51 protein-coding genes (2 of these 51 only partly in view) are annotated in these 56657 nt (G+C 63.3%); 21 read left to right on the top strand and 30 right to left on the bottom strand.

Annotated elements, in window-relative coordinates:
- From ACIQUF_RS16845 to nirD, 3 genes are all read left to right on the top strand, one after another.
- Positions 1-1515, top strand: partial view of a molybdopterin-dependent oxidoreductase gene (locus tag ACIQUF_RS16845; protein ID WP_403133364.1) — the 3' portion only. Its footprint begins 2226 nt before the window's first position; the window shows 1515 of its 3741 coding nt (coding positions 2227-3741); its start codon lies off the left edge, out of view; it ends in the stop codon at positions 1513-1515.
- Between the two features lie 291 nt (positions 1516-1806).
- A complete protein-coding gene (gene nirB / locus ACIQUF_RS16840) occupies positions 1807-4359 on the top strand; it encodes a nitrite reductase large subunit NirB (RefSeq protein WP_403133362.1) in 2553 nt (850 codons plus the stop codon).
- Positions 4359-4721, top strand: a complete 363-nt coding sequence (nirD, locus tag ACIQUF_RS16835) for a nitrite reductase small subunit NirD (RefSeq protein WP_403133359.1) — start codon at positions 4359-4361, stop codon at positions 4719-4721. Before nirB ends, nirD begins: the two co-directional genes overlap by 1 nt.
- Positions 4722-4832: 111 nt before the next feature.
- On the opposite strand, the gene ACIQUF_RS16830 is transcribed toward nirD, so the two are convergent.
- From ACIQUF_RS16830 to ACIQUF_RS16805, 6 genes are all read right to left on the bottom strand, one after another.
- Complete coding sequence (locus ACIQUF_RS16830) at positions 4833-5663, bottom strand: DUF6708 domain-containing protein (protein ID WP_403133357.1); 831 nt, start codon at positions 5661-5663, stop codon at positions 4833-4835.
- Positions 5660-8857: a T6SS effector BTH_I2691 family protein gene (locus ACIQUF_RS16825; RefSeq protein WP_403133355.1), complete on the bottom strand. Its 3198-nt coding sequence runs from the start codon at positions 8855-8857 to the stop codon at positions 5660-5662. Before ACIQUF_RS16825 ends, ACIQUF_RS16830 begins: the two co-directional genes overlap by 4 nt.
- A gap of 390 nt (positions 8858-9247) precedes the next feature.
- Complete coding sequence (locus ACIQUF_RS16820) at positions 9248-10198, bottom strand: 2-hydroxyacid dehydrogenase (protein WP_403133352.1); 951 nt, start codon at positions 10196-10198, stop codon at positions 9248-9250.
- A gap of 24 nt (positions 10199-10222) precedes the next feature.
- Positions 10223-10981 (bottom strand): SDR family oxidoreductase, encoded by a 759-nt coding sequence (locus tag ACIQUF_RS16815; RefSeq protein ID WP_403133349.1) that lies wholly within the window; start codon positions 10979-10981, stop codon positions 10223-10225.
- Between the two features lie 17 nt (positions 10982-10998).
- Positions 10999-11709: a fumarylacetoacetate hydrolase family protein gene (locus tag ACIQUF_RS16810; RefSeq protein WP_403133346.1), complete on the bottom strand. Its 711-nt coding sequence runs from the start codon at positions 11707-11709 to the stop codon at positions 10999-11001.
- Positions 11710-11800: 91 nt separating this feature from the next.
- A complete protein-coding gene (locus tag ACIQUF_RS16805; RefSeq protein WP_403133344.1) occupies positions 11801-13141 on the bottom strand; it encodes an MFS transporter in 1341 nt (446 codons plus the stop codon).
- Positions 13142-13434: 293 nt separating this feature from the next.
- On the opposite strand from ACIQUF_RS16805, the gene ACIQUF_RS16800 reads away from it, so the two are divergent.
- The 6 genes from ACIQUF_RS16800 to ACIQUF_RS16775 all read left to right on the top strand — a co-directional run bounded on the left by ACIQUF_RS16800 (position 13435) and on the right by ACIQUF_RS16775 (position 17787).
- Positions 13435-14364: a helix-turn-helix transcriptional regulator gene (locus tag ACIQUF_RS16800; protein WP_403133342.1), complete on the top strand. Its 930-nt coding sequence runs from the start codon at positions 13435-13437 to the stop codon at positions 14362-14364.
- 10 nt (positions 14365-14374) lie between these two features.
- Positions 14375-15307 (top strand): pca operon transcription factor PcaQ, encoded by a 933-nt coding sequence (gene pcaQ / locus ACIQUF_RS16795; RefSeq protein WP_403133339.1) that lies wholly within the window; start codon positions 14375-14377, stop codon positions 15305-15307.
- A 225-nt stretch (positions 15308-15532) separates the two neighbouring features.
- Positions 15533-16285 (top strand): FKBP-type peptidyl-prolyl cis-trans isomerase, encoded by a 753-nt coding sequence (locus ACIQUF_RS16790; RefSeq protein WP_400802480.1) that lies wholly within the window; start codon positions 15533-15535, stop codon positions 16283-16285.
- Positions 16286-16542: 257 nt separating this feature from the next.
- Positions 16543-16983, top strand: coding sequence for a YkvA family protein (locus tag ACIQUF_RS16785; protein ID WP_403133336.1), 441 nt, complete (start codon positions 16543-16545; stop codon positions 16981-16983).
- 100 nt (positions 16984-17083) lie between these two features.
- Positions 17084-17422 (top strand): multiprotein-bridging factor 1 family protein, encoded by a 339-nt coding sequence (locus ACIQUF_RS16780; protein WP_403133333.1) that lies wholly within the window; start codon positions 17084-17086, stop codon positions 17420-17422.
- Entirely contained in the window at positions 17419-17787 is a 369-nt protein-coding gene (locus ACIQUF_RS16775) for a hypothetical protein (RefSeq protein ID WP_400802476.1), read from the top strand. Before ACIQUF_RS16780 ends, ACIQUF_RS16775 begins: the two co-directional genes overlap by 4 nt.
- Before the next feature lie 144 nt (positions 17788-17931).
- Here the strand turns inward: ACIQUF_RS16775 and ACIQUF_RS16770 are convergent, their stop codons facing one another.
- Positions 17932-20013: a carboxy terminal-processing peptidase gene (locus ACIQUF_RS16770; RefSeq protein ID WP_403133330.1), complete on the bottom strand. Its 2082-nt coding sequence runs from the start codon at positions 20011-20013 to the stop codon at positions 17932-17934.
- Between the two features lie 142 nt (positions 20014-20155).
- On the opposite strand from ACIQUF_RS16770, the gene ACIQUF_RS16765 reads away from it, so the two are divergent.
- Positions 20156-21118 (top strand): NAD(P)H-quinone oxidoreductase, encoded by a 963-nt coding sequence (locus ACIQUF_RS16765; RefSeq protein ID WP_403133328.1) that lies wholly within the window; start codon positions 20156-20158, stop codon positions 21116-21118.
- 64 nt (positions 21119-21182) lie between these two features.
- Here ACIQUF_RS16765 and ACIQUF_RS16760 read toward each other — a convergent pair whose 3' ends face one another.
- The 6 genes from ACIQUF_RS16760 to ACIQUF_RS16735 all read right to left on the bottom strand — a co-directional run bounded on the left by ACIQUF_RS16760 (position 21183) and on the right by ACIQUF_RS16735 (position 26455).
- Positions 21183-21836: an HAD family hydrolase gene (locus ACIQUF_RS16760; protein WP_403133324.1), complete on the bottom strand. Its 654-nt coding sequence runs from the start codon at positions 21834-21836 to the stop codon at positions 21183-21185.
- Positions 21837-21849: 13 nt separating this feature from the next.
- Positions 21850-22839, bottom strand: coding sequence for an ABC transporter ATP-binding protein (locus ACIQUF_RS16755; protein ID WP_403133322.1), 990 nt, complete (start codon positions 22837-22839; stop codon positions 21850-21852).
- A gap of 1 nt (position 22840) precedes the next feature.
- Positions 22841-23635 carry an ABC transporter permease gene (locus ACIQUF_RS16750; protein WP_403133319.1) on the bottom strand — a complete coding sequence of 265 codons (795 nt, stop codon included), beginning with the start codon at positions 23633-23635 and terminating at the stop codon, positions 22841-22843.
- Positions 23625-24458 carry an ABC transporter permease gene (locus ACIQUF_RS16745; RefSeq protein ID WP_403133317.1) on the bottom strand — a complete coding sequence of 278 codons (834 nt, stop codon included), beginning with the start codon at positions 24456-24458 and terminating at the stop codon, positions 23625-23627. The genes ACIQUF_RS16750 and ACIQUF_RS16745 overlap by 11 nt, the downstream gene beginning before the upstream one ends.
- A complete protein-coding gene (locus tag ACIQUF_RS16740) occupies positions 24455-25261 on the bottom strand; it encodes an alkaline phosphatase family protein (protein WP_403133316.1) in 807 nt (268 codons plus the stop codon). Before ACIQUF_RS16740 ends, ACIQUF_RS16745 begins: the two co-directional genes overlap by 4 nt.
- A gap of 129 nt (positions 25262-25390) precedes the next feature.
- The gene (locus ACIQUF_RS16735) at positions 25391-26455 is read right to left on the bottom strand and encodes an ABC transporter substrate-binding protein (RefSeq protein ID WP_403133314.1); all 1065 of its coding nucleotides are present in this window, start codon (positions 26453-26455) and stop codon (positions 25391-25393) included.
- A gap of 276 nt (positions 26456-26731) precedes the next feature.
- Between ACIQUF_RS16735 and ACIQUF_RS16730 the strand changes: the two genes are divergently transcribed.
- Positions 26732-27445, top strand: coding sequence for a UTRA domain-containing protein (locus ACIQUF_RS16730; RefSeq protein WP_403133312.1), 714 nt, complete (start codon positions 26732-26734; stop codon positions 27443-27445).
- Positions 27446-27448: 3 nt separating this feature from the next.
- On the opposite strand, the gene ACIQUF_RS16725 is transcribed toward ACIQUF_RS16730, so the two are convergent.
- The 7 genes from ACIQUF_RS16725 to minC form a co-directional block, all read right to left on the bottom strand.
- Positions 27449-29605 carry a mechanosensitive ion channel family protein gene (locus tag ACIQUF_RS16725; RefSeq protein WP_403133309.1) on the bottom strand — a complete coding sequence of 719 codons (2157 nt, stop codon included), beginning with the start codon at positions 29603-29605 and terminating at the stop codon, positions 27449-27451.
- A gap of 44 nt (positions 29606-29649) precedes the next feature.
- Complete coding sequence (locus ACIQUF_RS16720) at positions 29650-29817, bottom strand: hypothetical protein (RefSeq protein WP_011532728.1); 168 nt, start codon at positions 29815-29817, stop codon at positions 29650-29652.
- A gap of 180 nt (positions 29818-29997) precedes the next feature.
- Positions 29998-31287: a M18 family aminopeptidase gene (locus tag ACIQUF_RS16715; RefSeq protein ID WP_403133306.1), complete on the bottom strand. Its 1290-nt coding sequence runs from the start codon at positions 31285-31287 to the stop codon at positions 29998-30000.
- 151 nt (positions 31288-31438) lie between these two features.
- Positions 31439-32074: an RluA family pseudouridine synthase gene (locus ACIQUF_RS16710; protein WP_400802455.1), complete on the bottom strand. Its 636-nt coding sequence runs from the start codon at positions 32072-32074 to the stop codon at positions 31439-31441.
- Between the two features lie 81 nt (positions 32075-32155).
- Complete coding sequence (gene minE / locus ACIQUF_RS16705; protein WP_003252572.1) at positions 32156-32410, bottom strand: cell division topological specificity factor MinE; 255 nt, start codon at positions 32408-32410, stop codon at positions 32156-32158.
- Between the two features lie 3 nt (positions 32411-32413).
- Complete coding sequence (gene minD / locus ACIQUF_RS16700; RefSeq protein WP_403133303.1) at positions 32414-33226, bottom strand: septum site-determining protein MinD; 813 nt, start codon at positions 33224-33226, stop codon at positions 32414-32416.
- A 99-nt stretch (positions 33227-33325) separates the two neighbouring features.
- On the bottom strand, positions 33326-34087 hold the full coding sequence (gene minC / locus ACIQUF_RS16695; RefSeq protein WP_403133302.1) for a septum site-determining protein MinC: 762 nt from the start codon (positions 34085-34087) through the stop codon (positions 33326-33328).
- A gap of 111 nt (positions 34088-34198) precedes the next feature.
- Between minC and ACIQUF_RS16690 the strand changes: the two genes are divergently transcribed.
- The gene (locus tag ACIQUF_RS16690; RefSeq protein WP_403133300.1) at positions 34199-35134 is read left to right on the top strand and encodes a lipid A biosynthesis lauroyl acyltransferase; all 936 of its coding nucleotides are present in this window, start codon (positions 34199-34201) and stop codon (positions 35132-35134) included.
- 64 nt (positions 35135-35198) lie between these two features.
- Positions 35199-36341 (top strand): patatin-like phospholipase family protein, encoded by a 1143-nt coding sequence (locus tag ACIQUF_RS16685; protein WP_403133298.1) that lies wholly within the window; start codon positions 35199-35201, stop codon positions 36339-36341.
- A 7-nt stretch (positions 36342-36348) separates the two neighbouring features.
- On the opposite strand, the gene ACIQUF_RS16680 is transcribed toward ACIQUF_RS16685, so the two are convergent.
- Together ACIQUF_RS16680 and ACIQUF_RS16675 are read right to left on the bottom strand one after the other, a co-directional pair.
- Complete coding sequence (locus tag ACIQUF_RS16680; RefSeq protein WP_403133561.1) at positions 36349-37092, bottom strand: VacJ family lipoprotein; 744 nt, start codon at positions 37090-37092, stop codon at positions 36349-36351.
- A 76-nt stretch (positions 37093-37168) separates the two neighbouring features.
- Positions 37169-38467 (bottom strand): serine/threonine protein kinase, encoded by a 1299-nt coding sequence (locus ACIQUF_RS16675; RefSeq protein WP_403133296.1) that lies wholly within the window; start codon positions 38465-38467, stop codon positions 37169-37171.
- A gap of 195 nt (positions 38468-38662) precedes the next feature.
- Here ACIQUF_RS16675 and ACIQUF_RS16670 point away from each other — a divergent pair, with 195 nt between their 5' ends.
- Positions 38663-39037, top strand: a complete 375-nt coding sequence (locus ACIQUF_RS16670) for a hypothetical protein (RefSeq protein ID WP_403133293.1) — start codon at positions 38663-38665, stop codon at positions 39035-39037.
- 88 nt (positions 39038-39125) lie between these two features.
- Here the strand turns inward: ACIQUF_RS16670 and ACIQUF_RS16665 are convergent, their stop codons facing one another.
- The gene (locus ACIQUF_RS16665) at positions 39126-40691 is read right to left on the bottom strand and encodes a beta (1-6) glucans synthase (protein WP_403133291.1); all 1566 of its coding nucleotides are present in this window, start codon (positions 40689-40691) and stop codon (positions 39126-39128) included.
- 196 nt (positions 40692-40887) lie between these two features.
- Here ACIQUF_RS16665 and ACIQUF_RS16660 point away from each other — a divergent pair, with 196 nt between their 5' ends.
- The 3 genes from ACIQUF_RS16660 to ACIQUF_RS16650 all read left to right on the top strand — a co-directional run bounded on the left by ACIQUF_RS16660 (position 40888) and on the right by ACIQUF_RS16650 (position 43886).
- Positions 40888-41748 (top strand): glycine betaine ABC transporter substrate-binding protein, encoded by an 861-nt coding sequence (locus ACIQUF_RS16660; RefSeq protein WP_403133288.1) that lies wholly within the window; start codon positions 40888-40890, stop codon positions 41746-41748.
- Between the two features lie 165 nt (positions 41749-41913).
- Complete coding sequence (locus ACIQUF_RS16655; RefSeq protein ID WP_400802438.1) at positions 41914-42225, top strand: DUF485 domain-containing protein; 312 nt, start codon at positions 41914-41916, stop codon at positions 42223-42225.
- Positions 42222-43886, top strand: a complete 1665-nt coding sequence (locus ACIQUF_RS16650; protein WP_400802436.1) for a cation acetate symporter — start codon at positions 42222-42224, stop codon at positions 43884-43886. The genes ACIQUF_RS16655 and ACIQUF_RS16650 overlap by 4 nt, the downstream gene beginning before the upstream one ends.
- A 64-nt stretch (positions 43887-43950) precedes the next feature.
- Here the strand turns inward: ACIQUF_RS16650 and ACIQUF_RS16645 are convergent, their stop codons facing one another.
- Entirely contained in the window at positions 43951-44103 is a 153-nt protein-coding gene (locus ACIQUF_RS16645) for a DUF3309 family protein (protein WP_003252624.1), read from the bottom strand.
- Between the two features lie 206 nt (positions 44104-44309).
- On the opposite strand from ACIQUF_RS16645, the gene ACIQUF_RS16640 reads away from it, so the two are divergent.
- Complete coding sequence (locus tag ACIQUF_RS16640) at positions 44310-45119, top strand: SDR family oxidoreductase (RefSeq protein ID WP_403133285.1); 810 nt, start codon at positions 44310-44312, stop codon at positions 45117-45119.
- Positions 45120-45246: 127 nt separating this feature from the next.
- Entirely contained in the window at positions 45247-45432 is a 186-nt protein-coding gene (gene csrA, locus ACIQUF_RS16635) for a carbon storage regulator CsrA (protein ID WP_403133282.1), read from the top strand.
- 116 nt (positions 45433-45548) lie between these two features.
- Here csrA and ACIQUF_RS16630 read toward each other — a convergent pair whose 3' ends face one another.
- The 5 genes from ACIQUF_RS16630 to mnmC all read right to left on the bottom strand — a co-directional run bounded on the left by ACIQUF_RS16630 (position 45549) and on the right by mnmC (position 52820).
- Entirely contained in the window at positions 45549-45776 is a 228-nt protein-coding gene (locus ACIQUF_RS16630) for a YheU family protein (RefSeq protein ID WP_403133279.1), read from the bottom strand.
- A gap of 50 nt (positions 45777-45826) precedes the next feature.
- Positions 45827-47011 carry an osmoprotectant NAGGN system M42 family peptidase gene (locus tag ACIQUF_RS16625; protein ID WP_403133278.1) on the bottom strand — a complete coding sequence of 395 codons (1185 nt, stop codon included), beginning with the start codon at positions 47009-47011 and terminating at the stop codon, positions 45827-45829.
- Positions 47012-47113: 102 nt separating this feature from the next.
- The gene (ngg, locus tag ACIQUF_RS16620) at positions 47114-48859 is read right to left on the bottom strand and encodes an N-acetylglutaminylglutamine synthetase (protein ID WP_403133275.1); all 1746 of its coding nucleotides are present in this window, start codon (positions 48857-48859) and stop codon (positions 47114-47116) included.
- A 3-nt stretch (positions 48860-48862) separates the two neighbouring features.
- Positions 48863-50650, bottom strand: a complete 1788-nt coding sequence (locus ACIQUF_RS16615; protein WP_403133273.1) for an N-acetylglutaminylglutamine amidotransferase — start codon at positions 50648-50650, stop codon at positions 48863-48865.
- Positions 50651-50852: 202 nt separating this feature from the next.
- Complete coding sequence (mnmC, locus tag ACIQUF_RS16610; protein WP_403133271.1) at positions 50853-52820, bottom strand: bifunctional tRNA (5-methylaminomethyl-2-thiouridine)(34)-methyltransferase MnmD/FAD-dependent 5-carboxymethylaminomethyl-2-thiouridine(34) oxidoreductase MnmC; 1968 nt, start codon at positions 52818-52820, stop codon at positions 50853-50855.
- Between the two features lie 113 nt (positions 52821-52933).
- Between mnmC and pap the strand changes: the two genes are divergently transcribed.
- Together pap and ACIQUF_RS16600 are read left to right on the top strand one after the other, a co-directional pair.
- Positions 52934-54427, top strand: coding sequence for a polyphosphate:AMP phosphotransferase (gene pap / locus ACIQUF_RS16605; protein WP_403133269.1), 1494 nt, complete (start codon positions 52934-52936; stop codon positions 54425-54427).
- Positions 54428-54530: 103 nt separating this feature from the next.
- Positions 54531-55484 carry a DMT family transporter gene (locus tag ACIQUF_RS16600; protein WP_403133266.1) on the top strand — a complete coding sequence of 318 codons (954 nt, stop codon included), beginning with the start codon at positions 54531-54533 and terminating at the stop codon, positions 55482-55484.
- Positions 55485-55590: 106 nt separating this feature from the next.
- On the opposite strand, the gene ACIQUF_RS16595 is transcribed toward ACIQUF_RS16600, so the two are convergent.
- Positions 55591-56657 carry the 3' portion of a class II fumarate hydratase gene (locus ACIQUF_RS16595; protein ID WP_403133264.1) on the bottom strand. It continues 328 nt past the right edge of the window, so the window shows 1067 of its 1395 coding nt (coding positions 329-1395); its start codon lies beyond the right edge, outside the window; the stop codon is at positions 55591-55593.

Below are 56657 nucleotides of genomic sequence, written 5' to 3'. Positions count from 1 at the left end.
CTGGCCGAACGCTGCGCCGAGCGTTTACGCCGGGGCGGGTTGCATGTGCAGCTCAGTGGCCTGGAGGCGGTCAGCCCCCGCCAGTTGCAGGGTGCGGCCAGCGTCGTGCTGATCGCCAGTACCTTCGGCGATGGCGATGCGCCCGACAGCGCCACGGCGTTCTGGCAGGCGCTGCAGGGCGAGGAGGGCGCGCACTGTGCCGAGCTTCCGTATGCCGTGCTGGCTCTGGGAGACTCCAGCTACGACCAGTTCTGCGGGTTTGGCCGCAAGCTCGACCAGCGCCTGGCTGAACTGGGTGGTCGGCGCCTGCTGCCACGCGTCGACTGCGAGCCGGATTTCGATGAGGCCTTCGCCACCTGGCTCGATGCACTGCTGCCCGAACTGGGCAGCGCCGCCGTACCGCTGCCTGTGGCTGAAACCGTTGCGGGCTACAGCAAGCAACAACCCTGGTCGGCGACCTTGCTGGAAAACCGCCTGCTCAATGCCCCAGGCGCCAGCAAGGAAACCCGCCAGCTGGTGTTCGACCTGGCCGGCAGCGATTTCACCTATGCCGCCGGCGATGCCCTGGGGGTATGGCCACGCAACTGCCCGGCGCTGGTGGAGGAAATGCTGGCGGCGATGCGGCTCGATGGCCAGGCCCAGGTTCAGCTGAAAGGGCAAGCACTCATGCCCCTGGCCCAGGCGCTGGTGTCGCATCTGGAAATCGCCAAGGTGACTGCGCAGCAACTGCAGGTCTTCAGCCAGCAAGCCGGCGAGCTGCAGCGCCTGTTGCAGCCGGAATGCAAACGCGAGTTGCAGGATTGGCTGTGGGGCCGGCAGTTGGTCGATGTATTGCGCGCTTTTCCGCAAGACCTGCCGTTGGCTACATGGCTCGACCTGCTCAAGCCTCTGCAGCCACGGCTTTACTCGATCAGCTCCAGCCCGCTGGCGCACCCTGGCCAGGTTCACCTGACCGTTTCCACCGTGCGCTATGGCGAACGCAAAGGGGTCTGCTCAAGCTTCCTCGCCGACCGTGGGCAGGTGCAGAAGATCGCGATCTTTCCGCAGGTATCCAAGCATTTCCGCTTGCCCGATGACGACACGGTGCCGGTGATTATGGTCGGCCCCGGTACCGGCATCGCGCCGTTTCGTGCTTTCCTCGAAGAGCGTGAAGCACGGGGGGCCAAGGGCGGCAACTGGTTGTTCTTTGGCGAGCAGTACGCCGCGACCGACTTCTATTACCGGGAGCAGCTGCAGGCTTGGCAGGCGAGTGGGCATCTGCGGTTGGATACGGCGTTTTCCCGTGATCAGGCCGAGAAGATCTATGTGCAGCAGCGCCTGCGTGAGCAGGGCGCGCAGGTGTGGCAGTGGCTGGAGGCGGGGGCGTATTTCTATGTGTGCGGGGATGCTCAGCGCATGGCCAAGGATGTGGATGTGGCGTTGCGCGAGGTCATTTTTGAGCATGGGGGCGTGGATGCGGATACTTACATGGAAGCCTTGAGCAAGGCCAAGCGGTATCGGCGGGATGTGTATTGATGTGCCCCAAGATGGTGAGTGGTGCACTTGGAATGTGCATTGGCTGTACTGGCCTCATCGCGGCTGAAGCCGCTCCTACAGGGGTTGGCGTCGCGCAATCCAGGTAGGAGCGGCTTCAGCCGCGATGAGGCCGGCACAGCCAATCCAACTGGCACAGTCCATGCAATATCTCCCACACAACAAGCCCCCCTGATCAACGGCGATCAACCCAGGGGCACTCCGTGATGAATACAGGCAAAGGCGCCTGGAGCTTCGGCTCCAGGCGCTTTTTTTTTGATCGAGGATCGGCGTATGAAGGCAACAGCGAGCAGCGGGCAACGAGAGCGACTGGTCATCGTCGGCAACGGCATGGTCGGCCACCATTGCGTCGAGCAACTGGTCGAACGCGGCGCCCTGGCGCGCTTCGAGCTCCATGTATTCGGCGAAGAGCGCCAGCGCGCTTACGACCGCGTGCACCTGTCGGAGTACTTCGGCGGCAGCTGCGCCGAAACCCTGGCCCTGTGCGAGCAAGGGTTCTATGGCGACAATGGCGTGCACCTGCACCTGGGTGAAGCGGTGCTGGAAATTGACCGCGACCGCTGCGAAGTGGTCACCGCCGAGGGCCGTTACGGCTACGACCAGTTGATCCTGGCCACCGGTTCCTATCCGTTCGTGCCGCCGATCGAAGGCTCCGGCGGCAATGCACGCCTGGTCTATCGCACTCTCGATGATCTCGACGCAATCCGTACCGCCGCTGCCAATGCCACTCGCGGCGTGGTCGTCGGGGGTGGATTGCTTGGCCTGGAAGCCGCCAACGCGCTCAAGTCGCTAGGCCTGGAAGCGCACGTGGTGGAGTTCGCCCCACGCTTGATGCCAGTGCAACTGGACGGCGAAGGCGGCGCGGCGCTCAAGGCACAGATCGAAGCCCTGGGCGTTGGCGTGCATCTGTCACGCGCCACCCAGTCGATCAGTGCCGGTGAAGCCTACCGCTATCGCATGAACTTCGACGGCGGCGAATACCTTGAGACCGACCTGATCGTCTTCTCCGCCGGCATCCGCCCCCAGGATGCCCTGGGCCGTGCCAGCGGCCTGGAAATCGCCGCGCGCGGTGGCGTGGTGATCGACAACCATTGCCGCAGCAGCGACCCCCGCATTTTCGCCATCGGCGAATGCGCCTCGTGGAACGGCAGTGTGTTCGGCCTGGTCGCGCCGGGTTACAGCATGGCGCGCAACCTGGCGGCCTTGCTACTGGGCGAGGCCGCCGGTGAATTTACCGGCGCCGACATGTCGACCAAGCTCAAGCTGCTGGGCGTGGATGTCGGCTCCATCGGCGACGCCCACGGCGCTACGCCGGGTTCGCGCAGCTACCGCTTCATCGACGAGGCCAACGCCGCCTACCGTCGGCTGGTGGTGGATGCCAGCGGCAAGCACGTGCTCGGCGCCGTGCTGGTGGGCGACAACAGCTACTACGACACCCTGCTGCAATACGCCCAGAACGGCATCGCCCTGCCGGCCGACCCGGCCGTGCTCATCCTGCCGCAGAGCGGTGGGGCGCCAGCCCTGGGCGCCGACGCATTGCCCGACAGCGCGACCATCTGCTCATGCCACAATGTCAGCAAGGGCGCGGTGTGCGCTGCCATCGACAACGGCTGCGGCGATCTCGCCGCCGTCAAGGGTTGCACCAAAGCCGCCACCGGCTGTGGCGGTTGCGCGGCATTGCTCAAGCAGGTCTTCGAACATGAACTGACCGCCCGTGGCGTCACCGTGGACAAGAGCCTGTGCGAACACTTCGCCTACACCCGCCAGGAGCTCTACGGGCTGGTGCGGGTCGGCGGCATCCGCACCTTCAACGACCTGCTCGAACGCCACGGCAAAGGCCACGTTGGTTGCGACATCTGCAAGCCGGCGGTGGGCAACATCCTCGCTTCATGCTGGAACCAGCCGATCATGGACCCGGCGCTGGTGCCGTTGCAGGACACCAACGACACCTTCATGGCCAACATGCAGAAGAACGGCACCTACTCGGTGGTGCCGCGCATCCCGGGTGGCGAAATTACCCCCGACAAACTGATCGTGATCGGCCAGGTCGCCAAAAAGTACGACCTCTACACCAAGATCACCGGTGGCCAGCGCATCGACCTGTTCGGCGCCCAGTTGCACGAGCTGCCGCTGATCTGGGGCGAGCTGATCGAAGCCGGCTTCGAGACTGGCCACGCCTACGGCAAGTCCACCCGCACGGTGAAGTCGTGCGTGGGCAGCACATGGTGCCGCTATGGCGTGCAGGACAGCGTCGCCATGGCGCTGCGCCTGGAAGACCGCTACAAGGGCCTGCGCAGCCCGCACAAGCTCAAGTTCGCGGTGTCCGGCTGCACCCGCGAATGCGCCGAGGCGCAAAGCAAGGACATCGGCGTGATCGCCACCGACAAAGGCTGGAACCTGTACGTCTGCGGCAACGGCGGCATGCGCCCGCGCCACGCCGAACTGTTCGCCACCGACCTGGACGACGAAACCCTGGTGCGCCTGATCGACCGCGTGCTGATGTTCTACATCCGCACCGCCGACAAACTGCAGCGCACTTCGGTCTGGCGCGAAAGCCTGGAAGGCGGCCTGGATTACCTCAAGCAGGTGGTCCTCGACGACAGCCTGGGCCTGGCCGCCGAACTGGAAGCGCAGATGCAGCATGTGGTCGATCAGTATGAATGCGAGTGGGCCAACGCCCTCAACGACCCGGAAAAACTCAAGCGCTTCCGCACCTTCGTCAACGATCGGCGCGCCGACCCTGATGTGCATTTCGTCCGCGAGCGCGAACAGCGTCGGCCGGCTGCTGCGCTACATCTGATCCCAACTGTCGAGGAGGCTATGTGATGAACCTGTCCAATGCTGCTGTGAAAACCCAAGAGAACTGGCAGGCGGTGTGCCGGGCTGAAGATTTGGTCGCCGATTCGGGGGTGGTGGTGTGGCTAGAGGGGGAGCAGGTTGCGCTGTTCTACGTGCCTGGGCAGGCGCAGCCGCTGTACGCAGTCGATAACCGGGACCCTCGCTCGGGGGCCAATATCATTGGCCGAGGTTTGGTGGGGAGCTTGCAAGGGGAGCTGGTCGTGGCTGCGCCGCTATATAAGCAGCATTTCAGCCTGGCGAGCGGCGAGTGCCTGGAAGATGCCGGGCAACGGCTGCGGGTGTGGCCGGTGCGGATGAACGGGGGGGCTGTGGAAGTGGCGGTGGCCTGATCCATCGATTCTGGCCCCATCGCCAGCAAATTGGCGATAGGGCCGCGTAGCGGGGTCAGGCAGCTTCTTTAATTACACAGATGTGGGCGCAACTAACGAAGACTGCAGGTTTCATGGATGTTCTCCCTGTGAGGGGGCAGTACGTGATTCGAGGTCCATGTCGGCGGGCCATTGAACTTTCGGTGCGAGTCGATCAAATGGGTTGCGATGAAGCGCATTTTCCCAAGGGGCGGGATTAGGGTAATCATCCCAATCTCTCGGAGGATGGATGAAGTCAGGGAGTGCTTCGGGGCCTTGTTGCATGAACAGTCTGGCAATGGTCCAGTATTGTTCACCTTTTTGAATGTCATCTGTAAAGAAAACGCGATCAATTACGTCGTCTGTGCCGGCCTTCCGGATTGATAGCATTACCTCCTCTTTCAGCCCACCATAACCCAGGGGTCTGTAGATACGGTAAGCCTCTGCGGTAATGTCATCCCAGTTATACGCCACTGCTTTAACCCCCCAGTTTTTTCGACCCAACGGGTGGAGTCGGTCAAATCTGTATTGATAGAAGTAAACTTTCCTGCGTCGCCGATTAAAACGTATTGGCTCATGGCGAGGAAGTCCGATATCTATTCGGATGAAAGGAGTAAGGATCCAGAATGTGAGAGCGGAAAATAGCACCGCAGACACCATGAGCTCAAGGCTTCCATGGCTTGGTTCGATGATGCTGATATAAATCGTTATGGCGGTTATGGTTGAAACGCCAAGCATGAGTAGAGGCCCTAAAATCAACCAGTAGCCTCGAATTTTTAAAGATGCTCTTGGTAGCTCTAAGAAACAGTCATCTATATGGTTAGGGCTAGGTTCGACACTTTTGTGCGCATCCTCTACTGTGGCGTGTGCGTTCGGTGAAGGCAGATCATATTTCCAGCCGACCGGTCGAGGTGATTGGCTCATCTCACGATCTCATGGATTACGATCTCCGCATACGCGTTTGAAAGGGTGCGGTCTGGCCAATAAGTGATCACTAGCGAGACGGTCATGACATTGTGCGATCCGCTGGTGGCTGCTAGCTTGATTTTTCCGTCTATTAGGAGGGGGCGGTTATTATTTGGCGTGGTTATCTTCTGTTCCGTATTAACTATCTCGCGGGTTTCTGGGTGGTAATCAGCCATTTTTGGAGGGGCTATTGGTTTCATTGCGGCATACTTGCTAGTCCTCGTTTCAATTGAAGGTGTGTAGTATCTCTCATCGAAAATCACTTCCCCTCCTTTGTAGTTTGGCGCGCTACCATCTCCCAGGCGATGGAATAGAATCGCCCAATGATAGCTGGAGGTTGTATGGGTGAATCGCGGTAGCGCGATTCGAAACTTTAACAATTTCTGAGTTAGCGGGATAATAGGAATGCCAATCTTAGAACTGATGGGTTGATTGTGGAATATGGATTCAATTTTCAAATTTCCCTCAAGTCCCAGTACCGCGGCATTCAATTCCGCTAGTGCAATATCACTATGTTGTGGAGCGTCCCAATGAACGTGCGGGGTTGCATTGGGTTTTCCGAAGTAGCAGCGTCCAGTCCATCGCTCTAGCTGCGTCGATTCGCGTTTTGTAGCGTGTTTGGTGAATAGGTATGTAATTAAGCTGAAAAGGACGGTTGCACCTAGGGCGCCCAATAGCAAGGGGCTAAACACCGCTCTGATTGCGGTGGCCGTGCCAATGGTGGCTGATGACGCTGAAAGGGCATACCATAGTGCTGTAATGTTGTCGCCAGAGTCGTAACTTCGCTTTGCGGCAAGTATGAGCTGTAAAGATTCGAAAAGCCCGGCTGCTGCATTAAGTATGGCGCCCGCCCTAGCGATTTTTCGCCCTATGCTAAGGTGATGAGGTGTCGTAGATTTCCGTGGTATCAAAAATCCAAAGAGCTCCAGGCTGCTGCCAATAATGCCTACGCTGGATCCGTACAATGCCATCATCGCTTCACTGGACTTCGGCCCTAATTCTTCCTCCGCCTTTTTCAGATTCTTCCCAAGGCTGTCACTCAACAAATAAAGCCCGCCGATGGAAAACAACAACTCCCACCCTTTGCCGGTTCCCCTCAACCCAGTAAAACCATCGCTCACCAACCGCGAAGCCTGCCCCGCACTGATCCGCATGCCATCGAGCAATTTCCGCGCACTCGGCTCCAGTGTCCCCGCCGCCACTTTGAGATCCACCAGCGTCATCTCTGCCGCAGGCCCCAGTTGATTGACGTTCAACTTGACTTCACTGGCCAGTCGTTCATGCAGTTCGTGGGCCGTACCCTCGACCCAGACGCTGACGTTAACCACTGTGTGCGCCACCTTCGGGTCGAGCACCGCCAGGCTCAGCAAGCCGGTCTGGATGATGGGCTTGACCTTGTTTGCCTTGTTCTCCACGCCCGCCATGACTTCGTGAAGCGGCGGCATCATCTTCGTCCGCGCCTTGGCCAGTTTCTCGCTGGCGCTGTTCTGCAGTTGGCGCAGGTGCGCGCTCTGCAAGGCGTAGTACTCGCCCAGCTTCATCTGCACCTGCAGCTCGACCAGGTGCACGCCGTTGTAGATTCGTTGGCTGGCGCTGTTCAGGTGGCGGACGACCTGTTGCACACCGGGGTCGAGCCACACGGCCAGGCGTTGGCTGGCGGCGTTGACCGCTCCCTGCAGTTCGGTGACAGACTGCTTGAGTGCATCGCGCAGCTTGAGACCGGCGTCTTCACTGGCGATGAATTTGCTCAAGGCGGTGTAAAGCTTTTCGCTGTCATTCCAGTTGTTCGATTCGGTCTGCGAAAAGCTGGGCAGCAGCGCGGCCAGCAAGGCGCCATCGCGCAGCAGCAAGGCGCGGTAAGCGGGGCTGTTTGGGTCTTGTAACCACTTGAGCCACAGGGCTGCGCTGGTGCCGGCGGCAGGTGCGGCGGGCTCGGCGCTCGTGGATGGGGCTTCGGTAATACCGCCCGCCAGGCAGCCGGCCATGGTCTTGGTGTAGGCGATGCCTGACTCGCGATTTCTGCCGTCGTAGTCATGCCGCTCGATCAGGGCGAAGGCTGCGCTTTCGCAGTACGTTACGTAGTCGACGGCGTGCTGGTCGATGTGGCGTTGGAACTGGAGTTCCTGCTGGTCGTAGTCGGCCTGGAAGGCAGCGCGCCGGGGTTCGTCGTAACGTTCTTCGAGCTTTTCATCGCTCTCCCGCTGGCGCACGTCCACCAGTCGCTGGCGTTCGGTGGCGGGGTCGGTGAACGCCGGCGGGCCGTCGCCGGTTTGCGGCTCGAAGGATGGCTGTATCTCTTGAGCCGCCCATTCTCGCTGCGTTTGCCGGATGATCTGGAGAATCTGCGAGGTCTGCAGCTGGTAGGCGCGCAGCGGATCCTCGCGCCAGGCCTGGCGTTTGACCACCCAGTTCAGGCGCTGGTGGTTGTACTCCTGGACCAGGCCGACGGTGTCGTCGAGCACCACCGCCAGCACGCCGTTTTCCAGCGCGTGCTGCTGCATGGCGTTGACCACGTAACCGCGCAGGGCGAACTTGCGCAGGAAGCGGCTGTGGAAGCCGTGGGCGCTGTCGAACGGGCCGTTCAGTTGCTGGGCGTATTCGAATACTTGCCGGTCGACCTGAAGGTTGTCTGGGGTCATCGCCAGGCCGAGCAGCTCGGGGTTGTTGCGCGCCTGGGCAAGGTCCAGCCCTTCGAAGCGGTGCGCGGGCGCCTGGCCATTGCGGTAGGCCTGCAGCACGCTGACTGGCCAGGCATCGCTGGAAAAGGCCAGCCAGGCCGAGCCGTAGGCCTCGGTGTCGATGTTGATAAAGGAAGACGGCAGGTCATGGTCCGCCTGCGCGCACCGTTCGGGCAGCGGCGGCGGTGGCCCGAGTGGCGGTTCGTAAGGGTTGAAGCGGCGCAGGTGGCCGTGATCGGTGACTTCGTAGGCGTGCCAGATGCGCTGGTCGAGCAGCACGTAGAGGTAGCCGCTGCGCAAGGTGCGCAGGCCCATGCGGGTTTGCGTGGCCGAATCGCGGCCTGGGCGGGTATCGGGGACCAGGGCTTGGCGCAGGGGCAGGATTGGCAGGCCTTGGCGCTGGCAGGCTTTGCAGGGGGTGAGGAGAAATTCGGTTTCGGCCACAGCAGTGGCGATGCGCTGGCTGATGCTCATGGATGGTCCTCCCCCGGTTCAAGCTGAGAGGATTTCTTGATGTTCTTATCAAACTGGTTAAGCATGGAGGTCCCTCTTTCACCCGTCATCGCTCGGCTATGCCGGCCAACGGTTGGTTAGCGAACAGTTGCGTGGAAGTTGCACCTGAACACTAACGAGGAACGATTTCTCAGTGGAGTTTGGCTCTTCCTAAAGACTTGTAGGAATATTCGCTGAGTAACTTTTCAACAGCATGGGAATGGCACAGGTACACCGATTGATTCAAAACAACGGTGCACCTGTGGGAACGGGCTTGCGCCCGAAGAGGCCGGTACAGGCTACTTAGTCTACTTTGTCAGGTCCGGCCCTTTCGCGGCTGAAGCCGCTCCCACAGAGGATTGCGCAGTCCCCTTAGATCACCAACCCCTGCGGCTCACGCCCAGCAAACACATCCACCAGGCTAGCCACAACCATTTCCCCCATGCGCGTGCGGGTCTGCACCGTGGCACTGGCCCGATGCGGCTGCAGCAGCACATCCTCACGCTCGAACAACGCCTCTGGCACACGCGGCTCATCGGCGAACACATCCAGCGCCGCCCCCGCGATTTCACCGGCTTCGAGTGCCGCGATCAATGCCGGTTCATCCACCAGCTTGCCGCGCGCAATATTGATCAGATACCCCTCAGTTCCGAGCGCCTGGAGAACCTCACGGTTGATCAGGGCTTCACCTTTGTCCGCTGCCGCCGCGAGGATCAGCGCATCGCTTTCCTTGGCCAACTGCTGCAGATCCGCCTCGAACCCGTAAGGCACATCCAGCGCCTGCAAATCGGTATAGCGAATCGGGCAGCCGAACGCCGCCGCGCGCTGGGCCACCGCACGGCCCACCCGGCCCATGCCGACGATACCCACACGCATGCCCGACACCTGACGTGCCAGCGGCAGTGGTGCCAGTGGCGTGGCGCTGGTCGCCCACTGGCCTGAGCGCACGAAGCGGTCGCCCGTGCTGATGCCCCGGCACACGCCGATCAGCAAGCCGATGGCCAGGTCGGCGACATCTTCGGTGAGCGCACCGATGGTGGCCGTTACCTGGATGCCGCGATCACGCGCATAGGCCAGGTCCACCGCATCGGTGCCCACGCCATTGACCGCCACAACTTCCAGCTTCGGCAGGCGCGCCATCAGCGCCTGGCTGATGCCGGTGTGGCCGCCGGTGATCACGCCGCGGATATTGGGGCCGTGCTGGCTGACATAAGCATCCTTGTCGGCCTGCTCGTAGTAGCGGTGCACAGTGAACAGGGCTTCCAGGCGTTCGCGGATGGCCGGGATGAGGATCGGGCTCAGTTGCAGGACTTCAGGTTTCATCTAGCTCTCCATTCAAGGCAGGGGTCAGCCACGGCCGACAAAGGGCATGTTGCTGGCCATCACGGTCATGTTCAGGACGTTGGCGTCCAGCGGCAGCGCGGCGATGTAGCGCACCGCGTCGGCCACATGGCGCACGTCGAGCATCGGTTCGGCGGCGATCTCGCCATTGGCCTGGCGCACGCCACGGGTCATGCGTTCGGACAGCTCGGTCAGGGCGTTGCCGATGTCCACCTGGCTGCACACGATGTTGTATGGGCGGCCGTCCAGCGCCAGGGCCTTGGTCAGGCCCAGCACCGCATGTTTGCTGGCGGTGTAGGGCGCCGTGAACGGGCGCGGGGTGTGCGCCGAGATCGAGCCGTTGTTGATGATCCGCCCGCCCTGGGGTTGCTGACGGCGCATCAGGCCGAAGGCGGCGCGGGCGCAGAGGAACACGCCGTCGACATTGGTGGCGATGACGTTGCGCCAGTTTTCCAGGGGCAGTTCGTCGATCGGCACGGCGGGGGCGTTGATGCCGGCATTGTTGAAGATCACGTCGAGGCGGCCATGCACCTCCTCGATAGTGGCGAACAGTTGCGCAACGCTCTGTTCGTCGCGCACGTCGGTGGGCACCGCCAGGGCTTCACCGCCAGCGGCCTGGGCTTGCTCGACCAGCGCCTGCAACGGCTCGGCGCGGCGCCCGGCGAGCACCAGGCTGAAGCCGTCCTGCAGCAGGGCGAGGGCGACGGCGCGGCCAATGCCGCTGCCGGCGCCGGTGACCAGGGCGATTTTCTTGGGTTGGCTCATGTCAGGGCTCCAGAGGTTCAGGCCGCGTCGGCGGCTTGGGCGGCGGGACGTGGGCCGACGCGCAGTTGCAGTTCGCCGATGCCGTCGATGCCGGCATGGATCAGGTCGCCCGGGTTCAGCGGCGCCACGCCGGGCGGGCTGCCGGTCATGATCAGGTCACCGGGACGCAGCGGCAGTTGCCGCGACAGCCGGCTGATCACCTCGGCCAGCGGCCAGGTCTGCTGGCTCAGGTGCGCACGCTGGCGCTCCTGGCCGTTGACCTGCAGCCACAGCGAAGCGTCCAGTGGCCACGGCAACTGGCTGGCGGGGGCAATGGCGGTCATCGGCGCCGAGGCCTCGAACACCTTGGCGCCTTCCCACGGCAGGCCCTCGCTCTTGGCCTGGCGCTGGCGGTCGCGGCGGGTCAGGTCGAGGCCGGCGGCGAAGCCGAACACATACTCCAGAGCGCGTTCCGGGGCGATGTCGGCGCCACCTTTGGCAATCGCCACCACCAGCTCGATTTCATGGCAGAACTCGTCGGTCTGTGGTGGGAAGGGCAGTTCGCCCAGCGCCTCGACCACATTGCTCGCGGGCTTCATGAAGAACACCGGCTCGCGCGGCGCCGGGCCTGCGGACTCGGGCCAGGGGTAGTTGCGGCCCAGGCAGAACACCCGGCCGACCGGGAAGCGCGCAGCGCTGTCCAGGATCGGCAGGCTGACGACGGCGGGCGGGTTGAACAGGTAGGTCATGGGTGGATCCTCCGTACTGGAGTGGCCAGCGTAGCCAGCGGCTGGCGGGCAAAGTTGGACGAAAACGGGCTTGGCTTGGAGATATCGGTGCTCATGCCGACGCCTTCAGTTCAATGCGGAACAGCTTGCCCAGCAGCAGCGAGTACGACAGCGTGCCCATCAAGGCCACCGCGCCGATGAACCAGAACGCCAGGGCGAACGAGCCACTGGCCTGCACGATCGCGCCGATCACGATCGGCGTGACGATGCCGCCGATATTGGCCGCCAGGCTGGTGATGCCACCGGTCAAGCCGATCAGTTCCTTGGGCGCGACTTCCGACACCGCCGCCCACGACGACGAGGCGATGCCCTGGGCGAAGAACGCCAGGGTGAGGATGGCGATGCACAGCACGTTGGAGTCGGTGAAGTTCACCAGCACGATCGACATGCCCAGCATCGACCCCACCACCAGCGGCAGCTTGCGGGCGAACGACAGCGAGTAGCCTTTGCGAATCAGCAGGTCGGAAACGATACCGGCGAGAAGGATGCCGACGGTGGCGCCAATGAACGGCATCACCGCAAAGATGCCGACCTTGATCAGGGTCAGCTGGCGCTCTTCGATCAGGTAGGTCGGGAACCAGGTGAGGAAGAAGTACAGCGCTGAGGTGCTGGCGAACTTGCCCAGGCAAATTGCCCACACCTGACGATAACGCAACAGCTCGGCCACCTGGCGCCAGTCGAAGCGGGTGCGTTGCTGGCTGCTTTTCACCAGCCCGCCGCCGTTTTCGATGTAGGTCAGCTCTTCCTTGCTGACCTTCTTGCAGTTCAGCGGGTCGCGGTACAGAAACAGCCACACCACGCCAAACACGATGCCGACCACACCCGTGCTGTAGAACACATGGCGCCAGTCATAGGTGGTGGCCAGCCACAACAAGGCCCCGGTGAACAGCGCGGTGCCCAGGTATTGGCCGCACACGTAGATGCTGCTGGCCATGCCGCGCTCACGTGCCGGGAACCACACCGTAACCGCGCGGCTGTTGGCGGGGAAGGCCGGTGCTTCCATAGCACCGACCGCCAGGCGCAGGCCGAACAGAGAAGCGAAACCGCTGGCCAGGCCCTGGGCGACGGTGACCGCCGACCAGCTGATCAGCGACACGCCGTAGGTCAGGCGCGAACCGAAGCGGTCGGCGATGAAGCCAGCCGGCACCAGAGCCAGCGCGTAAGTCCAGGCGAAGGCGGAGAAGATCAGGCCCATCTCGACCTTGTCCAGGCCCAGGTCCTTGGCCATGAACGGCGCGGCAATGGAGATGTTGACCCGGTCGACGTAGTTGATGATGGTCGCCACCAGCAGCAGCGACAGCATGAACCAGCGGCGGCGGGTGGGCAGGCGCTGGGCAGGGGCCGCGTCCAGCGCGTACGACGACGCGGCGCGGGGGGTAGGCGTGCTCGACATGAGTCGACCTCGTTTGTTGTTGTTGGTAGAGGTTGGGCTGCAGTCCCTTTCCTAAGGTGGTCGTACAACAGCCTGAAAGCAACGGGGGTTTTATACCGTTTTTTTCACCCAGGGCGGGGGTGAGTCGTGCTGTCCAAAAAAATCCAAGGGCGGGGTTCTGCCTCGATAAATTGCTGAATGTCTTGTTTCTAGGGGGCTGTAGCGATTAACGGTTGCATCGGTTTTTGCAGGCGGGGTTAAATTGCAGAGTTTGGACGTCGTACAACTTAATGTCTGGTTTCTGGAGATTGCCCATGTCCCCCAAGCGCGAGGTGCCGACCTACCTCATGCAGCAGCGCAGCGAGCTGATGGATTTCTACATCCGCGACCAGCGTGGCCGCCCCGCCGAGACCGCGCCGCATCGGCACGAGTATTTCCAGATCCAGGTCAATTTTGGCGGCGACACGGTGCAGCACATCGGCAACGTGCAGCGACCGTTCCGCCGCAACACCCTGGCGTTCATCCTGCCGCACCGGGTGCATGTGATCCCGCATCCGGCCGACAGCGACTTCGTGGTGATCAACTTTTCCCAGACCTTCCTGCTGCCGCATTTGGCGTGCGACCCGATGGACCTGGAAGAAGTGTCGATTCTGCAGGCACCGGAGCTGTCACCGTTCCGCTTCCAGGAACACCTCGACTTCTGCCTCGATGAGGCCGATTTCGCCGAGATTCGGCGCTTGCTGACGCAGATGCGCGATCTGGATGCCAACCGCCGCTTCGGTAGCCGCGAAATTCTCAAGGGCCTGCTGCTGCAACTGATCGGCCAGGTCTGCGGCCTGTACGCTGAACCTTTGCGCGAACTGGCCGACAACAATGCCGCGCAGCTCAGCCGCCGCGCTGCGCTCGGGCGCATGAGCGAGTACCTGCGCCGGCATATCGACGACCCCGATCTCAACTTGCACAAGGTCGCTGCAGCGACCTACCTGTCGCCCACGTACCTGACCCACTGGCTGCGCAAGGAAATCGGCAAGACCTTCAGCGAGCTGGTGCTGGAGCGGCGCATGCACGCAGCGCGCAACTACCTGCTCAATGGCAGCCGGCCGGTGGGGGAGGTGGCGCGCCTGTGTGGCTTCGCCGATGAGGCCTATTTCTCGCGGCGCTTCCGGCAGATCCACGGCTTGCCACCAGGGCAATTCCGCCGCCAGCAGCGCGACCCGGATACGCCGCAGGTGGCGATGCGGTAAGCTTGCCGGCATGAATCTCGACACCCGCATCAAGTACCGCCACCTGCTGTGTTTCCTGGAGATTGCCCGGCAGGGCAGCCTGGCCAGAGCGGCCGATATTCTGGCGATCAGCCAGCCGGCGATCTCCAAGACCCTCAAGGAACTAGAAGACCTGCTCGAAGCGCGCCTGTTCGAGCGCAGCCGCCAGGGCGTCGAACTGACCCCGGCCGGCACCCGCTTCATGCGCTATGCCGGGCCCAGCGTGCAGGCCCTGCGCGATGGCGTGAACAGCCTGCGTGGTGAGGCGCGGGCGCCGTCGCAGGTTCGTATTGGCGTGCTCTCCACGGTCGAAGGCCTGCTGATGCCAGAAGTACTGTGCCGCCTGCATCAACGCCATGAAGCGTTGCTGATCAGCGTGGTGACCGGGGCCAGTGCGCAGTTGCTCGGGCAATTGCGCCTGGGCGAGCTGGAACTGGTGGTCGGGCGCATGACCGACAGCCCGCAGATTCAGGGGTTGTCGTTCGAGCACCTGTACAGCGAGTCGATGGCCCTGGTGGTGCGCCCCGGGCATCCCTTGCTGGCCAGCACGCCCGTAGAGCGAGCGCGTGTAGGGCGCTATCCACTGGTGCTGCCGCCGCCCGGCACGACTATTCGCCAGCACGCTGACAGCCTGTTCGTGCAGTGCGGCATCCAGCTGCCCTCGCAGCGGCTGGAAACCCTCTCTCTGGCGCTGAGCCGTCGCTACCTGCTGGGCAGCGATGCACTCTGGGTGGCGCCGCGTGACGCGGTGCTGCTCGACCTGCGCCGTGGCGAGTTGGCTGAGTTGGACCTGGGGGTACGCGAGCCGGGCGGTTCGGTGGGGATCTGCCGCAATGCCGCCTTGCCGCAGAGTGTGCCAGGGCAATGGGTGTGCGATGTGCTGCGCGAGGTAGCGGGGCAATACCGCGAGGGTGATTACCCCTGAGCGGCTGCTCAGAACCTGCAGACATAAATCGCCACAAATTCCGGGCAAAAGCGCGATGAAGGGTCAATACTGGCCAATGGCTGTAAAGCCTGGATGAATTCGCTTTTAAGTACTGAACTTCCTTATCAGAACCCGCTCTTATGCCGGTAGCCATTGGTAATGGCCGCCTGATAAGCTCGCGGCTTTACCCTGATTGCCCACATGGCGCATGAACAAGGAAATAGCATGAAACAGCATCGTTTGGCGGCTGCGGTTGCCCTGGTAGGCCTGGTACTGGCTGGCTGCGACCAACAAGCCAGCAGCCCCGAGCTGAAGACTCCGGCACAGAAAGCTTCCTACGGTATCGGCCTGAACATGGGCAAGAGCCTGGCTCAGGAAGGCATGGAAGACCTTGATTCCAAAGCCGTCGCCCTCGGCATCGAAGACGCCGTCACCAAGAAAGAACAGCGCATCAAGGACGAAGAGCTGGTAGAAGCCTTCACCGCCCTGCAGAAACGCGCCGAGGAGCGCCTGGCCAAGGCCAGCGAAGAAGCTGCCACCGCCGGCAAGAAATTCCTCGAAGAAAACGCCAAGAAGCCAGGCGTGGTCACCACCGCTTCTGGCCTGCAGTATGAAGTGATCAAAAAGGCCGACGGCCCGCAGCCCAAGCCGACCGACGTGGTAACTGTCCACTACGAAGGCAAGCTGACCGATGGCAAGGTGTTCGACAGTTCGGTAGAGCGCGGCAGCCCGATCGACCTGCCGGTCAGCGGCGTGATCCCAGGCTGGGTCGAAGGCCTGCAACTGATGCACGTTGGCGAGAAGTACAAGCTCTTCATCCCGGCTGAACTGGCCTACGGCGCGCAGAGCCCAAGCCCGCTGATCCCGGCCAACTCGGTGCTGGTGTTCGATCTGGAACTGATCGCCATCAAGGACCCGGCCCAGCTGCAAGGCGACGCGCCAGAGGCAGAAGCCCCAGCTGAAGCACCTGCCAAGTAATACTGGCCGGTACCTGTACAACGCCCCGTCTCTACGGGGCGTTGTCATTTCTGCGCCAGGCACTGGGCCGAACCTCACGACCCTGATAGTGTCCGAGGTAAGGCAGCGCAAATCGTTTGCGGATTTGAAACGACTGTGTAAAAAACGCCCGATCTGACCGGGGCCCTTGCCTTGTGGGCGCCTGACGTCAGAAACTTCGCCCTGTTCACAAGGTTATCCACAATAAATGTGGATAACCTATCCCTGCTGGAGGCTCCATGAGCGCACCTTGGAATTTCGCCCGCTTCCTGCCCCTGGCCGAACGCCTGCTCAGCCGTGGCCGGCTGCCGGCCTTGCTGTTCGCCGTCGCGCGTAAAGGCCCCCGGCTGGGTCAGCTGCGCGAAGACATCAAGTTGTTGCAGTCGCTGTGCCTGGCCTGGTGGCGGGGCGAGTATCGCGCCATCAGCCCCAAGGCCCTGGTGACCATCGTCGCTGGCCTGCTGTACTTCGTCAGCCCCATCGATGCGATCCCCGACTGGTTGCTGGGCGTAGGTTTTCTCGATGACATCGCCGTGCTCGGCTGGGTGCTGAAGACCGTGTCCGACGAACTGGCGCGCTTCAAGGCCTGGCGTGACAGCCAGGCGCCAGAGCGTCTGCGCGTGGTCGAACGTCTGCCGGATACGCCGGAAGCCTTGCGTCTGGAACGTAAACCACACTGAAAGCAAGCAGATCCCCACAGACTCCCGCGCTTGGTAATATAATTGGCATAAGGATTATGCCTACGGATTACATGCCGTAATCCTACGTTAGGGGGTTGTTATGGGTATTCAGGTCATTAGCCGGGACGGTCAGCCCGAGTACGCCGTCGTTCCCTGGGAGCAATACCAGGCGTTGCTCAAGGCGGCCGGACAGGCGCCAGCCGAGGCGGTTGGCGCATCCAATGAGCAGAAGTCAGCAGAAGCAAGCTTGCCTGCGTTCAGCGAAGTGGCGCAGTTGCGACAGAGCAAAGGCATCGCCGCCGAACAGCTGGCGCGTAATGTCGGCGTCAGCCCAGTCTATCTGGCCATGATCGAATCGGGCGAACGGGAGCCGGGCGATGCGATACGTCGTGCCCTGGCCTGGCATTTGGGCGTGGCGGGCTGGAGCGAGCCGTCATGAGCCAGGTCAGGATCAGCCGACAGCACTGGCAGAGCCTGCTGGATGAGCTTGACCTGGCCCGCCGTCAACGCCACTTGCTGACTTACCGTGCGCTGATCGAGCGTCTGCAATTGCCCACCCCGGCCATGCAGACGCTGACCGCCGCGCTGGAGTACCTGGCCGTGCTCGATGCCCGTGCCGAGCAACCGCTGCGCAGCTCGCTGGTGATCAGCCAGGGTGCAAGTCGCCTGCCGCGTACTGGCTTCTTCGAATGCGTGGAGCGCCTGGGGCGCTTCTCGGGGCCGGTAGACGGCATGGAGGCGGCCTCGTGGCATGCCTCGGAGGTGGTGCGGGTGTTTGAGTACGCTTATCCCGAAGTAGCCTGATCCAGCGAGACCCTGTAGGAGCGGCTTCAGCCGCGATCACCGGCAAAGCCGGTGCCATCCACCGGTTAGGTGGTGGACTCAATAAAGAAAGGGCCGGGCATTCACATGCCCGGCCCTTCATTTTCATCCTGACGCAATGGCCGATTACTGCTTGGCCACCTTGGTACTCGCACTCAGGTAGTCAATCAGAATACGCCCAGTCTCGGACAAGTACGCATCGTCTTCCGGCTTGGTATTCTCATCCTCGGTCGGCAGCGCGTCTTCGTCCTCTTTCTTCAGCTCCTTCAACGGCTCCTCACCCTTGGCCTTGCGGCGGATGTTTTCCAGTGCCAGCTGCTTGCCTTCGATCTCATCATGACGGGCGCGGCGGTCCTGCTCGTTGAGGCTGACGGTTTTTTCGTCCATCAGTTTCTTGGTCAGCGCCAGGCGATCACGGATGTAGGTGAACTCCGCGTCCTTGTCGCTGCGCGCCTCATGCTGCGCCTTGAGCTGGGCCAGGTACGGCTTGAACGGGTCGGCCGCCGGCTTGACCACTGGGCGAATGGTGTCCCACGGCATGGCCTCGGGCAGGGCGCTTTCGCCGATTTCCTTGGTGTCGATGATCGACGGGTAGTCGATGTCCGGCAGTACGCCCTGGTGCTGGGTGCTCTGCCCGGAAACCCGGTAGAACTTGGCCAGGGTCAGCTTCAGCTCGCCATGGTTGAGCGGCTGGATGGTCTGCACGGTGCCTTTGCCGAAGGTCTGGCCGCCGATGATCAGGGCGCGGTGGTAGTCTTGCATGGCACCGGCGAAGATCTCCGACGCCGAGGCCGAGAGGCGGTTGACCAGCAGCGCCAGCGGGCCTTTGTAGAAGGCACCGGGGTTTTCGTCTTCGAGCACGTCGACCCGGCCATCGCTGTTGCGTACCAGCACGGTCGGGCCTTTCTCGATGAACAGGCTGGTCAGCTCGGTGGCTTCCTGCAGGGAACCGCCGCCGTTGTTGCGCAGGTCGATGACCACGCCGTCGACTTTTTCCTTCTGCAGCTCGGTAAGCAGCTTCTTCACATCACGGGTTGTGCTCTTGTACTCCGGATCGCCAGCACGGTAGGCCTTGAAGTCCAGGTAGAAGGCCGGGATCTCGATGATGCCCAGCTTGTAGTCACGGCCAGCCTGCTTGAGCTTGAGCACCGACTTCTTCGCCGCCTGCTCTTCGAGCTTGACCGCCTCGCGGGTGATCGAAACGATCTTGCTGGTCTGGTCGCTGGGTGCATTGCTGGCCGGGATGATTTCCAGGCGCACCACCGAGCCTTTCGGGCCGCGGATCAGCTTGACCACTTCATCCAGGCGCCAGCCGACCACGTCGACCATTTCCTTGTTGCCCTGGGCCACGCCGATGATCTTGTCGGCCGGCGCCACCTGCTTGGTCTTGGCCGCAGGGCCTGCCGGCACCAGGCGCACGATCTTGACCTGGTCGTTGTCGCTTTGCAGCACCGCGCCGATGCCTTCGAGCGACAGGCTCATGTTGATGTCGAAGTTCTCGGCATTGTCCGGCGACAGGTAGTTGGTGTGCGGGTCGTAGGACTGGGCAAAGGTGTTGATATAGGCCTGGAAGATGTCCTCGGCACGGGTCTGGTCCAGGCGCGACAGCTGGTTCTTGTAGCGCTTGGTCAGGGTTTCCTGAATCTGCTTGGGCTCTTTGCCGGCGATCTTCTGGCGCAGCACTTCATCCTTGACGCGTTTGCGCCACAGCTCGTCGAGCTCAGCCTGGTTCTTCAGCCACGGCGCGTCCTTGCGGTCGATCAGCAAGGTTTCCTTGGTGGTGAAGTCCATCTTGTCGACGCCCTTGTTCAGCTCGGCCAGGGCGAAGTCCAGGCGTTGCTTGACGCGGTCGAGGTAGCGTTTGTAGATGGTGAAGCCAGGGTCGAGGTTGCCGCTTTTGAGGAAGTCGTCGAACTGCGTCTTCCACTTGTCGAACTCGGCGATGTCGGCCGCGGTGAAGTAGCTGCGCGCCGGGTCCAGCAGCTTGATGTAGCTGTCGTAGATGATCACCGAGCGGGCGTCATCGAGCGGCGGCTTGCTGTAATGGTGGCGCTTGAGCAGCTCCACCACATTAAGGCTGGCGACGATTTCGTCACGGTCCGGCTGCAGGCTGTCCCACTTGTTGGCGGCCGCCGCATTGCCGCCGAGCGTGAGGCTACCCAGGCCGATTACGAGGGCCAGGGCGGTGCTAGGTAGGAAATGCTTCATGCTGATTCGACGTGGAGGCAATTGATCACGCATAGTAGGCCGTCTTTTCCGTTGCCGGTTCCATGGAGCCGGACAAATACTGCAAAAAGCCCGGGGCGAGGGTTCCCCAGGCTCAGTCATGTGATTCAACTATGGAGGCACTGTGAAGGCATTGCAAGGCGAAGAGGGACATGTGGAGTGGGTCGAGGCCGAGCGCCCGGCCCTTGACGCCGGCCAGGTACGCATTCGCGTGGCCGCTGCGGGGCTGAATCGCGCCGACCTGTTGCAGATGAAGGGTCTGTATCCGCCGCCGCCTGGGGCAAGCCCTTATATGGGCCTGGAGTGCGCGGGCATCATCGAAGAAGTGGGCGCAGGCGCCGACTGGCGCGTGGGCGATCGGGTCTGCGCATTGCTGGCCAGTGGCGCTATGGCTGAGGAAGTGGTGGTGGATGCCCGCCATGTGCTGCCGGTGCCAGAGGGCCTGAGCCTGCATGAAGCGGCGGCGCTGCCCGAGGTGTATGCCACCGCGTGGTTGAACATCTTCCAGCTGGGCAAGGTTAAAGCTGGGGAGAAGGTGCTGGTGCACGCGGGCGCAAGCGGTGTCGGTTCGGCGGCGATCCAGTTGTGCAAGGCGTTTGGCAACCCGGTGTATGTCAGTGTCGGTTCGCAGGATCGTCTGGCGTACTGCGAAGCGCTGGGTGCAGCAGGTGGCGTGGTGCGTAACGAGAACCTCGAAGCGCTGGAAGGCTTTGGGCCGTTCGATGTGATCCTCGACCCGGTAGGTGCCAGCTATGGGCAGCTTAACCTCACGCTGCTGGCGCGTGACGGGCGCTGGGTCATCATCGGCCTGATGGGCGGGCGCAAGTTTGAGCTGGACCTGGCGCAGGTGCTCGGCAAGCGGCTGGAGATCACCGGCTCAACGCTGCGCAACCGTGATGACGGGTTCAAGGCCGAGTTGTTGCGCGAGTTGCAGCAGCAGGTGTGGCCGCTGTTTGCCGAAGGGCGCTTGTCGGCGCAACTGGTGGATACCTACCCGGTGGCGTTCGCTCAAGCGGCGTATGCCGCACTTGAGAGCAATCAGGTGTCGGGCAAGCTGGTGATGGTGATCGATCCGAGCCTGGAGTAACCAGGGCCGGCTCTTCGCGGGGCTCGCCGAGACGTCGGACCGCCCGCGAAGAGGCCGGATCAGGCTAGCTCCAGCTCAGAATCGGCCACCCATTGGTCTCGGCATGCTCCCTCAGCACCGCATCCGGGTTCACCACATGCGGGTGATCCACCTTCAACAACAATGGCAAGTCGTTACGCGAATCGGAATAGAAACTCGCCCCCTCCAGATTTTCCTGTTCCTGATCCAGCCATTCCAGTAAGCGGGTGATCTTGCCTTCACGGTAGGTCAGCACCCCGTGGGTCTTGCCGGTATACACCCCGTTTACCGCCTCCAGTTCGATCGCCAGGTATTCATCCACGCCCAGCCGCGCCGCAATCGGCCCGACCAGGTGCGTACCGCTCGCCGAAATGATCAGAATGCGGTCCCCACGTTTGCGATGTTCGGCGATGCAGCGGCAGGCGTCGCCAAAAATGATCGGTTCGATCACATCCTCGACCCAGGGCTCCACCAGATGCTCGACCTCTTCCAGCGTGCGCCCGGCAATCGGCTCCAGGCTGAAGGCCATGTAGTCCTCCATCGCCAGGTGACCTTTGCCGTAAGCCTCCATCAATTCGTGGTCGCGGCGTAAGAATGCTTTGCCGTCGACCCAGCCCAGCCGCGCCATCTGTTCACTCCACAGTGACGCGCAGTCGCCGTGGATGAGTGTTTCGTCGAGGTCGAAAATTGCCAGTGCCATGCGTTGAATCTCCTTAGGCCACTTCCCGTAGCGCCGTGGGGTCGATCGACAAGGATACCCGCTGGCCGTCCGCGTGCAGGTCGGCCGATGAGCGGTTGAGCACGTCGACCACCAACTCCACGTCGCGCACCCGCACCCGATAGCGAATCACGTTGCCAAGCAGGCTGTGGCTGCGCACCTCGCCATCCAATTCACCATCGCGGCCCAGGGTGATCGACTCCGGCCGAATCGCCAGGCGGCTGGCCACCGGGCGCTGCAGCAGGCGGCTGGCGCTGTCCGGGTCGAGCAGGTTGTAGTTGCCGATGAAGCCGGCGGCGAACAGGTCCACCGGCGCGGTGTAGAGCGTTTCGGCATCGCCGCTCTGGACGATGCGCCCCTGGTTCATGAGGAAGATGCGGTCGGACATCGTCAGTGCTTCTTCCTGGTCATGGGTGACGAAGATGGTGGTCAGCCCCAGTTCGCGCTGGATCGCGCGAATCTGCTCGCGCAGGTGCTTGCGGATGCGCGCATCCAGCGCCGACAGCGGTTCGTCGAGCAACAGCAGGCGCGGGCGGGTGACCAGCGAGCGGGCCAGGGCCACGCGCTGGCATTGGCCCCCCGACAGCTGATGCGGGTAGCGCCCGGCAAAGCTGCCCAGCTCGACCAGCTCCAGGGCTTCACGCACGCGTGCCTGGCTTTCATCCGCCTTGACCTTCTGCATGCGCAGGCCAAAGGCGACATTCTGCTCCACGGTCATGTTCGGGAACAGCGCGTAGCTCTGGAACACCATGCCGATTCCGCGCTTCTGCGGGCTGACCGGCACGATATCCTGGCCATCGAGGAGGATCTGCCCACCATCGACCGGGGTCAGCCCGGCGATGCAGCGCAGCAGGGTGGATTTGCCGCACCCGGACGGACCGAGCAGGGTGACGAACTCGCCGCGTTCGATCTGGCAGTCGATGTTCTCGAACACCGGGGTGCCGGCATAGCGCTTGTGCAGTTTTTGTACGCTGACGAAGCTCATGTCAGGTCTTGTCCTTGTTCAAACGGTTGGCGACCCAGGTCAGCACCAGCACGAAGGCGAAGTACGAGATCACCAGCGCGCTGTTGAAATGGCCGCTGCTGTTGCGCATGTTGTTCAGGTAGACCTGCAGGGTCTCGTAGCGGGTGCCGACCAGCAGGTTGGCGAACACGAACTCGCCGAACAGGAACGAGAACGACAGCAGCAGCGCCACCATCAGGCCCTTGCGCAGGTTCGGCAGCACCACCAGGAACGCCGCCTGCCAGGTGCTGGCACCCAGCAGCTGGGCGGCGTCCATCAGGTCGCGCAGGTTGATCGCCTGCAAGTTGTTGGTGATAGCCCGGTACATGAACGGCAAGGCGATGGTGAAATAGCAGCCGATCAGGATCCACGGCGTACCGACCATGGCCATCGGCCCGTTGCCGTACAGCTGCAACAGGCCCACCGACGACACCACCGGCGGCACCGCGAACGGCAGCAGGATGAGGATGTTCATCAGCGCATCAAGCTTGGGGAAGTGGTAGTGCACCACGAACAACAGCGGCAGGATCAGCACTACCGACAGCAGCAGCGCGCCCATGCACACCAGCAGCGACTGGCCGAAGGCGGCAAGAAAGCGCGGCTCGCTCCACAGCGCCACGTACCATTTCAGGGTCAGGCCGCTGGGCAGCAGGCTGGCGGACCAGCTGGTGGCCAGCGAGTAGAGCAAGGTGCCAGCCAGCGGCAACAGCAGGATCAGAAACAGCAGGTACACCACCACGCGGTGGTACAGGCTGCCAGCGTTGGCTTCAGCGCGCATGGTAGCTCCTCTTCAACAGCCATTGATGGACCACCGTGACCAGCGTCATCAGCCCTACCAGCACCATCGCCAGGGCGCTGGCCAGGTTGGGGTCGAGGCTGATGTCACCGGCCACCAGCCCGGCGATGCGGATCGGCAGCACGTTGAAGTTGCCGGTGGTCAGCGCATACACCGTGGCGTAGGCGCCCAGGGCGTTGGCCAGGAGGATGACGAAGGTACCGAGCAGCGCCGGGGTCAGCACCGGCAGGCCGATATGCCTCCAGTACTGCCAGTGGCTGGCGCCAAGCAGCGCGGCCGACTCGCGCCAGTCTTCGCGCAACGCGTCGAAGGCGGGGTAGAGCAGCAGCACGCCGAGCGGGATCTGGAAGTAGGTGTACACCAGGATCAGGCCGCTTTTCGAATAGATGCTGAAGTCTTCCAGCAGGCCGATTTGCTTGAGCAGCAAGGTCAGCGCGCCGTTGAAACCGAGCAGAATGATGAAGGCGAAGGCCAGCGGCACCCCGGCGAAGTTGCTGGTCATGTTGGCGAACGCACTGACGAAATCGCGCAGGCGCGAATCCACCTGGCGCAGCGAGTAGGCGCCGAGGGTGGCGATGACGATGCCGAACAGGCTCGACCAGAAGCTGATCTCCAGGCTGCGTTGCAGCGCCTGCAGGTAGAACTTGGAGGCGAACACCTTGGTGAAGTTTTCCACGCCCCATCCGGCCTCCGACTGCAGGCTGTTGAGCGCCACCCAAGCCAGCGGGGCGATCTGGAAAATGACGAAGAACACGGCGAACGGCAGCAGGCAGAGCAAGGCCAGGGCGCGGCTCCTGGCACTCACTTGAGCAGCTCCCGGCAGACGGTCTTGTCGTGGGCCACGCCGAGCAATTCGCAAATGGTGCCGCACAGTTCGGTCTGCAGCGGCTTGGCGGCAGGGTCGAGGCTGAAGGCGTCGCCGAACACGAACAACGGTACCTCGCGTTCCTCGGCCAGCAGGCCGTTGTGCGAGCGATCGTTGTTCATGCCGTGGTCGGCGGTGACCAGTACCTGGTAACCCTCTTCGAGCCAGCGCGGCAGGTAGTCGGCCAGCAGAATGTCGGCGCTGCGCGCGGCGTTGCGGTACTGGCTGCTGTCCAGGCCGTGGCGGTGGCCGGTGTCGTCGATGCTCATCGGGTGCACCAGCAGGAAGTTCGGTGCGTGGCGGCGGCGCAGGTATTCGGCGTCGGCCAGCAGGTGCGAATCGGGGTATCGGTCGTCCCAGTAGAACAGCCCGTGCTGGATCGGCAGCTTGGGCGCGTGGGTGTGGCGGTCGCGCTGCGGGTCGAAGGGCGAGCGGTTGTACAGTTCGCTCATCCAGTGATAGGCCGCCGCAGCCGTACCCAGGTTAGCCTCGCGGGCGTAGTGGAACACGCTGCGCTGGTTGGACAGGCGGTTGATGTTGTTGTGTACGATGCCGCTGTCGATTGGCGCAACACCAGTGAGGATGCACTCGTACAGCGGTCGCGACAGCGATGGCAGCTCGCACTCCACGCGGTACAGCGCGGCGCGGTCGGCCTCGACGTAGGCGTGCAGGTGGCCCATGGCGTGGTGCGCGACCTGGTGGTTGAGGCCGTCGAGCAGGACCAGGATGACGTTGTGTTGCATGATTGCTCCAGTCATAAACCGCGTTGGCTTCTTCGCGGGTAAACCCGCTCCCACAGGTACTGCACTGCCTCCTGTAGGAGCGGGTTCACCCGCGATAGGGCCCATCCAAGCGCTAGAGAACCTAGCTCATTACTCCATCTCGATGATCACTTGCTCCTGCCACTTCTGCGGCAGCGCCTTGGACGTCGCTTCCCAGGCCTCGGCATTCTTGATTGGCTGAGCGGCCCCGTATTGCTCATTAGGCAGCAACTTGGCCTGCACATCCGCCGGCAGTTTCAGGTGCTCGGCACGGATCGGCCGGGCATGCCCCTTGGCCAGGTTGATCTGCCCGGCATCGCTGAAGATGTACTCGCGCGCCAGCTTCGCCGCATTCGGGTGCTTGGCGTACTTGTTGATGATGGTTGTATAGCCCGAGGTGACCGAACCGTCCGACGGGATCAGCACTTCAAAACGCTTGGGGTCGATCTGATCACGGTAACTCAGGCCGTTGAAGTCCCACACCACGCCGACTTCCACCTCGCCTTTTTCCAGAGTCTGGATGGTCGGGTTGGCCAGTGACAGGCGTTTCTGCTGGGCCAGCTTGGTGAACAACTGCAGGCCAGGGGCGACATTGCTCTCGTCGCCTTTGTAGGCGATCGCCGCGGCCAGCACACCATTGGCCGCCTGAGCGGCAGTGCCGACGTCACCGATGGCGACCTTGTATTTACCCTTTTCAAGGTCATGCCAGGTTTTAGGCCGTTCGTCTTCCTTCACCAGGTCCTTGTTGATAATGAAGGCGATGGTGCCGGTATAGGCCAGCGCCCAGTGCCCATCCTGGTCCTTGGCCCAGGTCGGCACCTGGTCCCAGGTGCTTGGCTTGTACGGCTGGCTCACGCCCTTGGCCACGGCGATCGGGCCGAAGGCAGCACCCACATCGCCGATGTCGGCGCTGGCGTTGTCCTTTTCGGCTTCGAACTTGGCGATTTCCTGGGCCGAGCTCATGTCGGTATCACTGTGCTTGAGGCCATACTTACTGGCCAGATCGTCCCAGGTGCCTTTCCAATTGGCCCAGGCATCGGGCATGCCCACGCTGTTGACGGTGCCTTCCTTGCGGGCGGCGTCTTCCAGGGCCTTGAGGTCGGTGCCGGCGGCCATGGCCGAAGTACACAGGGTGATGGCCGAGCCGAGCAGTGACGCCATGAACAACTTTTTCATCCGAAGCTCCTTGGTGGGTGCCTTGCGCGATCGTTGTTGGTCTAGTTCAGCAAACCTTGCGCCAAGGTAGACCGATTGCGTGACAGTTTGATGTAGGGTAAGCCCTGGAAATACAGCGTAGACCAGATCGAAAGGCCCGATTTATCGGGGTTGGCGCGAATCTGGCAGGGGTGCGCAGAAGCTTTGTCACAGGATGTTCATCAGCCCTCCCTAGGCTTGCACTATTCTCCAAGTGCCCTGTTCTGGGGCTGGACTAGTCCAGATAGGTAACCCTTGATGCAGTCGATGCCACCGCGTGCGGTAACAGCCATCTGCCATGCCCTGCAGGAGCAGATCGAGCACGGCCTGCTGGCGCCGGGCGGCAAGCTGCCGGCCGAGCGGAAGCTCAGTGAAGTATTCGACACCACGCGCATCACCCTGCGCGAGGCGCTGGTGCAACTGGAGGCGCAAGGGCTGATCTACCGCGAAGAGCGGCGCGGCTGGTTCGTCGCACCCGAGCGGCTGACCTACGACCTGATCGAGCGTAGCCACTTTCATGCCATGGTGCGGGACCAGGGGCGGGTTCCAACCACCGAGTTGCTTTCGGCCAGGCTGCAACCGGCGTCAGCTGCGGTTTGCGCGCGCTTGCGCCTGCCCGCGTTGTCGAGTGTGGTACGCATTTGCCGGCTGCGCCGCATTGATGGGCGGGCGGTGCTGTATGCCGAGCACTACCTCAACCCGAGGTACTTCCCGGCGATTCTTGAGCAAGACCTGGCGCAGTCGCTGACCGAAATTTATGGGCGGGTGTACGGCATCGGCTATGGCCAGGTGTGTTTCGAAATACTGCCGACGGCGCTGCCGGTGGATGCGGCAGCGGCCTTGAAGGTGTCCACGGGCAGCCCCGGGCTGCATATCACCCGGGTCAACAGTGACCAGCATGGGCATCTGATCGACTGTGACCTGGAGTATTGGCGGCATGATGCGATCCGCATCCGCGCCCAGGCGGGCTAAGCCCTAGCTGGCAGGTTTGCCAGCTTCGGCCATGCCGCCACCGCCCGCCGTCACCACCTGCACCGACAGGCGCGGCGTCGCCAAGTCCAGCCCCGCCTCATCCAGCTGCCGCTTCAGCGCCAGGTTGAACGCCCGCGACACTTCCCACTGCTTGATCGGCGCGGTCTTGAAGCGCGCACGCAAGATCGCCGAGCCCGACTCGAAGCTCTCGACCCCTTGCAGCTCCAGCGGCGACCAGATGTTGCGGCGCATCAGCGGGTCGTTGCGCAACTTCTGCCCCACTTCACGGATCAGCGTGATGGCCTGATCGATGTTCATGCTGTGCGGGATGGCCACACGGAAGATCGCGTAGCCGAATTCACGCGAGTAGTTCTTGATGCTCTTGATCTCGCTGAACGGGATGGTGTGCACGATGCCGTCGATGTCGCGCAGGCGCACGGTGCGGATGGTCAGGCCCTCGACCGTGCCCAGGTGGCCGCCGACATCGACGTAGTCGTCGATGGCCAGCGAGTCCTCGATGATGATGAACAGGCCGGTGATCAGGTCGGCCACCAGCGACTGCGCACCAAAACCGATGGCCAGGCCGATCACACCGGCACCGGCCAGCAGTGGCGTGACATTCATGCCCATGTTGGCCAGGGCGACGATCACCGCGATGATGAAGATGAACACGAACAGCACGTTGCGGATCAGCGGCATCATGGTTTGCGCACGGGCGTTGGCCAGGCCCCGGCGCGAACGCACCAGCGCATGGTGCACGGCGGTGTCGGCGAGGATCCACACCAGCCAGGCAACGATCAGCGTGCCGGCCAGGCCCAGCAGGCGCAGGCTGACTTCGTGGCCGTCACCTTCGGCGAAGTTGATCATCGACTGGCCCCACACGCGCAGGCCCAGCTCGATGAAGACCAGCCAGATGAACAGGTGCACCAGCAGGTAACCGAAGTTGCGCAAACGCTCGGCGTACACCGCCTGGCGCTTGTTGGCGCGCTTGGGGTGGGCGGCGTGGCGGCGCACCAGGCCGTTGAGCACCATGCACACCACCACCAGCACCGTGCACATCAGCGACTGGCGCAGGGCGGTGCTGGTGTCGCCAGCGGAAACGAAAGTAGCGAACAGCGAGATGGCCACCAGGATCAGCGCCGGGATGAACCAGAAGCTGCCGAGGATCTCGATAGTGTCGCTGAGCGTGCGCCGGGTCAGGCGCCGCGACAGGGGCTGGTTGCGGATCAGGTGGGCGATCGGGCGGCGGAAGCGCAGGATGAACAGCCCGGTGCACAGCGCGGCGATGACGTTGGCCAGGGTGGCCAGGGCGTGGGCCAGGTGCGTGCCCAGGGCGACCAGCATGCGCGGGTCGCTCATCGCTTCGCCAAAAGCGGCGAAGCTGCCGATCAGCCACAGCGGGCGGAAGGCCTGGTGGCGCAGGATGTGCAATGCGCGGTGGCGATGCGGGCCATCGAGCAAGGAGAACGCGATCACGCAGATGGCCGAGAAGCAGGTGCCGACCACCAGGGCGTAGGCCAGCACCATCGCCATCGACTTGCCGAGCGAGGAGGGCAGGGCGAAGCTCAGGTACACCGTGAACACCAGCGCCACCAGCCACGGCCCGAGTTTGCGCAGGGCGAAGCGCAGCAGGTCCCAGGTGCGCGGGTGCTGGGGCAGCTCTTCGGTCAGGCCAAAGCGCACCCGCACGCGATGGCCGATCCAGTTGAAGGCATAGGCCAGCAGGCTCCACACGGCGATGATCGCGGCGAAACCGAACAGGATTGCCGGCCATTGATGCACCGGTACCACCAGGTCCATCAGCTCGGTCTGGGCCTGGTCGATTTCCAGGGACCAGCGATGGAAGGGGCTGGCGTCGCCGCTGAACTGCTTCTCGAAGTCATGCAGTGCGCCGCCGATCAGGCCCAACACGCCTTGTTCGACGGTCGGTTGCGATTGTTTGGTGGCGTCGCGCAGTTTCTTCAGGTCGGCCAGCAATTTGGCCCGTTGCTGATCGTTTTCCAGGTTCTTGATCACCTCGTCCAGCGACTTGCCCAAGGGTTCGGTGGCTTCGGGCTGGGCGGGCGCACTCGAACCCAGCAGGCTCGGCAGGCCGGCCGCGTGAGCGGGGACGATGAACAGGAACAGCAGCAGGGCAAGGCAACGCAGGAGGGCTGGCACCGGGGAATCTACCTCAGGTCAAACGATTGGCCGAGTGTAGAGGTTTATGTGGGCAGTTTCTCCAGGATCTTCCAGCAGGTGAGGCCGAAGATGCCCAGCGTGCCGATCCACATCATCAATACGCCGATGTTGCGCTCGCGCAGGCTGAAGCCGATGGTCAGCAGCATCAGGAACAGAAACACCGGCACGAACAGGGACAGAAAGGGGGACATGGGCGGCAATCCTTTTGCGTTGAGGCCATGTAGTAAGCATAGCGGGTGGCAAGCGAAGCGGGATTGATCCTGGGCAGGTGGGTTGTCAGTGCCGGCCTCTTCGCGGCTGAAGCCGCTCCCACGGGGTGCTGCACCGTACCTGTAGGAGCGGCTTCAGCCGCGAAGAGGCCTACATCAACATCAAGGCAACTCGCGCGACCGATAGAACGCTGTCAATACCTTCACCAGATGCGCCAGATCATGGCTGCCACACAGCTCACGAATCGAATGCATGGCAAAAGTCGGCAACCCGATGTCGACCGTACGCACGCCCAGGTGGCTGGCGGTGATCGGGCCGATGGTCGAGCCGCAGCCCATGTCGCTGCGCACCACGAAGCTCTGCACCGGTACTTCTTCGGCCATGCACAGGTGGCGGAAGAACCCGGCGGTTTCGCTGTTGGTGGCGTAGCGCTGGTTGTTGTTGACCTTGATCACCGGCCCGGCGTTGAGCTTGGGCCCGTGGTTGCCGTCGTGCTTGTCGGCGTAGTTGGGGTGCACGCCGTGGGCGTTGTCGGCCGAGACCATCAGCGAGCGCTGAATGGTGCGAACATAGGCGTCGCCATCCGGCAGCAGGCGCTGCAGGGTCTGTTCGAGCATCGGGCCGTCGGCGCCGCAGGCCGAGCTGCTGCCGACTTCTTCGTGGTCGTTGCACACCAACACGCAGGTCTCGTCACTGTCGGCGGCCAGCATTGCCTGCAGGCCGGCGTAGCACGAGAGCAGGTTGTCCAGGCGCGCGCCGGCGATGAAGTCGCCGTGCAGGCCGATTTGTGCGGCGTCCTGGGTGTCGTAGAAGCTCAGCTCGTAATCGAGCACCACGTCGGCGTTGAGCTGGTGCTCACGGGCCAGCTGCTCGGTGAGCAGGGCGCGGAAGTCGATGCGCTCGTCGCCTGCGACCTGGGCCAGGATGGGCGGCAGCTCGGTCTGCGGGTTGATCATCCAGCCTTCATTGGCGGTGCGGTTGAGGTGGATGGCCAGGTTGGGGATGATGGCGATCGGCAGCTTGAAGTCGATCAGCTGGCTTTCGACCTTGCCGTCGCGGCGGAAGGTGACTCGGCCGGCCAGCGACAGGTCGCGGTCGAACCACGGCGCCAGCAGGGCGCCGCCATACACTTCCACGCCCAGTTGCAGGAAGCCCTGGCGCTGCAGCTCGGGCTGCGGCTTGACCCGCAGGCACGGGCTGTCGGTGTGCGCACCGACCATGCGGATGCCGCCCTGCAGGGGTGCTTGCTTGCCGAGCTTGATGGCGATGATCGAAGAGTCGTTGCGGGTGACGTAGTAGCGACCGCCAGGCACTGTGGCCCAGCTGTCACGCTCGTCCAGGCGCTGGTAGCCGGCAGCCTCGAGGCGCTGGGCCAGGCTGGCAGTGGCGTGGAAGGGCGTGGGGGAGGCCTTGAGGAAATCGATCAGGCCGGTATTCAGTGCTTCGCGCATAACTCACTCCAGACAGCAGTGGGGCGAGTTTAGCGTATTAAGTCGACAAATTGTGTCGGCCTCTTCGCGGCTAAAGCCGCTCCCACTGATGCTGTGTAGTTCTCTGTGGCAGCGGCTTCAGCCGCGAAGAGGCCGGTACAGGCAACACAAATCAAAACGGTGCCGGGCACTCGAACTTCAACCGTTCCCCGGAAACCGGATGAGTAAAGCTCAGCATCGCCGCATGCAGGCACAACCGCTCATGCGCCGCCAGCGCCTCGGGATTGGCATACAAACGGTCGCCCAGCAGCGGATGCCCGATCGACAGCATGTGCACACGCAACTGGTGCGAACGCCCGGTGATCGGCGTCAGCTCGACCCGGCAGTAATCGCCGCAACGTTCGAGGATGCGCCAGAAGGTCAGCGCATGCTTGCCTTGCTCGTGGTCCACCACATGCCGGGGCTTGGTCGGCGGGTCGTAGCGCAGCGGCAGGTCGATGCTGCCGCTGTCCAGCGCCGGTTGGCCCCAGCACAGCGCGGTGTAGGCCTTTTCGGTCTCGCGGTCGTGGAACTGGCGCGACAGCTCGCGGTGGCTGTCGGCGTCGCGGGCCAGCAGGATGATGCCGGAGGTTTCCCAGTCCAGGCGGTGGACGATCAACGCATCGGGATAGCCGTTTTCCTGCAGGCGGGTGATCAGGCAGTCCTTGTTGTCATCGGCACGGCCTGGCACCGACAGCAGCAGCGTCGGCTTGTTGACCACCAGGATGGCGGCGTCTTCATGAAGGATCTGGACGTTCGACAGCGGCATTGCGAGTTCTCGATGAAAATGACGAAACCACTGGGGCTGCAGGGCAACCCCAGTGGTTTCGTCTGTACCTGACGGGCTGGATCAGCGATCAGGCAGGGTGATGTTCAGCTCCAGGATCGAGCAGCTGCCCTGGTTTTCCAGCTCGATGTGCACGTCATCGTTGCCGATGTTCACATACTTGCGGATCACTTCGAGCAGTTCTTTCTGCAGTGCCGGCAGGTAGTCCGGTTCACTGCGCTGGCCGCGCTCATGCGCCACGATGATCTGTAGACGCTCTTTCGCCACCGACGCGCTGGTCTGTTTCTGTCTGCCACGAAAGAAGTCAAAAAGGTTCATGGTTTACTTGCCTCCAAACAGGCGCGCGAAGAATCCTTGCTTCGGCACTTCAACGAAACGCAGGGGCTTTTCTTTCCCCAGCAGGCGGTCGACAGTGTCGCTGTACGCCTGGCCAGCATCGCTCTGGTCGTCGAGGATGACCGGGATACCCTGGTTGGACGCTTTGAGCACGGCCTGGGACTCAGGGATCACACCCTTGAGTTTGATGGCGAGAATTTCGGTGACGTCGTCGATGCTGAGCATCTCGCCGTTGACCACGCGCTCTGGGTTGTAACGGGTGATCAGCAGGTGTTCCTTGATCGGCTCTTCGCCGTTCTCGGAGCGGCGCGACTTGCTCGACAGGATGCCCAGCATGCGGTCGGAGTCACGTACCGAAGACACTTCAGGGTTGGTAACGACGATGGCTTCGTCGGCAAAGTACATCGCCAGGTGTGCGCCTTTCTCGATACCGGCCGGCGAGTCGCAGATGACGTATTCGAACTGTTCTTTCAGTTCCATCAGGACTTTTTCGACGCCTTCCAGGGTCAGCGCGTCTTTATCGCGGGTCTGGCTGGCGGCCAGTACGTACAGGTTTTCGAGGCGCTTGTCCTTGATCAGGGCCTGCTGCAGGTTGGCTTCGCCGTTGACCACGTTGACGAAGTCGTACACCACGCGGCGCTCGCAGCCCATGATCAGGTCGAGGTTACGCAGGCCGACGTCGAAGTCGACGATGACGGTCTTGTGGCCGCGCAGCGCGAGGCCGGTGCCGATGGCGGCGCTGGTGGTGGTCTTGCCCACACCCCCCTTGCCGGAAGTAACGACGAGAATCTTGGCCAAGGTGTTTCACCCCTAAATAAGTCGGGACAGGTGTCCCAGCAAAATGCAAAAAACGGCAACTGGGAAAAAAGTTGCTCTGAAAATGACGGCAAGTATCCGTTAAAGACGGGTGATGTTCAACACGTCACCGGACAGGCTGACTTGCACGCCCGAGCCCCACAGCGGGTCGCGGCGCAGGTCCTCGCAGACCCGGTACTGGCCAGCGATAGAGACCATTTCGGCAGTCATCTGCTGGCAGAAGATACGGGCCTTGGTATTGCCTTTGATGCCGGCCAGGGCGCGGCCGCGCATGGCGCCGTACACATGGATGTTGCCATCGGCGAGAAGTTCCGCACCCGGGCTGACTGAGGCGGTGACCACCAGGTCGCCACCCTGGGCGTAGATCTGCTGGCCGCCGCGGACCGGTGCGGTGATGATGCGGGTCGGGCGCTGCTCTTGCACAGGGGCCGGCTCGGGCGCAGGTGCAGGTGCCGGCTCGGGTTTCACCTCGGGCTCAGGCTCCAGTGGCCGCTCACGCGCACCGGAGGGCGGCAGCACCGGCAGGTCGATGGCGATCGCCGCAGCGATGTCCTCGATGCGGTTGGCGCGAATGGCCAGCGTGCGCAGGCCATGGTGGCGGCAGATGCGCATCAGCCCGGGCAGGTCGATCGCCCCTTCGCCGGCCGGCAGCTTGTCCAGCGCCAGCACCAACGGCGTATTGCTGAAGAAATTTGGGGCTTGAGCCACTTTCGCCGCCAATTGGCGGTCGAGGGCTTCAAGGTCGTTGCGCCCCAGCTCCAGCACAGTGATGGCAAGCATGCTGCCCTTGAGCTGGAACACGGAGGCTGTGTCGGGTGTGTGGTTTGGGCTCATGGTCTGCATAGACGACTTGCTAGGGAAAAAGTGCCCTGACTTATAGCGATAACACCGGTTGGCCGCAACCGGCACCGATCCGATGTAGAATGCTCGGCCTTTGACATACCGGAAGCTTCAATGGAACGCCCGCGTTTTCGTCCCTATTTCCTCCACCCCAGGTTCTGGGGCCTGTGGCTTGGCCTGGGCCTGCTGTGGCTGGTGGTGCAGTTGCCCTACCGTGCCTTGCTGTGGCTCGGCGGCGCCCTGGGCGCGCTGATGTACCGGCTGGCCGGTGAGCGTCGGCGCATTGCCGCGCGCAACCTGGAGCTGTGCTTCCCGGAACTGTCCGTCGACGAACGGCGCCGGTTGTTGAAGGCGAACTTCGCCTCCACTGGCATTGCCTTCTTCGAAATGGCTATGAGCTGGTGGTGGCCCAAGGCCAGGCTGGCGCGTCTGGCGCACATCGAAGGTCTCGAACACCTGCAGGCTGCCCAACAGGCAGGGCAGGGCGCGATCCTCATGGCCGTGCATTTCACCACGCTGGAAATCGGTGCGGCGTTGCTGGGCCAGGTCCATACCATCGACGGCATGTACCGCGAGCACGGCAACCCGTTGTTCGACTTCATCCAGCGCAACGGCCGCGAGCGGCACAACCTCGACTCGCTGGCGGTGGAGCGTGAAGACGTGCGCGGCATGCTCAAGCTGCTGCGTTCGGGCCGAGCGATCTGGTATGCACCCGACCAGGACTATGGCGCCAAGCAAAGCCTGTTCGTGCCGTTGTTCGGCATCCCGGCGGCGACGGTCACCGCCACCACCAAGTTCGCCCGCCTGGGCAAGGCGCAGGTAATTCCGTTCACCCAGAAGCGCCTGGAGGATGGCAGCGGCTATCGTCTGGTGATTCACCCGCCGCTGCAGGACTTCCCCGGTGAGAGCGAAGAGGCCGATTGCCTGCGTATCAACCAGTGGATCGAAGGCGTGTTGCGCGAATGTCCCGAGCAGTACCTGTGGGCGCACCGACGCTTCAAGTCGCGGCCCGAGGGTGAGCCGCGGCTGTACGACAAGAAAAAGCGCTGATTTTTGGTGTGTCAGTGCTGGCCCTTTCGCGGGGCACTGACACAGTGAATCCAGGGAGGAATCGATGACCCCAACCACCGGCCTGATCCTCTCTGGCGGCGGCGCCCGCGCCGCCTATCAGGTCGGTGTTCTGGCCGGCATCGCCGAGCTGCTGCCGCCCGGCGCGGCCAACCCGTTCCCGGTGATCGTTGGCACCTCGGCCGGGGCCATCAACGCCGTGACCCTGGCCAGCGGCGCCACCCGCTTTGGCGAATCCGTGCAACGCCTTACCGCCTTCTGGCAAAACCTTCGCAGCCATCTGGTGCTGCGCAGCGACTGGCCCGGGGTGATCCGCCAGGCCAGCCGCTTCGTTGGCCACAGCCTGCTCGGCCTGGGCGGCCAGGCGCCGGTTGCGCTGCTCGACAGCAGCCCGCTGCGGGCACTGCTGCAGTCTCACCTGGACCTTGACGGCATCGCCCATGCACTGGCCAGCGAGCAATTGCGCGCCGTGGCGGTGACTGCATTTGGTTACGAATCCGGCCAGGCCGTTACCTTCTACCAAGGGCGCGGCGGCATTGACACCTGGCTGCGTCATCGGCGCATCGGCGTGCCCACCCCCTTGACCGTCGACCACCTACTGGCCAGCTCGGCGATCCCGCTGCTGTTCGCCCCGGTCCGGCTGGGTGACGAATACTACGGCGATGGCGCGGTACGCCAATCGGCGCCGATCAGCCCGGCCCTGCACCTGGGGGCCAGCCGCGTGCTGGTGGTCGGGGTCAGCGGCAACCCGCAGCGGCCAGCGCCGCCGTTGCCCACTCAGCGCGTGTTCAGTGGCCAGCAACCGAGCCTGGCGCAGATCGGCGGGCATATGCTCAACAGCACCTTCATCGACAGCCTTGAAGACGACATCGAGCTGCTGCAACGGCTGAACCACCTCAGCCACCTGCTGCCCGCGCACCTGGATGCGCGGCGTCTGGGCCTGGCGCCAATCGAGGTTTTGGTAGTGGCGCCCAGCCAGCCGCTGGACGAGATCGCCGCGCGCCACCGGCGTGAGTTGCCAGCGGCTTTGCGCGTGTTCCTGCGTGGTCCGGGGGCGACCCGGACCAGTGGGGCGGGGGTGTTGAGCTACCTGCTGTTCGAAGCCAGCTACTGCAGTGAGCTGATCGAGCTGGGCAGGCGCGATGCCTTGGCCAAGCGCCGGGAGCTGAAGCAGTTTCTGGGCATTTGAAAGGCCTTCACTCAGCTATCTGCAGTTTGCGCGCCTGGGTGTACACATACCGCACCTTCTCGTACTCGAACGGCGAGTTGAGCTGGCCATAGCGGAATTTGGTGGTGTAGCGCTTGTCCACCGCGCGCAGCAGGAAGATTTCCGGGTGGTCGGTACTGACCTCGGCCACATTCAGATAGTTGATCGCCTGCTCGCCGGCATAGTCCACTACCACCCCGGTGGTATCGCGCAGGTTCGACGGGCCTAGCACCGGCAACATGATGTACGGCCCTTCAGGCACACCGTAGAAGCCCAGGGTCTGGCCAAAGTCTTCACTCTGGCGCGGCAGGCCCATCTTGGTGGCCGGGTCCCACAAACCTCCCACGCCGATGATGGTGTTGAACATCAGCCGCGCGGTGATTTCCGCCGAGCGTTTGCCCTTGAGCTGCAGCACGCTGTTGAACAGGTTCGGCACATCGCCCAGGTTGTTGAAGAAGTTGCTCACCCCGGTGCGCACGAAGCGTGGCGTGACGTACTGGTAACCATCCACCAGCGGCAGCAGCACCCATTGGTCCAGGCGGTAGTTGAAGTGGTAGATGCGCCGGTTCAGCGACTCCAGCGGGTCGTAGATGTTCAAGGCGGCCAGGGTGGAACGCTCGAACTCGCGCTGGTCCAGGCCGGGGTTGAATTTCAGTTCGCGCAGCGGGTCGATGAAACCGTCGCTTTCGGGGGCCAGAGGCTCGGCGGTGACCTGCGGGTCGGCCTCGATCACGCTGGTGCGTGGCGCGGTTTCCGCGGCCAGGGCATTGCCGGCGACGACGAGCAGCGCGGTGGCAAGGAGGAATTGATTAGCCACGGAAGAACTCCAGCATGGCGTCGCTGTTGACGCGGTAATTGAGGTTGCCGCAGTGGCCGCCATGGGGGTAAAGGGTCAGCCGATCGCCAAACACCTTGCGCAGGAAGCCAATGTCGCCCGGGCCGAGGATGACGTCATCGGCGTTGTGCATCACGGCGATTTTCGGGCTGTCGCGCAGATAGTCCTCCAGCGCGTACAGGCTGACCTGGTTGACCAGTTGCAGGATGCTGTTGCCGTCGGTACGGGCGCGCCACATCGGGATCACCTGCTCGGTCATGTAGCAGTCGAAGTCGCATTGCAGCGCGCGTTTGAAGAACGGCGTCAGGCTGCTGCTTTCGGTGATCGGGAATTTCGGCGGAATGATCAGGCCGCGGCGGTTGATCAGGTCGGAGGTGAAGGCGATGTCGGCCGCCGAGAAGCGGAACGAGGTGCCGATCAGCATGGCCATCTGTTCGTTGGACAGGTGCTGACGCGACTGCTGGAAGTCATACAGCAGGGCGTCGTTGAGGTCGATGTAGCCCTTGTCCTGGAAGTAACGGGTGAGCTTTTCCAGCATCAGTTCGTAGAAGGTGGTGCTGCGGTCGATACCCTTGACCTGGGTCTGCACCAGCTTGTCGAGGTTGTTGATCGAGGTGTACAGGTTGACCGGCGGGTTGAGCAGCAGCACGCGCTTGAAGTTGAAGCTGCGACGGGTTTCGTCGAGGTGGCTGACGAACGCCGCGTCCAGCGCACCGAGGCTGTAGCCGGTGAGGTAGAACTCGCTGATCGGCAGACGCGGGTGCTGGGCGCGCACGGCCTGCATCACGCGGTACATGTCTTCGGCGTCTTCCTTACTGACCCCCGGTGTGGCGAAGCGTGAGGCAGCGCTCATGAAGTCGTAGCTGGTCGGCGACGACAGCTGCACCACGTGGAAGCCGGCCTGGTAGAACAGCTTTTTCAGGTATTCGTTGATGGTGCTGGAGTACGGCGCGCCAGTGCCGGCGATGATGAAGATCAGCGGCGCTTCGTGGTCCTGGCGGGCCAGGCGATATTTGAGTTTTTTCACCGCCCAGAAGTTGTCGGGCAGGGTGAACTCACGTTCCGGGCGCAGGCTGAGGCTGTAATCGCTCTGGTCGATTTCGTCGTCGCTGGGCAGCGTCGGGCGCTGGTCGGGCGGCGTGGTGGCGATGGTCGCCTCGAACGGGTTGGTCAGGGGGAAGCCGTAGGTCGCGGGGTCGATGTCCCGCGCCGAAGCGGCCGCAGCCATGAGCAGGCCGCCAAGTAGGGCGGCTAGGCGCCAAGATCGATGCATGTAATCCCCCAGAAAGAACGCGAGCAAGGTACTGCGCTACGCAGGCTAGGACCACGCGTGCCCTGGCAAAGTTGCCAGGTGCTGTGGCCTTTGGTGTGCTTGTTATCTGCAACATAGCTGCAGGACTGTGATTTTGCCTTACAACAGGCCTTGGGCGATCATGGACGTTTTCGATTACCGCTATTGGAGAATGGGATGTCTCGTTCGTTGCCGGCTGCGTTGCTGCTGCTGTTTCTCGCGCTTTGGCTGGCTGCCAGTTATGGCGTGCGTTACGGGTTGATGGAAGATGCCCAGTGGGTCGGCCTGTGCACGGCGCCGGCGGAGTACTGGCAATGCCAGGTGCGCTCGCTGTTGGGATTGGGCATTCACTTTCAGGTGATGGCTTGGGCCGGGCTGGGGTTTGCGCTGCTGGCTCAGTTCGTCGCGGGCCGTGCCGGTTGGTGGCTGGCGGTGCTGGCTTTGGTGTTCGGGGTGCCGGCGCTGGTGCTTTATACCGCGAGCATTGCGGTGTTCGTGGTGGTGTTGGCGGGGTTGCGCTTGGTCAGGCAACCGCAGCCCATTCGCGGCTAAAGCCGCTCCCACAGGATTTAGTGCAGCTCAGATGGCCGGTGGAGATCCAGTGGGAGCGGCTTCAGCCGCGAAAAGGGCGCCACTGTAATCAAGTCTGACGCACCCGCAAGCTCCGCCACAACGCCGCCGTCATCAGCACGCTGACCAACGCCCAGCCCCAGGCCTGCTGATTCTCCAGCCCTTCGCGGTAAAGCTGCGGCAGCACCCCGGCCCCGACGATAAACGCCAGCAACGCCACTTCGGCCCGCTTTGCCACCACCGGCCGCAGCAGATAAACCACCGCCGGCAAGGCCAGCGCCGGTGTAGGAAAGCTGCGATAACGCGGATCGAACACCATCGCCAGCATGCTCACCGCCGCCGCAAAACCTGCCGCCAGCAACAGCCAGCCCGCACGCGCTTCGAACCAGGCAAACAGCCGCTCACGCCAGCCAGCGCGGCGCGCCAGCGCCAGTAAGGCATGGGCCAGCACCAGCAGGTTCAGTCCCGCCAGCAGCACCGCCCACAACCATTCCCCTGCGAACCGCGCGTGGGTGCGCATCAACTCGCCCCACAGCCCCAGGCAGCCTGCGCCAAACGCGGCCAGCAGTGGCAACAGCCAGGCGCCGGCCAGGGTTGCAGGGCGCCCAGAAAACACCAGCATGACCGCCATCAGCACAGCGCTGGCCAGCAGCCACTGCGGCCAGTAGTGCAGGTTGCTCACCGGCCCTTCGAGCACGCCCTTGTCCTGCCGGTCGGCATCGTACAGCCCCCAGTAACCGCCCACCGCGCCTTCGCTGGCGCGTTTCCACGGCTGGTCGAAGGCTTCGATCAGGTTGTAGTGCCAACCATTGGCCTCGGCCATGGCGACGAAGCCGCGGATGAAGCGCGCCTCGTTGGCGCGGCTGGGTACCGCGGTCTCGCGCTGGCGACCCTCGCTGGGCCAGCCAGTCTCGCCGATGAAGATGTCCTTGGGCGCAAAGCGCGTGCCGAACACCTGACGCACGTCGGCGACATGCGCCAGGGCATCGGCGATGCCGCGCGGGTCATCTTCCCAGTAGGGCAGCAGGTGAATGGTGAGAAAATCCACCGCCGGTGCCACCTGCGGGTGCTGCAGCCAGAACTCCCAGACATCGGCGTAGGTGACCGGCACCTTGACCTGGCTCTTGACCTTGCTGATCAACCCGGCCAGGCGATCGCCGGTAACCTCCTTGCGCAGCAATGCCTCGTTGCCGACGATCACTGCGCTGACCACGTCCGGGTTGGCATTGGCGGCGGCAATCAGCAAATCCACCTCTATGTCGGTATCGACCGGGTTGGCATTGACCCAGGCGCCGAGCATCACCTTCAGCCCATGCTTGCGCGCCAAAGCCGGGATTGCCTCCAGACCGGTCATGGAGTAGGTGCGGATGCACTGAAAACGCTCGGCCAGCAGCGCCAGGTCGGTGTCCATGCGCGCCGGGCGCAGGCGAAACGGCTGGTCGAACGGCGACTGGTCCTTGTCGAAGGGGGTGTAGGAGGCGCACTGCAACTTGTGCGTGGGGCTGGCAGCATCGGGCAGCACGATCGGCTTGCCAAGCCCGTACCAGAGCGCGCCAAGGCCGAGCAGGCCAAGCAGGCAAGCGAGCAGGTACAACGGCAGCAGCAGGCGGGCAGGTGCGGGCATCGGGCGGTCCATCGTCAGCGCAAAGCCTTAGATAGTAGCCCGGCGCCAATCATTTGGCATGCAAGGATCGCGCAGAACCCTGTAGGCCGATGCCGCTAATGGCACAGTGCTGTCGCAATGGGGTGGGGTATAGGTCGCAGCTGGAGCAGGTCGCCCTCTGATGCAGGCACATGATGCAATCTCCAAGACCTGACGAGGGGATGCATTGATGGCGACTTCTACAAGAATGCGACGTTTCCTGGGTGTGGGCACCGCCCTGGTACTGGCCATGAGCACTGCACAAGCAATGGCCAAGGAAGTAAGCATCGGTTACGTGGATGGCTGGTCCGACAGCGTGGCGACCACCAACGTCGCCGCCGAAGTGATCAAGCAGAAGCTCGGCTACGATGTGAAGCTGCAGGCGGTGGCCGCAGGGATAATGTGGCAGGGCGTGGCGACCGGCAAGCTCGATGCGATCCTCTCGGCCTGGCTGCCGGTTACCCATGGCGAGTACTGGGCCAAGAACAAGGACAAGGTGGTCGACTACGGGCCGAACTTCAAGGACGCCAAGATTGGCTTGATCGTGCCGGAGTACGTCAAGACCCAGAGCATCGAAGACCTCAAGACCGACAAAGGCTACAAGCAGAAAATCATCGGCATCGATGCAGGCTCCGGGGTCATGATCAAGACCGAACAGGCGATCAAGGACTACGACCTGACTGGCTACAAACTGACTGCAAGTTCCGGTGCCGGCATGACTACCGAGCTGGGCAAGGCCTACGCCAAGCAGGAGCCGATCGCCGTTACCGGTTGGGTGCCGCACTGGATGTTCGCCAAGTGGAAACTGAAGTTCCTCGATGACCCGAAAGGCGTGTATGGCGCCGCCGAAACCGTCAACAACATCGGCAGCAAAGAGCTGGATCAGAAAGCCCCGGAAGTGGCCGAGTTCCTCAAGAAGTTCCAGTGGCAGTCCAAGGATGAGATCGGTGTGGTGATGCTGGCGATCCAGAATGGTGCCAAGCCTGAAGCGGCGGCCAAGGACTGGGTGAGCAAACACCCGGACCGGGTCAAGGAGTGGACTGGCAAGTAACGCCGTCCATTTTCATTGCAGGGGCCGCCAATGCGGCCCCGCTTTGTTACTGATCCTGCAAAACAGTGTTGCATCTAAGACTAAGGTCGTCTGGTTGGCGTCCAACGGCAGCATAAAGTAAGGGCGTGGGTACCATCCCCTATCTGTGCTGCTAGGACAAAAACAATGAACGACAGCATTTACCTCTCGATACAAAACAGCCCCCGCTTCAAGGAGCTGGTCACCAAACGCGAACGGTTCGCCTGGGTTCTCTCGGCGATCATGCTCGGCCTGTACAGCGCTTTCATCCTCCTGATCGCCTACGGTCCTCAACTGTTGGGCGCCAAGCTCAGCCCTGAGTCGTCGATCACCTGGGGCATTCCCCTGGGCGTCGGCCTGATCCTGTCGGCATTCGTCCTGACCGCCATCTACGTACGCCGCGCCAACGGCGAATTCGATGAGCTGAACAAGGCCATCCTCAAGGAGGCGCAACAATGATTCGCCACGCCAAAGCCCTGGCCGTACTGGCCTGCGGCGCGTTCGCACCCGCCGTGTGGGCAGCCGATGCCCTGACCGGTGAGGTGCAGAAACAGCCGCTCAACGTTGCCGCGATCGCCATGTTCGTAGCCTTCGTTGCCTTCACCCTCGGCATCACTTACTGGGCCTCCAAACGCAACAAATCGGCGGCGGACTACTACGCTGCCGGCGGCAAGATCACCGGTTTTCAGAATGGCCTGGCGATTGCCGGCGACTACATGTCGGCCGCGTCCTTCCTGGGTATTTCCGCGCTGGTGTTCACCTCTGGCTACGACGGCCTGATCTACTCGATCGGCTTCCTGGTCGGCTGGCCGATCATCCTCTTCCTGATCGCCGAGCGCCTGCGCAACCTGGGCAAGTACACCTTCGCCGACGTCGCTTCGTACCGCCTCGGGCAGAAGGAAATCCGCACCCTGTCGGCCTCTGGTTCGCTGGTGGTGGTGGCCTTCTACCTGATCGCGCAGATGGTCGGTGCCGGCAAGCTGATCGAGCTGCTGTTCGGCCTGGACTACCACGTCGCGGTGATCCTGGTGGGCATCCTGATGTGCCTGTACGTGCTGTTTGGCGGCATGCTGGCCACTACCTGGGTACAGATCATCAAGGCGGTGCTGCTGCTGTCCGGTGCCAGCTTCATGGCGCTGATGGTGATGAAGCACGTGGGCTTCGACTTCAACACCCTGTTCTCCGAAGCGATCAAGGTGCACAGCAAGGGCGAGGCGATCATGAGCCCGGGCGGCCTGGTCAAGGACCCGATTTCGGCGTTCTCCCTCGGCTTGGCGCTGATGTTCGGTACCGCCGGCCTGCCGCACATCCTGATGCGCTTCTTCACCGTCAGTGACGCCAAGGAAGCGCGCAAGAGCGTGCTCTACGCCACTGGCTTCATCGGCTACTTCTACATCCTGACCTTCATCATAGGCTTCGGCGCGATCCTGCTGGTGAGCACCAACCCGGACTTCAAGGACGCCGCCGGCGCCCTGCTGGGCGGCAACAACATGGCGGCGGTGCATCTGGCCGATGCCGTGGGTGGCAGCATCTTCCTCGGCTTCATCTCGGCAGTGGCCTTCGCCACCATTCTGGCTGTGGTCGCCGGCCTGACCCTGGCCGGTGCTTCGGCGGTGTCCCATGACCTGTACGCCAGCGTCTGGCGCAAGGGCAAGGCCAACGACAAGGACGAGATCCGCGTGTCGAAGATCACCACCGTCGCTTTGGGCGTGCTGGCGATTGGCCTGGGCATTCTGTTCGAGAAACAGAACATCGCCTTCATGGTCGGCCTGGCGTTCTCCATCGCCGCCAGCTGCAACTTCCCGGTACTGCTGCTCTCGATGTACTGGAAGAAGCTGACCACCCGCGGCGCCATGATCGGCGGCTGGCTGGGCCTGGTGAGCGCGGTGACGCTGATGATCCTTGGCCCGACCATCTGGGTGCAGATCCTCGGCCACGAAAAGCCAATCTACCCGTACGAGTACCCGGCGCTGTTCTCGATGCTGATCGCTTTCATCGGTATCTGGTTCTTCTCGGTCACCGACAAGTCCAAGGCAGCTGAAAGCGAACGTGCGCTGTTCTTCCCGCAGTTCGTTCGGTCGCAGACTGGCCTGGGAGCTTCGGGCGCCGTCTCGCACTGATTCACCGGCAATAAAAAACCGCGCTACGGCAACTGCCCGTAGCGCGGTTTTTTCATTCAGGGCGCTAGATCATACCGAGTAACAACAGCACCAGCAGTATCACCAGCACCACGCCGATGATGCCGGACGGGCCGTAGCCCCAGCTGCGCGAGTGCGGGAAGACCGGTAAGCCACCAATCAACAGCAGGATCAGGATGATGATGAGGATCGTGGTCATGACGGAGTCCTTGCGTGGTTAGGGTTCAAGGGCCTCGGACTGCTGGCCTCTTGCTAATTCGGACCGGTGCCGCTTGCGAAAGATTCCATTCGCTCGCCACTGACCGCACGGTCATGCCCGCCCATTCACTAGCCTGATGGATCCTGCCAACCGCCAAGGCCTTGATTAGACTGGCCTGACAACCTATCAGCAGAAGGTCTGCCAGCATGCACAACCGCATCATGATCACCGGCGCCGGGTCCGGTCTTGGCCGCGAGATCGCCCTGCGTTGGGCGCGCGAGGGCTGGCGCCTGGCGTTGGCCGACGTCAACGAAATCGGACTGCGCGATACCCTTGAGCAGGTGCGCAGCGCGGGCGGTGAGGGCTTCACCCAGCGCTGCGACGTGCGCGACTACAGCCAGCTGACCGCCCTGGCCCAGGCCTGTGAAGAGCGGTTCGGCGGCATCGACGTGATCGTCAACAACGCCGGGGTTGCCTCGGGCGGGTTCTTCGCCGAGCTGTCGCTGGAGGACTGGGACTGGCAGATCGCGGTCAACCTGATGGGCGTGGTCAAGGGCTGCAAGGCGTTCTTGCCGCTCTTGGAACGCAGCAAAGGGCGGATCATCAACGTGGCCTCGATGGCGGCATTGATGCAAGGCCCGGGGATGAGCAACTACAACGTCGCCAAGGCCGGTGTGCTGGCGCTGTCGGAGAGTTTGCTGGTGGAGCTGCGCCAGCTGGAAGTGGCGGTGCATGTGGTGTGCCCGTCGTTCTTCCAGACCAACCTGCTGGACTCCTTTCGCGGCCCCAACCCGGCAATGAAGGCCCAGGTCGGCAAGCTGCTGGAGGGCTCACCGATCAGCGCGGCTGACATTGCCGACTACATCCACCAGCAAGTCGCTGCCGGTGAGTTCCTGATCCTGCCGCACGAGGCCGGGCGCCAGGCCTGGGAGCTCAAGCGCCAGGCACCGGAGCGGCTGTACGACGAGATGGCGGAAATGGCGGTGAAGATGCGTGGCAAGGCGCAAGCGCGCTGATTGCAAGATTTGTCTGTAGGAGGATTTACCTGCGAATGTAGGTTTGTTCTGAATTGCCAGGGAAGTATTGAGTAGCCAAATATCCCCATGCACCCTGCGGTTTTCCCCTTTGTAGGAGCGCCGCAGCATGTTGGTCATTGGACGTGAAGTCGGTGAAGTCATCACCATCGGTGAAGATATTCAGATCAAGGTGGTGGAAACTCGCGATGGCATGGTGCGCTTTGGCGTCAGTGCCCCGCGTGAGGTACCGGTTCACCGGGCTGAGGTGTACAAGCGGATCAAGGCGGGGGAGCGCAAGGGCAACCTGGCCTGAGGCTGCCAGTAGTTAACCCAGTGGGAGCGGCTTCAGCCGCGAACACCGGCAAAGCCGGTGCCATCCACCGCGTCGCTTGCTTCGCGGCTAAAGCCGCTCCCACGGGATATCTCCGATTAGTCCAGTAGCTCGCGCGGTACATCATGCTTGGCCAGCAACTGGCACTGCTGGCTCTCCACGTCGAACAGAATGAACGCCTGCCCCTTGGCCAACGCCTGGCGCACCCGCAGCACGCGGGTTTCCAGCGGCGTGTCGTCGCCGTTGTCGGTGCCGTCGCGGGTGACGAAGTCCTCGATCAGGTGGGTCAGGGTTTCGGCTTGCAGTTGTTCGTAGGGGATCAGCATGGGCGGCATTCGGCTTGGTTGAACGATGCGCCCATGCTACGCGAAATGTTTCAGCCCTTGTTACCCACCAAGCTGTCGACCGCCGGCACCCGGGTGTCGCTCTCCATCTGCGCATCATGCTCCAGCTGGTGGCTGAAGCGCTCCAGCGAGGCATTGGCCGGGTTGGAGTCGCTGGCGAACACCGGCGGGCTGAGCAGGTAACCCGACAGCAGGCGGCTGAGCGCGGCCAGGCTGTCGATGTGGGTGCGCTCGTAGCCGTGGGTGGCATCGCAGCCGAACGCTATCAGCGCAGTGCGAATATCATGCCCGGCGGTAACTGCCGAGTGGGCATCACTGAAGTAATAGCGGAACACGTCGCGCCGCACCGGCAGGTCCTGATCGCCGGCCAGTTTGAGCAGGTGACGTGACAGGTGGTAGTCGTAAGGCCCAGAGGAATCCTGCATGGCCACGCTCACGGCATGTTCGCTGGAGGCCTGGCCAGGTGCGACCGGGGCGATGTCGATGCCGACGAATTCGCTGACGTCCCAGGGCAGGGCGGCTGCGGCGCCGGAGCCGGTCTCCTCGGTGATGGTGAACAGCGGGTGGCAGTCGATCAGCGGCTGGCGGCCACTTTCCACTACGGCTTTCAGCGCCGCGAGCAGGGCCGCCACACCGGCTTTGTCGTCCAGGTGACGGGCGCTGATATGGCCGCTTTCGGTGAATTCCGGCAGCGGATCGAAGGCGACGAAATCACCGATGGCTAGCCCCAGGGCTTCGCAGTCGGCGCGGGTGGTGCAATAAGCATCCAGGCGCACTTCGACGTGCTCCCAGCTGACCGGCATCTGGTCGATGGCGGTATTAAAGGCATGCCCGCTGGCCATCAGCGGCAGCACGCTGCCCCGGAATACGCCGGTGTCGGTGAACACGCTGACCCGGCTGCCTTCGGCGAAGCGGCTCGACCAGCAACCCACCGGCGCCAGGGCCAGGCGGCCGTTGTCCTGCAATTGGCGCACGCTGGCGCCGATGGTGTCGAGGTGGGCAGAGACGGCGCGGTCGGGTGAGCTTTGCCGGCCCTTCAGTGTGGCGCGGATGGTGCCGCGGCGGGTCAGCTCGAAGGGGATGCCCAGTTCGTCCAGGCGTTCGGCGACGTAGCGCACGATGGTGTCGGTGAAGCCGGTCGGGCTGGGGATTGCGAGCATCTCCAGGAGGACGCGCTTGAGGTAGTCGAGATCGGGTTCTGGGTAATGTTGGGACATGTGTACTCCTTTGCCGGCCTCTTCGCGGGGCAAGCTCGCTCCCACAGGCTCACTACAATACTTGTGGGAGCGGGCTTGCCCCGCGAAAGGGCCCTCATTGATTCACGCCAACGCCCGGCTCTGCGGGAACAGCAGGTCGACAAAGCGTTCCGCCGTTGGCTGCGGTTCATGGTTGGCCAACCCTGCGCGCTCGTTGGCCTCGATGATCACGTAGTCCGGGTGCTCGGCATCGCGCACCATCAGGTCCAGGCCCACCACCGGAATATCCAGCGCCCGCGCGGCACGCACGGCGGCATCGGCCAGTACCGGGTGCAGGCGCTCGGTGACGTCTTCCAAGGTGCCGCCCGTGTGCAGGTTGGCAGTGCGGCGCACGGCCAGGCGCTGGCCGGCGGGTAGCACGCTGGCGTAGTCGAGGCCAGCGTCGCGCAGGGTGCGCTCGGTTTCGTCGTCCAGCGGAATACGGCTTTCGCCACCGGTGGCGGCCTGGCGGCGCCGGCTCTGCGTTTCAATCAGCGCCTTGACGCTGTGCTTGCCATCACCGATCACCTGCGCCGGGTGGCGGATGGCGGCGGCCACCACTTCGTGGCCAATCACCAGGATGCGCAGGTCCTGGCCAGGGTGGAAGCTTTCCAGCAACACGCGGCTGTCGAAGCGGCGGGCGTGTTCGATGGCCAGGCTGACTTCGTCGTAGGTGGTCAGGTTGACCGCCACGCCCTGGCCTTGCTCACCGTCCACTGGCTTGACCACCACCGCGCCATGCTCGTCGAGAAATGCCAGGTTGTCGTCGGCGTTGCCGGCCAGTTGCTGCATCGGCACCTGCAGGCCCGCGTTGTGAAGGGCCTGCTGGGTCAGGCGCTTGTCCTGGCAGAGGGTCATGCTGACCGCGCTGGTCAGGTCGCTCAGCGACTCGCGACAGCGCACCCGGCGCCCGCCCAGGCTGAGGGTGAACAGCCCGGCAGCGGCATCGTCCACCTGCACATCGATGCCGCGTCGATAGGCTTCATCGACGATGATCCGCGCATAAGGGTTGAGCCCGGCTTCGGGGCCGGGGCCGAGGAACAGTTGCTGGTTGATGCCATTCTTGCGCTTGACCGCGAAGGTCGGCAGGTTGCGGAAACCGAGCTTTTCATACAGCCGCTTGGCCTGGCGGTTGTCGTGCAGCACCGAGAGGTCCAGGTAGGCCAAGCCACGGCTCATGAAGTGCTCGATCAGGTGGCGCACCAGCACTTCACCGACGCCTGGGCGGGTGCAGTGCGGGTCGACGGCCAGGCACCAGAGGCTGCTGCCGTGCTCGGGGTCGTCGAAGGCCTTGCTGTGGTTCAGGCCCATGACGCTACCGATCACCGCGTGGGTGTCTTCGTCCTCGGCCAGCCAATACACCGGCCCGCCGAGATGACGAGGGGTCAGCAGGTCGGGCTGCACCGGCAGCATGCCGCGCGCCTGGTACAGGCCGTTGATGGCCTGCCAGTCGGCATCGCTCTGCGCCCGGCGGATGCGAAAGCCGCGAAATACCCGCTGCGCCTGGCGGTAGTCGGAAAACCACAGGCGCAGGGTGTCGGACGGGTCGAGGAACAACTGCTGCGGTGCCTGGGCCAGCAACTGCTGCGGCGCTGCCACATACAGGGCGATGTCGCGTTCGCCAGGGCGCTCCGCCTGCAGCGCCTCGGCCAGGGTTGCCGGGTCCGGGTAGGTGTGACCGATCAGCAGCCGGCCCCAGCCGCAGTGCAGGGCACGCGGCTGGTCGTGGGGGTCGCTGCCATCGCCGGCCAGGCGCGCCTGCAGGCGCTCGTAGGACGGCGTCTGGCCGCGCAGCAGGCGCTGACCGTAAGCGATCTCATGGGGCTTCATGGGTCAGATTCCTTGTTCGCTCAGCCACAGGTTCAGGGCTGCCAGTTGCCACAGCTTGGAGCCGCGCAGCGGGGTCAGTTGGCCGTGCGGGTTGCTCAGCAGGCGGTCGAGCATGGCCGGGTTGAACAGCCCGCGGTCCTGGCTGGGGTCGGTCAGCAGCTCGCGGACCCAGCCCAGCGTCGCGCCTTCGAGGTGCTTGAGGCCGGGCACCGGGAAGTAACCTTTCTTGCGGTCGATCACTTCGTGGGGTATGACACGGCGTGCGGCCTGCTTGAGCACTTGCTTGCCGCCATCGGGCAGCTTGAAGCGCGCCGGAATGCGTGCCGACAGCTCAACCAGGCGGTAGTCGAGGAACGGCGTGCGCGCTTCCAGGCCCCAGGCCATGGTCATGTTGTCGACGCGTTTGACCGGGTCGTCGACCAGCATCACCGTGCTGTCCAGGCGCAGCGCCTTGTCCACCGCATCGGCTGCGCCGGGGCGGGCGAAGTGTTCGCGGACGAAATCGCCGGCCGCATCGGTTTCCAGCAGCCACGGGGCCTGCACGGTGTCGCGGTATTCGGCGTGGCTGCGGTCGAAGAACGCATCGCGATAGGCGCCGAAGGCATCCTCGGCGCCGTCGACCTGCGGGTACCAGTGGTAGCCGGCGAACAGTTCGTCGGCACCCTGGCCGCTCTGTACGCCCTTGCAGTGCTTGGCGACTTCCCGCGACAGCAGGTAGAAGGCAATGCAGTCATGGCTGACCATCGGCTCGCTCATGGCGCGGAACGCGGCCGGCAGCTGGTCGATGATCTCGTGTTCGGCGATGCGCAACTGGTGGTGGCGGGTGCCGTAGTGCTTGGCGATCAGGTCGGAGTACTGGAACTCGTCGCCGCGCTCGCCGCCGGCATCTTCGAAACCGATGGAGAAGGTCGACAGGTCGTCCACGCCGACCTCACGCAGCAGGCCGACCAACAGGCTGGAGTCGACACCGCCGGACAGCAGCACGCCGACATCCACGGCCGCGCGTTGGCGAATGGCCACGGCATCGCGGGTGGCGTCGAGCACGCGGGTGGTCCAGCCTTCCAGGTCGAGCTCGCGCTCGTCGGGGTTGGGGCCGTAGTGCAGTTGCCACCAGGTCTGGCGCTCGACTTCGCCGTGGCGGTCGATGCGCATCCAGGTGCCGGGTTCGAGCTTCTGCACGTTGGCCAGCAAGGTGCGCGGCGCCGGCACCACGGCGTGGAAGTTGAGGTAGTGGTTGAGCGCCACCGGGTCGAGCATCGGGTCGATGTCGCCACCTTTGAGCAGCGCCGGCAGGGTCGAGGCAAAGCGCAGGCGCTCGCCATTGCGCGACAGGTACAGCGGCTTGACGCCGAGGCGGTCGCGGGCCAGGAACAGGCGCTGGTTGTCGCGCTCCCAGATGGCCAGGGCGAACATGCCGTTGAGCTTGGGCAGCAAGGCCGCGCCCCAGGCGTGGTAGCCCTTGAGCAGCACCTCGGTGTCGCCATCGGACCAGAAGGTGTAGCCCAGGTCCTGCAACTCCTGGCGCAGTTCGGGGAAGTTGTAGATGGCACCGTTGAACGCCAGCGACAGGCCCAGGGTGTTGTCGACCATGGGCTGCGCCGAGCCGTCGGACAGGTCCATGATTTTCAGCCGGCGGTGGCCGAGGGCGATCGGGCCCAGGCTATGGAAGCCCCAGGCGTCGGGGCCACGGGGCGCCAGGTGATGGGTCATGCGCTCTACCGCGGCGAGGTCCGCCGGGCGAGGGGCTTGGTCGAGGGGGGTGAAACGCAACTCTCCTGCTAATCCGCACATAGGTCCTTACCGGTTTTTCCGTTGGGGAATCAGTGCCCCGGATTAGGGCACCTGTAAGGAACTGACCTGAGCGATTTGTGAGAGTTTTAGATCAATCTGTTATATAGCCAAGCATGTAGCCAGTGGGAGCGGCTTTAGCCGCGAAAGCGGTCGGCGCGGTGGATGGCACCGGTCATGCCGGTGTTCGCGGCTGAAGCCGCTCCTACTTACCGCGTATCAATTTGCGCAATCCGAATCGATTCGGATGACACGCCTCAGCCACCGCCCTAGGCAACGGCAGCGGCTCGCCACTGGCCCAAGCCGCAATCAACTCGCCCGAAAGCGGTGCCGTGATCAACCCCCGCGACCCATGCCCACTGTTCACATACAGCCCGTCGAGCCAAGGGCAACGCACCTCAGGCACCTGCCGCGCGTCCTTGCTCAAGACGGCATAGGCGTCGGCAAACGCAGCAGGGTCGGCGAGCGGCCCGACAATCGGTAAATAATCCGGGCTGGTGCACCGAAACGCCGCACGCCCCTGCAGTTGTTCAGGGTCGAGTGCCGCACTGCCAAGGCGCTGGGCCAGGTCCGGGGAGATTTCATCCAGCAGCGCCAGATTGCCCTGATGCTCGGCCACGGTCGGGGCCAGGTCATCGCTATGGAAGTCGAAGCTGGCGCCCAAGGTGTGTTCCTCACCCCGTGGCGGCGCCACGTAGCCTTCGGCACAGACCACGGTTTTCAGTGCCCGACTACCCTCGGTCAGCGGCAGACGGGTGATTTGCCCGCGGATGCGCTTGAGCGGCAGCTGCGAGCAGGCGTCGAAACGCTTCACTTCGCCAGCCCCGGCCAGCACCACCAGCGGCGCACTGGCTAGCAGCCGCTCGCCATCCCAGGCCTGCCACAGACCCTCGACCTTGCGCAGTTCGACAACTTCGTGGTGAGCCAGCAGGCGAATGTTCGGATGATTCAGTTGCGCCTGGCAAAGCGCCGGTGGATGCACCCAGCCACCTTCCGGATAGAACAGCCCGCCCGCAAGCAGCGAGACGCCGGCAATGACTTCGGCTTCCTCACGTGGCAAGACGCGCAGCAAACCGCCGTCGAACGCCTCGGCAAGTTTGCCCTGGCGCTCAGCCTCCTTGCTGTCGAAAGCAAGCTGCAGCACCCCACAGGCATTCCAGTCCTGTCCGCGCTGCAACTGCTCAAGTTGACGGCGGGTATAGCCGAAGCCGGACAGGATCATCTGCGACAATGCGGTGCCATGCGCGGAAAGCTTGAGGTACAGCACGCCCTGGGGATTGCCGGACGCTTCGCGGGCCGGGGCGTCGTGACGCTCCAGTACCGTTACTTGCCAGCCACGCGCGGCCAGGCTGGCGGCACTGGCGCTGCCGGCGAGCCCTGCGCCGATCACCAGCGCCTGGCGCGGGCCGTCAATGGCGCCTGGTCGGGCATACCACGGCGGAGCCATCGCGGGGGCGGGCGGGCCGCTGTAGACGCCGCTCATCACTTCCCATTTCTTGCCCAGGCCCGGCACCTTTTTCATGGCGAAACCGGCCTCGACCAAGCTGCGCCGCACCCAGCCGGTGGTGGTGAAGGTACCCAGCGCGGTCCCTGGGCGCGACAACCGGGCCAGTTGCGCGAACAGCTCGGGGGTCCACATGTCGGGGTTTTTCGCCGGGGCGAATCCGTCGAGGAACCACACGTCGATGCTGGCGTCGAGCTGCGGCAGCTGTTCGAGCACATCACCGATCAGCAAGGTCAGGGTGACCCGGCCATGGTCGAAGGTGAACTGTTGAAAGCCGGGATGCACCGCCACGTACTGCGCCAGGAATGGCTCGCTGTAAGCCGCCAGCTCCGGCCACAGGCGCACCGCACGTGCCATGTCGGCGTGGCCGAGCGGATACTTTTCAACGCTGACGAAATGCAGGCGGGCGTCGCTCGGTGCTTTTTCGGCAAACAGCTGCCAGGCGCAGAAAAAGTTCATGCCGGTGCCGAAGCCGGTTTCGCCGATCACCAGGTAGGCGTGCGGCGCCAGTTCGGCGAAGCGTTGCGCCAGCCCGGTCTGTTCAAGGAACACGTAACGGGTTTCGTCGGTGCCTTCGTTCTTCGAAAAATAGACGTCGTCGTATTGCCGCGAATGGGGGCGGCCCTGGTCGTCCCAGTCGATCTGGGCATGCTGGAGGAGGGTGGACATGGTTGGCTCGGTTGCAGCGGATGAGCGATTTTATGTCATCTGCAGGTTTTGCGCAGGGCTACAGGCCTGTTACAAATCCGCTAGTCTTGCTTATCCATTGAAGGAGCCCATGCATGTTCGAATCCGCCGAAATCGGCCACAGCATCGACAAGGAAACCTACGAGGCAGAAGAGCCCGCCCTGCGCGAGGCCCTGCTCGAAGCCCAGTACGAGCTCAAGCAACAGGCTCGATTCCCGGTGATCGTGCTGATCAACGGCATCGAGGGCGCCGGCAAAGGCGAGACGGTCAAGCTGCTCAACGAGTGGATGGACCCGCGCATGATCGACGTGCTCACCTTCGACCAGCAGACCGACGAAGAACTGGCCCGGCCACCGGCCTGGCGCTACTGGCGGGCGCTGCCGCCGAAGGGACGGATGGGCGTGTTTTTCGGCAACTGGTACAGCCAGATGCTCCAGGGCAGGGTGCACGGGGTGTTCAAGGACGCTGTGCTCGACCAGGCGATTGCCGGTGCCGAACGTCTGGAACAGATGCTCTGCGACGAAGGCGCGCTGATCATCAAGTTCTGGTTTCACCTGTCCAAGAAACAGATGAAGGCGCGGCTCAAGTCGCTCAAGGACGACCCGCTGCACAGCTGGAAGATCAGCCCGCTGGACTGGCAGCAGTCGGAAACCTACGACCGCTTCGTGCGCTTTGGCGAGCGCGTGTTGCGCCGCACCAGCCGCGACTATGCGCCGTGGCACATCATCGAAGGCGCCGACCCGCACTACCGCAGCCTGGCCGTGGGCCGCATCCTCCTGGAAAGCCTGCAGGCCGCGCTGGCCGTCAATCCGAAGGAAAAGCACCACGGCAATATTGCACCACTGGGCCGCAGCATCGACCAGCGCAGCCTGCTCGGCGCGCTGGACATGACCCTGCGCCTGGACAAGCAAGATTACCAGGAGCAACTGGTGACCGAGCAGGCCCGCCTGGCCGGGCTGCTGCGCCACAAGCACATGCGCCGGCATGCTCTGGTGGCGGCCTTCGAGGGCAATGATGCCGCCGGCAAGGGCGGCGCCATCCGCCGCGTCGCCGCCGCGCTCGACCCCCGGCAATACCGCATCGTACCGATCGCCGCGCCCACCGAAGAGGAGAGGGCGCAACCGTACCTGTGGCGCTTCTGGCGGCACATTCCGGCACGCGGCAAGTTCACCATTTTCGACCGTTCCTGGTACGGCCGGGTGCTGGTGGAGCGCATCGAGGGGTTCTGCACGCCCGCCGACTGGATGCGCGCCTATGGCGAAATCAATGATTTCGAAGAGCAATTGGTCAATGCTGGCGTCGTGGTGGTCAAGTTCTGGTTGGCGATTGACCAGCAGACCCAGCTGGAGCGGTTCGAGGAGCGTGAGCAGATCCCGTTCAAACGCTACAAGATTACCGAAGACGACTGGCGCAATCGCGACAAGTGGGACCTGTATGTCGATGCGGTGGGCGACATGGTCGACCGTACCAGCACCGAAATCGCGCCTTGGACACTGGTCGAGGCCAACGACAAGCGGTGGGCGCGGGTGAAGGTATTGCGCACTATCAACGAGGCCTTGGAGGCGGCGTTCGCCAAGGACAAGAAGTAGTCGATGCCCAGAAGGAATGACCTGATGAATTCTTTTCCTTCGGCGCCAGGCAGCAAGCCCTTAGAATCCAGGCACCCCCGCCACGGGCTCGATCGAGGACTTTATGCACATCACTTCCGGCCGCTGGGGCTATGGCCTGTTCCTGGCGTTGTTGACCGCACTGCTCTGGGGCATCCTGCCGATCAAGCTCAAACAGGTGCTGCAGGTGGTCGACCCGCTGACAGTCACCTGGTTTCGCCTGCTGGTGTCCGGTGGTTTGCTGTTTGCCTGGCTGGCGAGCCAGCGGCGCTTGCCATCGTTCAAAAAGCTGGGGGGCAAGGGCAAAGGCCTGGTGGCCGTGGCCGTGTGCGGGCTGATGGGCAACTATGTGCTCTACCTCGTCGGACTCAACCTGCTTAGCCCGGGTACCGCGCAACTGGTAGTGCAGGTTGGCCCGGTGTTGCTGCTGGTGGCCAGCGTGTTCGTATTCAAGGAGCGCTTCAGCCTGGGCCAGGGCCTTGGATTGGTGATTCTGCTCGCAGGCTTCGGCCTGTTCTTCAACCAGCGTCTTGAAGAGCTTCTGACTTCGTTGAGCGCCTACACCACGGGTGTACTGACCATCCTCCTGGCCACCAGCATCTGGGTGTTCTATGCCCTGAGCCAAAAACAGCTGCTGACGGTGTGGCATTCGCAGCAGGTGATGATGGTGATCTACCTGTGCTGCGCGGCGTTGCTGACGCCCTGGGTGCATCCGCTGGAAGCGCTGCAGTTGACACCCTTGCAAGGCTGGCTGCTGCTGGCCTGCTGCCTGAATACGCTGGTGGCCTATGGGGCGTTTGCCGAGGCACTGGCGCATTGGGAGGCGTCACGGGTGAGCGCCACGCTGGCGCTGACGCCGTTGGTGACCTTTGTCGCGGTGGCGATTGCGGCGTGGGTGTGGCCGGATTATGTGCAGGCTGAGGATATCAATGCCCTAGGGTATGTCGGCGCGGTGACGGTGGTGCTTGGGTCGACCGTGGTGGCGTTGGGGCCGTCGCTGGTGGCTGGGTGGCGGGCGCGGTTGGCTCGGGCTAATTGATTGATTGTGCCGGCCTCATCGCGGCTGAAGCCGCTCCTACGGGCATTGTGGGGTACCTGTAGGAGCGGCTTCAGCCGCGAAGAGGCCGGCACTGACAACCTATCAATCAGCCCTTGCCGCCAGGCGCCAGCATGTTCTCCGGCCTGACCCATTCATCGAACTGTTCGTTAGTCAGGTACTTCAACTCCAACGCCGCCTCGCGCAGTGTCTTACCCTCGCCGTAAGCCTTCTTGGCAATCTCCGCCGCCTTGTCATAGCCGATATGCGGGTTCAGCGCCGTCACCAGCATCAACCCTCGCTCCAGGTGCGCCGCCATCTGCTCGGCATCCGGTTCGATCCCCGCCACGCAATGCTGCTGGAAGTTACGGCAGCCATCGGCCAGCAGTTCGATCGACTGCAGCAGGTTGTGGATGATCACCGGCTTGAACACGTTCAACTGCAGGTGCCCCTGGCTTGCGGCAAAGCCGATCGCCGCGTCGTTGCCCAGCACCTGGCAGGCCAGCATCGACAGTGCCTCGCACTGGGTCGGGTTGACCTTGCCCGGCATGATCGAGCTGCCCGGTTCGTTGGCCGGCAGGCGCACCTCGGCCAGCCCCGCGCGAGGGCCGGAGCCGAGCAGGCGCAGGTCGTTGGCGATTTTCATCAAGGCCACCGCCAAGGTCTTGAGCGCGCCGGCCAGGCTGGTCAAAGGCTCGTGGCCGGCGAGGGCGGCGAACTTGTTCGGGGCGGTGACGAAAGGCAGGCCGGAGAGCGCGGCCAGCTCGGCGGCGATGGCTTCGGCGAAGCCGTGCGGGGCATTCAGCCCGGTGCCCACGGCGGTGCCGCCCTGGGCCAATTCGCATACCGCCGGCAAGGTGGCGCGGATGGCGCGTTCGGCGTAGTCGAGCTGGGCGACGAACGCCGACACTTCCTGGCCGAAGGTGATGGGTGTGGCGTCCATCATGTGCGTACGGCCAGTCTTGACCAGCTTGTGGTGGCGCGCCGAAAGCTCGGCCAGCCCCGAGGACAGCTCGGCGATCGCTGGCAGCAAATGCTCGTGCACCGCCTGGGCGGCGGCGATGTGCATGGCGGTGGGAAAGCAGTCGTTGGAGCTCTGCGAGCGGTTGACGTGGTCGTTGGGGTGCACTGGCGCCTTGCCGCCACGGCCCTTGCCGGCCAGTTCGTTGGCCCGCC

The sequence above is a fragment of the Pseudomonas sp. NPDC090233 genome, assembly GCF_044772285.1.
Lineage (GTDB): Bacteria > Pseudomonadota > Gammaproteobacteria > Pseudomonadales > Pseudomonadaceae > Aquipseudomonas.
The sequence above is the reverse complement of the archived record's forward strand: the minus strand, read 5'-3'. Positions and strand labels throughout refer to the sequence as shown.

Excerpts from the sequence above, each read along its gene's own strand:
- ACIQUF_RS16790 (WP_400802480.1), top strand. The coding sequence starts at position 15,533 with ATGAAACAGCATCGTTTGGCGGCTGCGGTTGCCCTGGTAGGCCTGGTA.
- ACIQUF_RS16640 (WP_403133285.1), top strand. The coding sequence starts at position 44,310 with ATGCACAACCGCATCATGATCACCGGCGCCGGGTCCGGTCTTGGCCGC.
- ACIQUF_RS16785 (WP_403133336.1), top strand. The coding sequence starts at position 16,543 with ATGAGCGCACCTTGGAATTTCGCCCGCTTCCTGCCCCTGGCCGAACGC.
- ACIQUF_RS16685 (WP_403133298.1), top strand. The coding sequence starts at position 35,199 with ATGACCCCAACCACCGGCCTGATCCTCTCTGGCGGCGGCGCCCGCGCC.
- nirB (WP_403133362.1), top strand. The coding sequence starts at position 1,807 with ATGAAGGCAACAGCGAGCAGCGGGCAACGAGAGCGACTGGTCATCGTC.
- mnmC (WP_403133271.1), bottom strand. The coding sequence starts at position 52,820 with ATGTCCACCCTCCTCCAGCATGCCCAGATCGACTGGGACGACCAGGGC.
- ACIQUF_RS16830 (WP_403133357.1), bottom strand. The coding sequence starts at position 5,663 with ATGAGCCAATCACCTCGACCGGTCGGCTGGAAATATGATCTGCCTTCA.
- csrA (WP_403133282.1), top strand. The coding sequence starts at position 45,247 with ATGTTGGTCATTGGACGTGAAGTCGGTGAAGTCATCACCATCGGTGAA.
- ACIQUF_RS16665 (WP_403133291.1), bottom strand. The coding sequence starts at position 40,691 with ATGGACCGCCCGATGCCCGCACCTGCCCGCCTGCTGCTGCCGTTGTAC.
- ACIQUF_RS16670 (WP_403133293.1), top strand. The coding sequence starts at position 38,663 with ATGTCTCGTTCGTTGCCGGCTGCGTTGCTGCTGCTGTTTCTCGCGCTT.
- ACIQUF_RS16740 (WP_403133316.1), bottom strand. The coding sequence starts at position 25,261 with ATGCAACACAACGTCATCCTGGTCCTGCTCGACGGCCTCAACCACCAG.
- minC (WP_403133302.1), bottom strand. The coding sequence starts at position 34,087 with ATGCAGACCATGAGCCCAAACCACACACCCGACACAGCCTCCGTGTTC.
- ACIQUF_RS16780 (WP_403133333.1), top strand. The coding sequence starts at position 17,084 with ATGGGTATTCAGGTCATTAGCCGGGACGGTCAGCCCGAGTACGCCGTC.
- ACIQUF_RS16715 (WP_403133306.1), bottom strand. The coding sequence starts at position 31,287 with ATGCGCGAAGCACTGAATACCGGCCTGATCGATTTCCTCAAGGCCTCC.
- ACIQUF_RS16810 (WP_403133346.1), bottom strand. The coding sequence starts at position 11,709 with ATGACCTACCTGTTCAACCCGCCCGCCGTCGTCAGCCTGCCGATCCTG.
- ACIQUF_RS16630 (WP_403133279.1), bottom strand. The coding sequence starts at position 45,776 with ATGCTGATCCCCTACGAACAACTGCAAGCCGAAACCCTGACCCACCTG.
- ACIQUF_RS16645 (WP_003252624.1), bottom strand. The coding sequence starts at position 44,103 with ATGACCACGATCCTCATCATCATCCTGATCCTGCTGTTGATTGGTGGC.
- ngg (WP_403133275.1), bottom strand. The coding sequence starts at position 48,859 with ATGAAGCCCCATGAGATCGCTTACGGTCAGCGCCTGCTGCGCGGCCAG.
- ACIQUF_RS16750 (WP_403133319.1), bottom strand. The coding sequence starts at position 23,635 with ATGCGCGCTGAAGCCAACGCTGGCAGCCTGTACCACCGCGTGGTGGTG.
- ACIQUF_RS16775 (WP_400802476.1), top strand. The coding sequence starts at position 17,419 with ATGAGCCAGGTCAGGATCAGCCGACAGCACTGGCAGAGCCTGCTGGAT.
- ACIQUF_RS16815 (WP_403133349.1), bottom strand. The coding sequence starts at position 10,981 with ATGAGCCAACCCAAGAAAATCGCCCTGGTCACCGGCGCCGGCAGCGGC.
- ACIQUF_RS16675 (WP_403133296.1), bottom strand. The coding sequence starts at position 38,467 with ATGCATCGATCTTGGCGCCTAGCCGCCCTACTTGGCGGCCTGCTCATG.
- minE (WP_003252572.1), bottom strand. The coding sequence starts at position 32,410 with ATGAACCTTTTTGACTTCTTTCGTGGCAGACAGAAACAGACCAGCGCG.
- ACIQUF_RS16805 (WP_403133344.1), bottom strand. The coding sequence starts at position 13,141 with ATGTCGAGCACGCCTACCCCCCGCGCCGCGTCGTCGTACGCGCTGGAC.
- ACIQUF_RS16825 (WP_403133355.1), bottom strand. The coding sequence starts at position 8,857 with ATGAGCATCAGCCAGCGCATCGCCACTGCTGTGGCCGAAACCGAATTT.
- ACIQUF_RS16625 (WP_403133278.1), bottom strand. The coding sequence starts at position 47,011 with ATGTCCCAACATTACCCAGAACCCGATCTCGACTACCTCAAGCGCGTC.
- pap (WP_403133269.1), top strand. The coding sequence starts at position 52,934 with ATGTTCGAATCCGCCGAAATCGGCCACAGCATCGACAAGGAAACCTAC.
- ACIQUF_RS16820 (WP_403133352.1), bottom strand. The coding sequence starts at position 10,198 with ATGAAACCTGAAGTCCTGCAACTGAGCCCGATCCTCATCCCGGCCATC.
- ACIQUF_RS16660 (WP_403133288.1), top strand. The coding sequence starts at position 40,888 with ATGGCGACTTCTACAAGAATGCGACGTTTCCTGGGTGTGGGCACCGCC.
- ACIQUF_RS16755 (WP_403133322.1), bottom strand. The coding sequence starts at position 22,839 with ATGAGCTTCGTCAGCGTACAAAAACTGCACAAGCGCTATGCCGGCACC.
- pcaQ (WP_403133339.1), top strand. The coding sequence starts at position 14,375 with ATGAATCTCGACACCCGCATCAAGTACCGCCACCTGCTGTGTTTCCTG.
- ACIQUF_RS16735 (WP_403133314.1), bottom strand. The coding sequence starts at position 26,455 with ATGAAAAAGTTGTTCATGGCGTCACTGCTCGGCTCGGCCATCACCCTG.
- ACIQUF_RS16650 (WP_400802436.1), top strand. The coding sequence starts at position 42,222 with ATGATTCGCCACGCCAAAGCCCTGGCCGTACTGGCCTGCGGCGCGTTC.
- ACIQUF_RS16730 (WP_403133312.1), top strand. The coding sequence starts at position 26,732 with ATGCAGTCGATGCCACCGCGTGCGGTAACAGCCATCTGCCATGCCCTG.
- ACIQUF_RS16720 (WP_011532728.1), bottom strand. The coding sequence starts at position 29,817 with ATGTCCCCCTTTCTGTCCCTGTTCGTGCCGGTGTTTCTGTTCCTGATG.
- ACIQUF_RS16800 (WP_403133342.1), top strand. The coding sequence starts at position 13,435 with ATGTCCCCCAAGCGCGAGGTGCCGACCTACCTCATGCAGCAGCGCAGC.
- nirD (WP_403133359.1), top strand. The coding sequence starts at position 4,359 with ATGAACCTGTCCAATGCTGCTGTGAAAACCCAAGAGAACTGGCAGGCG.
- ACIQUF_RS16615 (WP_403133273.1), bottom strand. The coding sequence starts at position 50,650 with ATGTGCGGATTAGCAGGAGAGTTGCGTTTCACCCCCCTCGACCAAGCC.
- ACIQUF_RS16760 (WP_403133324.1), bottom strand. The coding sequence starts at position 21,836 with ATGGCACTGGCAATTTTCGACCTCGACGAAACACTCATCCACGGCGAC.
- ACIQUF_RS16600 (WP_403133266.1), top strand. The coding sequence starts at position 54,531 with ATGCACATCACTTCCGGCCGCTGGGGCTATGGCCTGTTCCTGGCGTTG.
- ACIQUF_RS16690 (WP_403133300.1), top strand. The coding sequence starts at position 34,199 with ATGGAACGCCCGCGTTTTCGTCCCTATTTCCTCCACCCCAGGTTCTGG.
- ACIQUF_RS16655 (WP_400802438.1), top strand. The coding sequence starts at position 41,914 with ATGAACGACAGCATTTACCTCTCGATACAAAACAGCCCCCGCTTCAAG.
- ACIQUF_RS16710 (WP_400802455.1), bottom strand. The coding sequence starts at position 32,074 with ATGCCGCTGTCGAACGTCCAGATCCTTCATGAAGACGCCGCCATCCTG.
- ACIQUF_RS16770 (WP_403133330.1), bottom strand. The coding sequence starts at position 20,013 with ATGAAGCATTTCCTACCTAGCACCGCCCTGGCCCTCGTAATCGGCCTG.